37 protein-coding genes, 1 tRNA gene and 4 pseudogenes (2 of these 42 cut by a window edge) are annotated in these 57671 nt (G+C 37.5%); 35 read left to right on the plus strand and 7 right to left on the minus strand.

The window, feature by feature from the left end:
• The 26 genes and pseudogenes from BBBE_RS01475 to BBBE_RS01590 form a co-directional block, all read left to right on the plus strand.
• On the plus strand, positions 1-2488 hold the 3' portion of the coding sequence (locus tag BBBE_RS01475) for a YadA-like family protein (RefSeq protein ID WP_210162039.1). The gene continues 2 nt to the left of window position 1, outside the view; the window shows 2488 of its 2490 coding nt (coding positions 3-2490); its start codon straddles the left edge of the window (only 1 of its three bases is visible, at position 1); its stop codon occupies positions 2486-2488.
• Positions 2488-3063, plus strand: coding sequence for an invasion associated locus B family protein (locus BBBE_RS01480; RefSeq protein WP_010700850.1), 576 nt, complete (start codon positions 2488-2490; stop codon positions 3061-3063). Before BBBE_RS01475 ends, BBBE_RS01480 begins: the two co-directional genes overlap by 1 nt.
• A 127-nt stretch (positions 3064-3190) precedes the next feature.
• Positions 3191-3280: transfer RNA gene (locus tag BBBE_RS01485), tRNA-Ser, on the plus strand.
• A 448-nt stretch (positions 3281-3728) separates the two neighbouring features.
• Positions 3729-4328: pseudogene (locus BBBE_RS07515) on the plus strand (phage tail protein); the annotation flags it as partial.
• 1117 nt (positions 4329-5445) lie between these two features.
• A pseudogene (locus BBBE_RS07635) lies at positions 5446-7101 on the plus strand (hypothetical protein); the annotation flags it as partial.
• A 45-nt stretch (positions 7102-7146) separates the two neighbouring features.
• Entirely contained in the window at positions 7147-8490 is a 1344-nt protein-coding gene (locus BBBE_RS07640) for a YadA-like family protein (protein ID WP_420806243.1), read from the plus strand.
• An 880-nt stretch (positions 8491-9370) separates the two neighbouring features.
• A complete protein-coding gene (locus BBBE_RS01500) occupies positions 9371-12355 on the plus strand; it encodes a hypothetical protein (RefSeq protein ID WP_010700852.1) in 2985 nt (994 codons plus the stop codon).
• Positions 12327-12599 (plus strand): hypothetical protein, encoded by a 273-nt coding sequence (locus BBBE_RS01505; RefSeq protein ID WP_022708618.1) that lies wholly within the window; start codon positions 12327-12329, stop codon positions 12597-12599. Before BBBE_RS01500 ends, BBBE_RS01505 begins: the two co-directional genes overlap by 29 nt.
• 106 nt (positions 12600-12705) lie before the next feature.
• On the plus strand, positions 12706-16212 hold the full coding sequence (locus BBBE_RS01510; RefSeq protein ID WP_010700853.1) for a hypothetical protein: 3507 nt from the start codon (positions 12706-12708) through the stop codon (positions 16210-16212).
• A 112-nt stretch (positions 16213-16324) separates the two neighbouring features.
• Complete coding sequence (locus BBBE_RS07110; RefSeq protein ID WP_010700854.1) at positions 16325-20920, plus strand: YadA-like family protein; 4596 nt, start codon at positions 16325-16327, stop codon at positions 20918-20920.
• Positions 20921-21142: 222 nt separating this feature from the next.
• Positions 21143-21235: pseudogene (locus tag BBBE_RS07650) on the plus strand (hypothetical protein); the annotation flags it as partial.
• A gap of 255 nt (positions 21236-21490) precedes the next feature.
• Positions 21491-22183, plus strand: a pseudogene (locus BBBE_RS01520) (YadA-like family protein); the annotation flags it as partial.
• Positions 22183-22758, plus strand: coding sequence for an invasion associated locus B family protein (locus tag BBBE_RS01525; protein ID WP_022708621.1), 576 nt, complete (start codon positions 22183-22185; stop codon positions 22756-22758). The pseudogene BBBE_RS01520 and the gene BBBE_RS01525, both read left to right, overlap by 1 nt.
• Before the next feature lie 989 nt (positions 22759-23747).
• Positions 23748-24476: an RlmE family RNA methyltransferase gene (locus BBBE_RS01530; RefSeq protein ID WP_010700855.1), complete on the plus strand. Its 729-nt coding sequence runs from the start codon at positions 23748-23750 to the stop codon at positions 24474-24476.
• A gap of 170 nt (positions 24477-24646) precedes the next feature.
• Positions 24647-25669 (plus strand): GTPase ObgE, encoded by a 1023-nt coding sequence (gene obgE, locus BBBE_RS01535; protein ID WP_010700856.1) that lies wholly within the window; start codon positions 24647-24649, stop codon positions 25667-25669.
• 5 nt (positions 25670-25674) lie between these two features.
• Entirely contained in the window at positions 25675-26826 is a 1152-nt protein-coding gene (gene proB / locus BBBE_RS01540; protein WP_010700857.1) for a glutamate 5-kinase, read from the plus strand.
• Between the two features lie 39 nt (positions 26827-26865).
• Positions 26866-28122 (plus strand): glutamate-5-semialdehyde dehydrogenase, encoded by a 1257-nt coding sequence (locus BBBE_RS01545; RefSeq protein ID WP_010700858.1) that lies wholly within the window; start codon positions 26866-26868, stop codon positions 28120-28122.
• A gap of 23 nt (positions 28123-28145) precedes the next feature.
• Positions 28146-28739, plus strand: a complete 594-nt coding sequence (locus BBBE_RS01550; RefSeq protein WP_010700859.1) for a nicotinate-nucleotide adenylyltransferase — start codon at positions 28146-28148, stop codon at positions 28737-28739.
• Positions 28740-28799: 60 nt separating this feature from the next.
• Positions 28800-29243, plus strand: a complete 444-nt coding sequence (gene rsfS / locus BBBE_RS01555; RefSeq protein WP_035464474.1) for a ribosome silencing factor — start codon at positions 28800-28802, stop codon at positions 29241-29243.
• Position 29244: 1 nt separating this feature from the next.
• A complete protein-coding gene (rlmH, locus tag BBBE_RS01560; RefSeq protein WP_010700861.1) occupies positions 29245-29727 on the plus strand; it encodes a 23S rRNA (pseudouridine(1915)-N(3))-methyltransferase RlmH in 483 nt (160 codons plus the stop codon).
• 158 nt (positions 29728-29885) lie between these two features.
• A complete protein-coding gene (locus tag BBBE_RS01565; protein ID WP_022708623.1) occupies positions 29886-31103 on the plus strand; it encodes a murein hydrolase activator EnvC family protein in 1218 nt (405 codons plus the stop codon).
• Positions 31093-32406 carry a S41 family peptidase gene (locus tag BBBE_RS01570; protein WP_010700863.1) on the plus strand — a complete coding sequence of 438 codons (1314 nt, stop codon included), beginning with the start codon at positions 31093-31095 and terminating at the stop codon, positions 32404-32406. The genes BBBE_RS01565 and BBBE_RS01570 overlap by 11 nt, the downstream gene beginning before the upstream one ends.
• Before the next feature lie 59 nt (positions 32407-32465).
• Positions 32466-32987 carry an RNA pyrophosphohydrolase gene (locus tag BBBE_RS01575; protein ID WP_010700864.1) on the plus strand — a complete coding sequence of 174 codons (522 nt, stop codon included), beginning with the start codon at positions 32466-32468 and terminating at the stop codon, positions 32985-32987.
• Between the two features lie 106 nt (positions 32988-33093).
• Complete coding sequence (locus BBBE_RS01580) at positions 33094-33651, plus strand: invasion associated locus B family protein (RefSeq protein WP_010700865.1); 558 nt, start codon at positions 33094-33096, stop codon at positions 33649-33651.
• A gap of 334 nt (positions 33652-33985) precedes the next feature.
• Positions 33986-34279 carry a YggT family protein gene (locus BBBE_RS01585; protein WP_010700866.1) on the plus strand — a complete coding sequence of 98 codons (294 nt, stop codon included), beginning with the start codon at positions 33986-33988 and terminating at the stop codon, positions 34277-34279.
• Positions 34280-34309: 30 nt separating this feature from the next.
• A complete protein-coding gene (locus BBBE_RS01590; RefSeq protein ID WP_010700867.1) occupies positions 34310-34636 on the plus strand; it encodes a DUF167 domain-containing protein in 327 nt (108 codons plus the stop codon).
• A gap of 55 nt (positions 34637-34691) precedes the next feature.
• On the opposite strand, the gene ppa is transcribed toward BBBE_RS01590, so the two are convergent.
• The 3 genes from ppa to mgtE all read right to left on the minus strand — a co-directional run bounded on the left by ppa (position 34692) and on the right by mgtE (position 38783).
• On the minus strand, positions 34692-35222 hold the full coding sequence (gene ppa, locus BBBE_RS01595; RefSeq protein ID WP_010700868.1) for an inorganic diphosphatase: 531 nt from the start codon (positions 35220-35222) through the stop codon (positions 34692-34694).
• A 66-nt stretch (positions 35223-35288) separates the two neighbouring features.
• Entirely contained in the window at positions 35289-37115 is a 1827-nt protein-coding gene (gene typA, locus BBBE_RS01600; protein WP_010700869.1) for a translational GTPase TypA, read from the minus strand.
• A gap of 291 nt (positions 37116-37406) precedes the next feature.
• A complete protein-coding gene (gene mgtE / locus BBBE_RS01605) occupies positions 37407-38783 on the minus strand; it encodes a magnesium transporter (RefSeq protein WP_010700870.1) in 1377 nt (458 codons plus the stop codon).
• A gap of 336 nt (positions 38784-39119) precedes the next feature.
• Here mgtE and BBBE_RS01610 point away from each other — a divergent pair, with 336 nt between their 5' ends.
• Positions 39120-41144: a M3 family metallopeptidase gene (locus BBBE_RS01610; protein ID WP_010700871.1), complete on the plus strand. Its 2025-nt coding sequence runs from the start codon at positions 39120-39122 to the stop codon at positions 41142-41144.
• A 643-nt stretch (positions 41145-41787) separates the two neighbouring features.
• On the opposite strand, the gene BBBE_RS01615 is transcribed toward BBBE_RS01610, so the two are convergent.
• Positions 41788-43059 (minus strand): lytic murein transglycosylase, encoded by a 1272-nt coding sequence (locus BBBE_RS01615; RefSeq protein WP_010700872.1) that lies wholly within the window; start codon positions 43057-43059, stop codon positions 41788-41790.
• Positions 43060-43330: 271 nt separating this feature from the next.
• On the opposite strand from BBBE_RS01615, the gene galU reads away from it, so the two are divergent.
• Positions 43331-44215, plus strand: coding sequence for a UTP--glucose-1-phosphate uridylyltransferase GalU (galU, locus tag BBBE_RS01620; RefSeq protein WP_010700873.1), 885 nt, complete (start codon positions 43331-43333; stop codon positions 44213-44215).
• Positions 44216-44260: 45 nt separating this feature from the next.
• The gene (locus BBBE_RS01625; RefSeq protein ID WP_010700874.1) at positions 44261-45256 is read left to right on the plus strand and encodes a KpsF/GutQ family sugar-phosphate isomerase; all 996 of its coding nucleotides are present in this window, start codon (positions 44261-44263) and stop codon (positions 45254-45256) included.
• A 274-nt stretch (positions 45257-45530) separates the two neighbouring features.
• Here BBBE_RS01625 and omp10 read toward each other — a convergent pair whose 3' ends face one another.
• Positions 45531-45905, minus strand: coding sequence for an outer membrane lipoprotein Omp10 (omp10, locus tag BBBE_RS01630; protein WP_010700875.1), 375 nt, complete (start codon positions 45903-45905; stop codon positions 45531-45533).
• Between the two features lie 267 nt (positions 45906-46172).
• On the opposite strand from omp10, the gene BBBE_RS01635 reads away from it, so the two are divergent.
• From BBBE_RS01635 to guaB, 3 genes are all read left to right on the plus strand, one after another.
• A complete protein-coding gene (locus BBBE_RS01635) occupies positions 46173-47555 on the plus strand; it encodes a sigma-54-dependent transcriptional regulator (protein WP_010700876.1) in 1383 nt (460 codons plus the stop codon).
• Positions 47556-47976: 421 nt separating this feature from the next.
• Entirely contained in the window at positions 47977-49548 is a 1572-nt protein-coding gene (locus BBBE_RS01640; protein WP_010700877.1) for a phospholipase D family protein, read from the plus strand.
• Between the two features lie 149 nt (positions 49549-49697).
• Complete coding sequence (gene guaB / locus BBBE_RS01645) at positions 49698-51194, plus strand: IMP dehydrogenase (RefSeq protein ID WP_010700878.1); 1497 nt, start codon at positions 49698-49700, stop codon at positions 51192-51194.
• 562 nt (positions 51195-51756) lie between these two features.
• Here guaB and BBBE_RS01650 read toward each other — a convergent pair.
• Positions 51757-52617 (minus strand): universal stress protein, encoded by an 861-nt coding sequence (locus tag BBBE_RS01650; protein WP_010700879.1) that lies wholly within the window; start codon positions 52615-52617, stop codon positions 51757-51759.
• A 239-nt stretch (positions 52618-52856) separates the two neighbouring features.
• On the opposite strand from BBBE_RS01650, the gene BBBE_RS01655 reads away from it, so the two are divergent.
• From BBBE_RS01655 to BBBE_RS01665, 3 genes are all read left to right on the plus strand, one after another.
• Positions 52857-54143: an RsmB/NOP family class I SAM-dependent RNA methyltransferase gene (locus tag BBBE_RS01655; protein ID WP_010700880.1), complete on the plus strand. Its 1287-nt coding sequence runs from the start codon at positions 52857-52859 to the stop codon at positions 54141-54143.
• Between the two features lie 133 nt (positions 54144-54276).
• Positions 54277-55833, plus strand: a complete 1557-nt coding sequence (gene guaA / locus BBBE_RS01660) for a glutamine-hydrolyzing GMP synthase (RefSeq protein ID WP_010700881.1) — start codon at positions 54277-54279, stop codon at positions 55831-55833.
• Positions 55834-56007: 174 nt separating this feature from the next.
• Positions 56008-56730, plus strand: coding sequence for a glycerophosphodiester phosphodiesterase (locus tag BBBE_RS01665; RefSeq protein WP_010700882.1), 723 nt, complete (start codon positions 56008-56010; stop codon positions 56728-56730).
• Between the two features lie 103 nt (positions 56731-56833).
• Here the strand turns inward: BBBE_RS01665 and BBBE_RS01670 are convergent, their stop codons facing one another.
• Positions 56834-57671, minus strand: partial view of a sn-glycerol-3-phosphate import ATP-binding protein UgpC gene (locus tag BBBE_RS01670; RefSeq protein ID WP_010700883.1) — the 3' portion only. Its footprint extends 200 nt past the window's final position; 838 of the gene's 1038 nt are visible here — the last part of the coding sequence; its start codon lies beyond the right edge, outside the window; the stop codon is at positions 56834-56836.

Here is a 57671-nt window from a genome sequence, read left to right on the forward strand (position 1 = left end):
GTTAACGCTTCTGTTGAGTGTTTCTCCAGTTTTTGCTATTAAGAATGATCAGGGTATTGAGCGGGGCTCAAGTGTACACGCAAATCAACAAGATATTTGGGGTGCTTGGCAGCTTTCTGTTAATAGTGGAGGTGCTACAAAGGTTACATCAAAAAACACAATTGATTTAATTGGAAGTAAAAATATTAAGATTGCTAGAAGTGGTGATAAGATAACATTTGATTTGAATAAGGAACTTCAAGTGTCGAGTCTTTTGGTAGGAAATGCTCTTTTAAAAGAGAGTAGCTTACTTATTGTGGGGGGGCCAAAAATTACTAGTTCTGGAATTGATGCTTTCAATAAAAAAATTACAGACGTGGCTGATGGAGTTCTCTCTAGCAGATCGAAAGATGCAGTTAATGCCGGTCAGGTTTATACTCTAAATAGCGATATTGCGAAGTATTTAGGTGGTGGAGCAAGCATACTTGCGGGTATAGAACCAACATATACAATTCAAGAACAACGCTATAATAATGTTGGCAGTACCTTTGATGGTGTTAATAATGCGTTGTCGAAGCTTTCTAGTAAAATTGATGATGTTGCAAACGCATTAAGTGATGGCCTTGTCCAACAAAATTTCCCATCTCAGCTGATCACCATTGGTGGCCAAGTAGAAGGTAATAAGATTAGTATTACTAACAAAAAAGGAGTATCTCGGGTTCTTTCTGGTGTGAAGGATGGAGAGCTGTCAGACAAATCAACAGATGCAGTTACTGGCAAGCAACTTTACTCGGTAAGCAACAAATTTGCAGCTTATTTAGGGAGTGGTGCAAAAGTTCGTGATAGCATTCTTCTAGGACCACAATATACTTTATCTCGTGTTTCTACAAATGGTGAGGTGAGGCCGGATTATTTTAGTGATGTTGGTAGTGCTTTTACGGAACTTGATTTGAATATCAGGAATGTAAATAGTCGTTTAACGCATGTATCTACTCACTTTACTACAGAAATCGGTAAGATTTCTACAAATTTGCAATATAATACTTTGGTATGGAGAAAATCTGAGCAGGCATTTGTTGCACTTCATACAGAAGGAAGGGAAAGAAAAAATAGCAAGCTTACATTTCTTGAAGATGGAGATATTGCTCATGACTCTACTGATGCTATTACAGGGAAGCAGCTTTATGAGATGAGCACCACGATTGCGCGGTATTTAGGTAGTGACGCGGATGTATTGGAAGGTAAGGCACCGATGTATATAATTCAGGGTCGAGGCCATACTGGTGTTGAAGCAGCACTTAAAGGTATTAATAGTAAACTAACAGAGCTTTCTGAGAGGGTTGGAAATGTAAAGAGTACGGTTGGTAATAGCCTTGTAGCACAAGATTCAGGTTTGCATATTATCACCATTGGTAAGGATGTTGGGGGTGCTGAGATCAAGATTGCTAACAGTAGAGGAGAAGCACGTAAACTTACCGGCTTGAAGGATGGAGCTGTTTCAGGTGCTTCTACAGAAGCAGTGACAGGTTCTCAATTTTATTCGATAAACACCACGATAGCGAAGTATTTTGGTGGTGGCGCTGAGTATAATGGTCAATGGAAAGAGCCGATGTTTACAATTGCAAACTTTGGTGCGAAGGATAGGAGTAGAAAACAAACATATAATAATGTAGCTGATGCTTTTAATGCTGTTAATAGTAGTATATCTGGCGTTAATGATCATATTCAACAAGTTGAAGTTCAGGTAAAATCTAATGGTTTAAATTGGGATGATAGCCAAAGAGCTTATGATGCTAATCATAATAGTCGGCCTGGTAAGATCACGAATGTAGCAAATGGTGCAGTGGCACAGGGTTCCACTGATGTGGTCACAGGTGATCAACTTTGGGCGACAAATGAGAAGGCTAATAAGCTTGAAAACAGGATTGATAATGTGGTTGATCAAGTCGATATTCTCAATGATAGGGTTGTCACCTATGATAAAGATGCAGACGGTAACAAAATGAATAGTATCACCTTAGCAGGTGGTAATGAAAGTGATCCTGTGCTCATTGATAATGTTGCAGATGGTAAAATTGAAAAAAGTTCAAAACAAGCAGTTAATGGCGGTCAGTTACATGATTACACCGAAGAACAAATGAGGCTTGTTCTTGCAGACGCCAACAAGTATACAGATAAAAAAATAGAGGATGTATTTAATAGTGCTGTTGCACGAGCCAACACTTATACTGATATGAAATTTAATGCTTTAAATTATAGAGTTGAAAATGTGCAAAAGGAAGCAAGACAAGCCGCTGCTATCGGTTTGGCTGTAGCTAATTTAAATTATATTAATACGCCAGGAATGCTCAGTGTTGCATTTGGTAGCGGTGTATGGCGTGATCAATCAGCAATTGCTTTTGGAGCTGGTTATATGTCTGAAGATGGAAGGATGCGTTCTAATCTATCTGTCACCACTTCTGGAGGGCACTGGGGTGTAGGAGCAGGATTAAGCATAGCATTAAAATAATGGTGATAAATCGAAAGAGTATTATTGCAGGTCTTTTGTTTGTTCTTGTCTTTTTAGGAAAGGCTGTAAGCTTTTCTGAGGAGCAAGACAGTGTTTATACGGTGCATCCACCGCAATTATCAGTGCCCGGTGGAAAGCCTGGTGAAACGCGTCGAATTATTATGCAATTTGATTATTGGACATTAATTTGCGATGAAAACAAAACAATGAAGCAAGGGATCTGTAATGTAACTCAGACAATCCACGATGATAAAGAAGGTAACAAGGTTTTTAGCTGGTCTCTTGTTTCTACAAAAAATGGTCAGCCGGTTATGTTGTTACGAACATTGCCAAATGCTAACATAAATGTTCCTATTGAAGTATTTATGGAAGATGCTAAAAAACCGCTTCTTATTAATTACAAGCAGTGCAATCAAGAAATCTGTTTGGCGCAATATCCTGTAGGGCCTGTTTTAATGAAACAAATAAGCAAAAACAGCAATGTGCGCATCTCTTATCAGCTTAAAGAGGGAAAAACACTTTCTTTTGTAGCGCCATTTAAAGGCCTGAATGAAGCACTGTTTTCTTTGCAATAATAAAATTAAAAAGAGCATAATTTTATATGTTTTAGCTTTATTTGATTGAGTAAAGTAATTTTTTATTTTTTAAAGTATATAATTTAAACTTGAAGGTTACTTCTTTGTGAGTATAGTGCGAACCTCTGGAGAGGTGGCCGAGTGGTTGAAGGCGCACGCCTGGAACGCGTGTATATGGGAAACCATATCGAGGGTTCGAATCCCTCTCTCTCCGCCAAAATTCAATAAAATCAAATAGATCTATATAGAGTTAGGGGGAAGGTCTATTGATTTTATTATCTTATTTTTTGGTTATCCTGTACTTTTTTGAAGTTTTTTAATTGCTTGTATAGAAAGTCGGTTTCTATCGATTGTTTTTATAAAGAGATATACTACCGTTCATCCATCAAAACATTTATGAAATTGTAACCTCTGTGTTAGTCACTCTTATTTTTACTAATTTTCTCAATCTATGACTGATTTTTTAATTTTTGCATTACATGTTTTTCTAAACAAATTGTTAAAGGATTTCTTTAGTTAGTTTTTTTGCCTTCTTTCCTGCAGATCAATGTCCTCATTTTAATGGGATCTGTTTCAACTCTTTTGCTATAATTTAGATAAAATGAAAAAAGAATATCTATTTAAAATTTATTTTTTTATTTTTAAATAAATTATATTGCTTGTTACTTTTTTCTGGCCAAAATGCAGATGGTGCTTATGAAGGTGTCCATGCTTTCATAGGAGCACAATCCATTGTTGGGCAAACACCACGCATTTTGATTGCTCCTGGTTTTACCCACAAACGTGATACTGGTGTGGAGCTTATAGATGTTACACACGTAGGCAGTGGTTACACCAAGGCTACTGTTAAAATAGAAGGCAATGCCAAGGCAACAGCCAGTGTTAGTAACGGAGAAGTGCGAAACATTACGGTTGATGAGAGTGGAAGTGGTTATGAAAAAGCACCCCGTATAACCATTGAAGGTGACGGAAAAGGTGCCACAGCTACAGCCACAATCAAACAAATGTCTAATCCCGTAGCAGCAGAACTGATTGGTATTGCTGAGCGTTTGCGCGCTATTGTGGTGGTTGATGGACCAAATACAACAGATGAAGAAGCTATTGAGGCAGCAAAAGATTTTGGTTCCAAACGTGTTGTCATGGTTGATCCATTTGCGAGCGTTTTGCGTAAAGGAAAGATTTCACAAGAACCAGCAAGTTCACTAGCTACCGATGTGATTGCTAAAATAGATTTTACTCACAACCTCTGGTATTCCCCTTCACACACACACAAAAACACCCCATTCATTTTATCTCAAAAATCCCCCCTAAAAAATTACATCTTCTCAGGTCGAAAAAAATAAAACAACCCTTCTTTAAATTTTTTACTCGTTACACATATACCCATTAACATACAAACACGTTGCTTTCTAAAAACTTAGAAGCAACACCTAAACACATAACCGCCATTTAGCTTAATTACTTAAAAATAAGGAAAATACAAAAAAACACCATAACCTTTACTTCTAAATAACACCTTTTGAAGACAAAACAATCTCTTTAGACACTTCAAAAACACACTAAAAAGATTGAAAGTCCTCCTTAACGTTTATTTAGAAACTCAAATATCACAAAGAACACCACCACTTTCTTTGTATATTAAAAACCTTTTGAGTCTTTTTAAGCTAATGACAACCAAATATACCTTTTAACGTTCAAATAAGTTGTTTAACATTTTTATTCTGAAAAACTTGTTATGAGAACCACGTATTTTTTAAAAATAAAACCTTTAAGGACTATTCTTCTTTCCGATTACTGTTGACATAAAAACTCATTTAAAAACTGAAAAACTTCACTTGTTTAACATTGCAACACAAAAAATAACCGTTGCGTCAATTAGCGCCCAATTATGTCTTTTTGATGTCCAAATATATTTTTTGATGTTTTTTTATTTTTGAAAGATTTGTTATGAAAAAAGTACATATCACTCCAAAGAACAAAAGCTTCAATGGTCAAAAACCTCTCTGTGAGGTGCCTTTGGTTAGAGCTGTTTCATTAGGGGCGGTAATGGCTGCACTTTTGTCGGGCGTTTCTCCAGTTTTTGCTTCTCATCTTTCTTCAGCAGGGTCGAAAGTTCAAAGTGTAAGTGCAGGTGCGGTTTCTGCCAGCGTTGCTCATGGGCGTGTTAAGGTAGTTAATGGTGATCGTTCTTGTGGGGTAGATCAGGTTGTTAGCCGTAGTTTATTACGGTCGGATAAGAAAGTATCTGCAAAAGAACAGTATAAGAAATTGATTAAAAATCAACAGTTTATGAATTGTAATCCTAATGATTCTGTGAGTAGGCCAGTTACTTGGGTTGCTAATACAGATGTTATGTTCAGTGCTGTTGCTACTGATGTGAATATGAAGCAGGGCACTACAACGCCTGAGAGCATACAGGGTTATTTTAATAGTTTTACTTCTAGAGGTATTGGCACTGAACTTGGTTCAAATGCGTACGCACAAACTGGAGAAGATACTGCAATAGGTAGGGAAGCGCGAGCGGAAGGAGGTGGTGCTACGGTTCTAGGTCTAGCTAGTAAGGCTTTCCAAGCAAATTCTATAGCAGTAGGTTCTTTTTCAGAAGCTAATGGTAACAAGTCGATAGCCATAGGTGCTTTTGCTACGGCTAAATTAGGTACGGCTGTTGGTTATAATGCGCGATCGTTTGTGGAAGGCGGTATTGCTTTGGGTGATAATTCTAAAGCTAGTGTTAACAAGGAAATTGCTGGTTATGATCCTAGAAGTGGTATTTCTTCAGAAGAAACTTCATTTATATGGAAAAGTACTTACGCAGCAGTCAGTGTGGGTGATGTGAGTGGTGGGAAAACACGACAGATTGTAGGAGTGGCCGCTGGTTATGACGATACTGATGCAGTGAACGTTGCACAGCTGAAAGCGTTAAAAACATGGGTAGAAGAAGAAGGTGGTACTTGGCAGCTTTCTGTTAACGGTCAAAATACTACAAAAATTAATAAAAACAGCAACCTCGATTTAGTCGCTGGAAGTAACAATATTAAAATTGTTAAAAATGATGATAAGATAATATTTGATTTGGCTGAAACTCTTGTGCTGAAGAGTTTCTGGACAGAAAAAGTTCGTTTAAAAGGCGATGGTTTATTTATTGTAAATGGTCCGGCAGTAACTGTTGCTGGAATCAATGCTGCCGGTAGACATATTATAGATGTGGCAGATGGAGATCTCTTGAGCGAATCGAAAGAAGCAATAAATGGTGGTCAGGTTTATACATTAAATAGTAATATCGCGAAGTATTTAGGTGGTGAAGCAAACGTACTGGAAAGCACGGCACCAACTTATACAATTCAAAGTCAAGACCATGATAATGTCGGAGATGCATTTACAGGTGTTGATACTACATTGACCCAACTTTCTGATAAGGTTGAAGATCTAGAAAATAACATTCTTGTAGAGAAAAATTTAGGAACAAAGCAGATCACTATTGGCGCTAAAACCGATGGTACTGAGATTAAAATTACTAACAGTGAAGGAGAATCTCGGGTTCTTTCTGGCGTGAAGGATGGAACTGTTTCGGCAGAATCAACAGAAGCAGTGACAGGTAAGCAACTTCATGGAGTTAATGAGACTATTAAGGGATTGACGGGTACAGTATCTGGTGTTGAGGAGAATGTGACCACCTTGGATACGAATATTAATAAGTATTTAGGAGGTGGGGCTAATGTACTTGCGGATACACAGCCGACCTATCAAGTAAACAAAGAAGAGTATCATGATGTTGGCAGTGCATTTGCAGGTGTTGATGAAACATTGACACGACTTTCTGATGAAATTGATGATGTAGCAAATGTGATAAATGATGGCCTTGTCCAGCAAGATTTCCTATCTAAGCAAATCACCATTGGTAACAAAGTAGAGGGTAATGAGATCTCCATTGCAAACAATAGTAAAGCTTCACGTAAGCTTACCGGTTTGGCTGAAGGAAATGTTTCTGAGCACTCGACAGAAGCAGTTAATGGTGCGCAACTTTATGAGGTGGAGGAGAATATTATCACTTTACATGGCACAGTATTAGAAATTAAAGAGAATATGACAGCTCTTGATACAAATATATCTCAGTATTTAGGAGGTGAAGCAAACATATTGGAAAATAAGGCACCGACTTATAGTGTTCAGAATCAGAAGCATAATGATGTAGGCAGTGCCTTTGCAGGTGTTGATAATACGCTGACAGATCTTTATGAGAAGCTTGATCAAGTTGAAAGCGGAGGTAATAATGGTCTTGTCGTGCAAGATGGTGGTTCAAAGGTCATCACGATAGGTGCTAAAGCTGAGGGTGATAAGATCTCTATTGCAAACAAAAATGAAGAGGTTCGGATACTTTCTGGTGTGAAAGCAGGAACAATTACTAAAGATTCGATAGAAGCAATAAATGGTGCCCAGCTTTATGAGACGAATACCACGATAGCGAAGTATTTTGGTGGTGGTGCTGAGTATAATGGTGAATGGAAAGAGCCAACGTTTACGATTACAAATTTTGGTATGAATGGCAAAAGTGGAGAACAACAATATCACAATATAGCTGATGCTTTTGGTGCTGTTAATAACAGTATGTCAGGTCTTAATGACCGTATTGAGCAAATTGAACAACAGGGGGGGTCTCCAGCGAATTCTGATAGTTTAAATTGGAATAGTGATAAAAATGCTTATGATGCTAGCCATAATGGTCAGCCTGGTAAGATCACGAATGTAGCAAATGGTGCAGTGGCACAGGGTTCTACTGATGTGGTTACGGGTGATCAACTTTGGGCGACGAATGATAAAATTGACAATCTTGAAGGAAAAGTTGATAGTATAATAACTAACGGAGGTGGCGCTCTTATTGATGGGGCTGTTACCTATGATAAAGATGCAGACGGTAACAAAATGAATAGTATCACCTTAGCAGGTGGTAAAGAAGGTGAGCCTGTGCTCATCGACAATGTTGCAGATGGTAAAATCGAAGAAGGTTCAAAACAAGTAGTCAATGGCGGTCAGTTACATGATTACGTCCAAGAACAAGCGAACCTTACTCTTGCAGATGCCAACAAATATACAGATGAAAAGATAGACAATATAGTTGGTGATGCTGTTGCACAAGCTAACGCCTATACCGATACGAAATTTGATGCCTTAAATTATAAGATTGAAAGCGTTCAAAAGGAAGCAAGACAAGCCGCTGCTATTGGTTTAGCTGTAGCTAACTTACGTTACAATGATACACCTGGTAAGCTCAGCGTTGCATTTGGTAGCGGTATATGGCGCAGCCAATCTGCGCCTGCCTTTGGTGCTGGTTATACATCTGAAGATGGAAACACACGCTCTAACATTTCTCTCACAACTTCTGGAGGACACTTGGGCGTAGGAGCAGGAATAAGCTTCACATTAAATTAACAGCTTGCATATTGAAAATTAACCACACATCAAAGAGATGATTTGGATAAAAGACTTAAATAAAAAAGACATTTTTATGAAAGAAAAAACTTATCCACAGTTTTATTTGGTATGCAGTTACAAAAAATACATAAAAAATATTGCATCTTATTCCTCATATTCACGTAGAAATAAAACACATTCCAATCTTTACTAAGAATCCACTTTAGAAAAATGACACAAAAACGCTTTAACTTTTCTATTTACTAGTCCACATATACCCATTAACATACAAACACGTTGCCTTCTAAAAACTTAGAAGCAACACTTAAACACATAACCATCATTTAGCTTAATTACTTAAAAATAAGGAAGATACAAAAACACCATAACCTTCACTTCTAAATAACACCTTCCAAAGACAAAACAATCTCTTTAGACACTTCAAAAATACACTAAAAAGATTGAAAGCCCTCCCTAACGTTTATTTAGAAACCCAAATATCACAAAGAACAATACCACCACTTTCTTTGTATATTAAAAACCTTTTGAGTCTTTTTAAGCTAATGACAACCAAATATACCTTTTTGACATTCAAATAAGTTGTTTAACATTTTTATTTTAAGAGGATTTGTTATGAAAACTACCTACTCTTTGTAGAGATAAAACCTTTAAGGACTATTCTCCTTTCCGATTACTGTTGACATGAAAGCTCATTTGAAAGCTGAAAAACTGTATTCTTTTGTTTTTTAGCATCCAAAATTGGCTCTGCTTTATGGTTTATTTTTATGTTTATTGTCGCAATACAAAAACAACCATTTCATCAAATAGCGCCTAATTGTGACTTTTAAATGGCTCAAGTGCATTTTTTTGATGTTTTTTTATTTTTGAAAGATTTGTTATGAAAAAAGTACATGTCGCTCCAAAGAACAAAAGCTTCAATGGTCAAAGACCTCTCTGTGAGGTGCCTTTGGTTAGAGCTGTTTCATTAGGGGCGGTGATGGCTGCGCTTTTGTCGGGCGTTTCTCCAGTTTTTGCTTCTCATCTTTCTTCAACAGGGTCGAAAGTTCAAAGTGTAAGTGCAGGTGCATTTTCTGCCAGCGTTGCTCATGGGCGTGTTGGAGTAGCTAATGGTGATCGTTCTTGTGGGGTAGATCAGGTTGTTAGTCATAGTTCATCACGGTTGGGTAAGAAGGTATCTGCAAAAGAGCAGTATAAGAAATTGACTAAAAATCAACTTTCTGATGGTTCTGGTGGCTATTCTTTTGAGAGTAGTTGTGGGGCTAATGCATCAGTAAATGCTTTAACAGATTCTTCAGTTGATCTAGATGTGGCGGCAAGCGATTGGTTTTTAGAAGAAAATGGTGTCATCAACTGGTCGGACAATACAAGGTCTGTCAATGCAACGGGTGCACGTGTTGTTAACGCGCGGGGTACGCCAACGGCACTCCTGTGTTTAAGTACTAGGGGTAGCTTGTGTATAGGTAAAAGCAATTATGTCAATCCTGACAATGACCGCCTTATACGCCAGGCTGTTGCTATAGGTGCCAATACTGAGATAAACTTGAATAGACCGTATAACACTAACAGGTTTTATAATCCTTTTTCTAATACCCTACTACTTGGAAACGACGGGCCGACGAGAAGTACTAGAGCTCAAGTCTCTGTTGGTAGTGACGCACGATTTGGTTTTACGCGACAGATTACGGGGGTAGCTGCTGGTCGTGATGATACTGATGTAGTGAATGTTGCACAGTTGAAAGAGTTTAGGAAATGGCGGGAAGAGAATATTTGGAATCTTTATATTAAAGAGGGGGATAAGCAGGTTGATGCGGGGGGGATTGGTACCGTTCGAGGATTGAGTCTCTTTGGTGAAAATGGTATAATGCTTAACTATAATAATATTGGCGGAACGACGACCGTATTAATGGATTTTAGCAGCGATCTTCAACTAAAAACGAGAAAAGTTAGCATAGAAGGTGCCGACATATGGCTTGGGAATTTCGAGGGTAGTCAGGGTAGTCTTGGAGGAAAAAGGATTGAAAGAGCGGCTAATGGAGTTCTTTCAAAAGATTCGACAGATGCGGTAACAGGTTCTCAGCTTTATGCAGTTGATAAGGCTATTGATATTAAGGATGTTCAAGGTAATGTGACCACCTTGGATACGAATATTAATAAGTATTTAGGAGGTGGGGCTAATGTGCTGAATGGTGAACAGCCAGTTTATACCGTTCAGGCGAATCAGTATAATGGTGTCAGAGTTGCTTTTAGGGCGGTTGATAATACGCTGACGGATCTTTATAAGAAGCTTGACCAAATTGAAGGTGGTAGGGCTGACAACCTTGTAGTGCAGCATTCAGAAACGAAGGTCATCACGATTGGTGCTCAAGCTGAGGGTGATAAGATCTCTATTTTAAACGATGAAGAGAAAGTTCGTGTTCTCTCAGGTGTAGCTGAAGGAGATCTTTCAGAAAATTCTAAAGATGCGGTAACAGGAAAGCAGCTTTATGAGACCACCCAGACAGTTGCAGGCTTGACGAGCACAGTGTCTGGTGTTCAAAAGAATATCACAGACTTTGATGCCAATCTTTCGGCATATTTGGGAGGTGGAGCAGATGTGTTGAAGGGTATAGCTCCTACATATACCGTTCAGACGAAGCAGTATAATGGTATCGAAGCTGCTTTTAAGGGGGTTGATGATTCATTAACGGTTCTTTTTGATAAAATTGAGAGTGTGGAGGGAAATAACCTTGTCGTACAAGAAGAAGGGACGAAGGTAATCACCATTGGTAAGGATGTTGATGGTGATAAGATCTCTATTGCAAACAAAGATAAAGCTCCACGTAAGCTTACTGGTTTGGCTGCAGGGGATGTTTCAGACAAATCAACAGAAGCAGTGACAGGTAAGCAGCTTTTTGCGTTGAATAACAAAGTTTCAGCTTATTTAGGTGGTGAAGCAGATCTACTGAACAATAAAGCGCCCACATATACCATTCAGACGAAGAAGTATAATGATGTCGGAGCTGCGTTTAAGGGAGTTGATGATTCATTAACGGTTCTTTTTGATAAAATTGAGAGTGTGGAGGGAAATAATCTTATACTACAAGAAGAAGGGACGAAGGTAATCACGATTGGTGCTCAAGCTGAGGGTGATAAGATCTCTATTGCAAACAAAGATAAAACTCCACGTAAGCTTACCGGTTTGGCTGAAGGAGATCTTTCAGAAAATTCTAAAGATGCGGTAACAGGAAAGCAGCTTTATAAGACCACCCAGACAGTTACAGGCTTGACGAGCACAGTATCTGGTGTTCAGAAGGATATCACAGACTTTAATGCCAATCTTTCAGCATATTTGGGAGGTGGGGCAGATGTGTTGAAGGGTATAGCGCCTACATATACCATTCAGGATCAAGAGTATAATAATATTGCCTCTGCCTTTGAAGGTGTAGGTAGTTCGCTTGAAGATCTTACTGAGAAGGTTGATGATGCGACAGGTAAGCGGTTAGCTAGAGAAGAAGGTAACAAGCTTGTTGTGCAAGATAGTGGTTCGAAGTTGATCACCATTGGTAAGGATGTTGAGGGAGATGAGATTAGTCTTCTTAACAAAGGTGAAGGGGTTCGTGTTCTCTCAGGTGTAGCTGAAGGAGATCTTTCAGAAAATTCTAAAGATGCGGTAACAGGAAAGCAGCTTTATAAGACCACCCAGACAGTTACAGGCTTAACGAGCACAGTATCTGGTGTTGAGAAGGATATCACAGACTTTAATGCCAATCTTTCAGCATATTTGGGAGGTGGGGCAGATGTATTGAAGGGTATAGCGCCTACATATACCATTCAGGATCAAGAGTATAATAATATTGCCTCTGCCTTTAGGAGGTGTAGATAGTTCGCTTGAAGATCTTACTGAGAAGGTTGATGATGCGACAGGTAAGCGGTTAGCTAGAGAAGAAGGTAACAAGCTTGTTGTGCAAGATGGTAGTTCGAAGTTGATCACCATTGGTAAGGATGTTGAGGGAGATGAGATTAGTCTTCTTAACAAAGGTGAAGGGGTTCGTGTTCTCTCAGGTGTAGCTGAAGGAGATCTTTCAGAAAATTCTAAAGATGCGGTAACAGGTAAAGCAGCTTTATAAGACCACCCAGACAGTTACAGGCTTAACGAGCACAGTATCTGGTGTTCAGAAGGATATCACAGACTTTAATGCCAATCTTTCGGCATATTTGGGAGGTGGGGCAGATGTGTTGAAGGGTATAGCGCCTACATATACCATTCAGGATCAAGAGTATAATAATATTGCCTCTGCCTTTAAGGGTGTAGATAGTTCGCTTGAAGATCTTACTGAGAAGGTTGATGATGCGACAGGTAAGCGGTTAGCTAGAGAAGAAGGTAACAAGCTTGTTGTGCAAGATGGTAGTTCGAAGTTGATCACCATTGGTAAGGATGTTGAGGGAGATGAGATTAGTCTTCTCAACAAAGGTGAAGGGGTTCGTGTTCTCTCAGGTGTAGCTGAAGGAGATCTTTCAGAAAATTCTAAAGATGCGGTAACAGGTAAGCAGCTTTATAAGACCACCCAGACAGTTACAGGCTTAACGAGCACAGTATCTGGTGTTCAGAAGGATATCACAGACTTTAATGCCAATCTTTCGGCATATTTGGGAGGTGGGGCAGATGTGTTGAAGGGTATAGCGCCTACATATACCATTCAGGATCAAGAGTATAATAATATTGCCTCTGCCTTTAAGGGTGTAGATAGTTCGCTTGAAGATCTTACTGAGAAGGTTGATGATGCGACAGGTAAGCGGTTAGCTAGAGAAGAAGGTAACAAGCTTGTTGTGCAAGATGGTAGTTCGAAGTTGATCACCATTGGTAAGGATGTTGAGGGAGATGAGATTAGTCTTCTCAACAAAGGTGAAGGGGTTCGTGTTCTCTCAGGTGTAGCTGAAGGAGATCTTTCAGAAAATTCTAAAGATGCGGTAACAGGAAAGCAGCTTTATAAGACCACCCAGACAGTTACAGGCTTAACGAGCACAGTATCTGGTGTTCAGAAGGATATCACAGACTTTAATGCCAATCTTTCAGCATATTTGGGAGGTGGGGCAGATGTGTTGAAGGGTATAGCGCCTACATATACCATTCAGGATCAAGAGTATAATAATATTGCCTCTGCCTTTGAGGGTGTAGATAGTTCGCTTGAAGATCTTACTGAGAAGGTTGATGATGCGACAGGTAAGCGGTTAGCTAGAGAAGAAGGTAACAAGCTTGTTGTGCAAGATGGTAGTTCGAAGTTGATCACCATTGGTAAGGATGTTGAGGGAGATGAGATTAGTCTTCTCAACAAAGGTGAAGGGGTTCGTGTTCTCTCAGGTGTAGCTGAAGGAGATCTTTCAGAAAATTCTAAAGATGCGGTAACAGGAAAGCAGCTTTATAAGACCACCCAGACAGTTACAGGCTTAACGAGCACAGTATCTGGTGTTCAGAAGGATATCACAGACTTTAATGCCAATCTTTCAGCATATTTGGGAGGTGGGGCAGATGTGTTGAAGGGTATAGCGCCTACATATACCATTCAGGATCAAGAGTATAATAATATTGCCTCTGCCTTTGAGGGTGTAGATAGTTCGCTTGAAGATCTTACTGAGAAGGTTGATGATGCGACAGGTAAGCGGTTAGCTAGAGAAGAAGGTAACAAGCTTGTTGTGCAAGATGGTAGTTCGAAGTTGATCACCATTGGTAAGGATGTTGAGGGAGATGAGATTAGTCTTCTCAACAAAGGTGAAGGGGTTCGTGTTCTCTCAGGTGTAGCTGAAGGAGATCTTTCAGAAAATTCTAAAGATGCGGTAACAGGTAAGCAGCTTTATAAGACCACCCAGACAGTTACAGGCTTAACGAGCACAGTATCTGGTGTTCAGAAGGATATCACAGACTTTAATGCCAATCTTTCGGCATATTTGGGAGGTGGGGCAGATGTGTTGAAGGGTATAGCGCCTACATATACCATTCAGGATCAAGAGTATAATAATATTGCCTCTGCCTTTGAGGGTGTAGATAGTTCGCTTGAAGATCTTACTGAGAAGGTTGATGATGCGACAGGTAAGCGGTTAGCTAGAGAAGAAGGTAACAAGCTTGTTGTGCAAGATGGTAGTTCGAAGTTGATCACCATTGGTAAGGATGTTGAGGGAGATGAGATTAGTCTTCTCAACAAAGGTGAAGGGGTTCGTGTTCTCTCAGGTGTAGCTGAAGGAGATCTTTCAGAAAATTCTAAAGATGCGGTAACAGGTAAGCAGCTTTATAAGACCACCCAGACAGTTACAGGCTTGACGAGCACAGTATCTGGTGTTCAGAAGGATATCACAGACTTTAATGCCAATCTTTCAGCGTATTTGGGAGGTGGGGCAGATGTGTTGAAGGGTATAGCGCCTACATATACCATTCAGGATCAAGAGTATAATAATATTGCCTCTGCCTTTGAGGGTGTAGGTAGTTCGCTTGAAGATCTTACTGAGAAGGTTGATGATGCGACAGGTAAGCGGTTAGCTAGAGAAGAAGGTAACAAGCTTGTTGTGCAAGATGGTAGTTCGAAGTTGATCACCATTGGTAAGGATGTTGAGGGAGATGAGATTAGTCTTCTCAACAAAGGTGAAGGGGTTCGTGTTCTCTCAGGTGTAGCTGAAGGAGATCTTTCAGACAAATCGACAGATGCGGTAACAGGTAAGCAGCTTTATAAGACCACCCAGACAGTTGCAGGCTTAACGAGCACAGTATCTGGTGTTCAGAAGGATATCACAGACTTTAATGCCAATCTTTCAGCGTATTTGGGAGGTGGGGCAGATGTGTTGAAGGGTATAGCGCCTACATATACCATTCAGGATCAAGAGTATAATAATATTGCCTCTGCCTTTAGGAGGTGTAGTAGTTCGCTTGAAGATCTTACTGAGAAGGTTGATGATGCGACAGGTAAGCGGTTAGCTAGAGAAGAAGGTAACAAGCTTGTTGTGCAAGATGGTAGTTCGAAGTTGATCACCATTGGTAAGGATGTTGAGGGAGATGAGATTAGTCTTCTCAACAAAGGTGAAGGGGTTCGTGTTCTCTCAGGTGTAGCTGAAGGAGATCTTTCAGACAAATCGACAGATGCGGTAACAGGTAAGCAGCTTTATAAGACCACCCAGACAGTTGCAGGCTTAACGAGCACAGTATCTGGTGTTCAGAAGGATATCACAGACTTTAATGCCAATCTTTCAGCGTATTTGGGAGGTGGGGCAGATGTGTTGAAGGGTATAGCGCCTACATATACCATTCAGGATCAAGAGTATAATAATATTGCCTCTGCCTTTAAGGGTGTAGATAGTTCGCTTGAAGATCTTTCTGAGAAGGTTGATGATGCGACAGGTAAGCGGTTAGCTAGAGAAGAAGGTAACAAGCTTGTTGTGCAAGATGGTAGTTCGAAGTTGATCACCATTGGTAAGGATGTTGAGGGAGATGAGATTAGTCTTCTCAACAAAGGTGAAGGGGTTCGTGTTCTCTCAGGTGTAGCTGAAGGAGATCTTTCAGAAAATTCTAAAGATGCGGTAACAGGTAAGCAGCTTTATAAGACCACCCAGACAGTTACAGGCTTAACGAGCACAGTATCTGGTGTTCAGAAGGATATCACAGACTTTAATGCCAATCTTTCGGCATATTTGGGAGGTGGGGCAGATGTGTTGAAGAGGTATAGCGCCTACATATACCATTCAGGATCAAGAGTATAATAATATTGCCTCTGCCTTTGAAGGTGTAGGTAGTTCGCTTGAAGATCTTACTGAGAAGGTTGATGATGCGACAGGTAAGCGGTTAGCTAGAGAAGAAGGTAACAAGCTTGTTGTGCAAGATAGTGGTTCGAAGTTGATCACCATTGGTAAGGATGTTGAGGGAGATGAGATTAGTCTTCTTAACAAAGGTGAAGGGGTTCGTGTTCTCTCAGGTGTAGCTGAAGGAGATCTTTCAGAAAATTCTAAAGATGCGGTAACAGGAAAGCAGCTTTATAAGACCACCCAGACAGTTACAGGCTTAACGAGCACAGTATCTGGTGTTGAGAAGGATATCACAGACTTTAATGCCAATCTTTCAGCATATTTGGGAGGTGGGGCAGATGTATTGAAGGGTATAGCGCCTACATATACCATTCAGGATCAAGAGTATAATAATATTGCCTCTGCCTTTAAGGGTGTAGATAGTTCGCTTGAAGATCTTACTGAGAAGGTTGATGATGCGACAGGTAAGCGGTTAGCTAGAGAAGAAGGTAACAAGCTTGTTGTGCAAGATGGTAGTTCGAAGTTGATCACCATTGGTAAGGATGTTGAGGGAGATGAGATTAGTCTTCTTAACAAAGGTGAAGGGGTTCGTGTTCTCTCAGGTGTAGCTGAAGGAGATCTTTCAGAAAATTCTAAAGATGCGGTAACAGGAAAGCAGCTTTATAAGACCACCCAGACAGTTACAGGCTTAACGAGCACAGTATCTGGTGTTCAGAAGGATATCACAGACTTTAATGCCAATCTTTCGGCATATTTGGGAGGTGGGGCAGATGTGTTGAAGGGTATAGCGCCTACATATACCATTCAGGATCAAGAGTATAATAATATTGCCTCTGCCTTTAAGGGTGTAGATAGTTCGCTTGAAGATCTTACTGAGAAGGTTGATGATGCGACAGGTAAGCGGTTAGCTAGAGAAGAAGGTAACAAGCTTGTTGTGCAAGATAGTGGTTCGAAGTTGATCACCATTGGTAAGGATGTTGAGGGAGATGAGATTAGTCTTCTCAACAAAGGTGAAGGGGTTCGTGTTCTCTCAGGTGTAGCTGAAGGAGATCTTTCAGAAAATTCTAAAGATGCGGTAACAGGTAAGCAGCTTTATAAGACCACCCAGACAGTTACAGGCTTAACGAGCACAGTATCTGGTGTTCAGAAGGATATCACAGACTTTAATGCCAATCTTTCGGCATATTTGGGAGGTGGGGCAGATGTATTGAAGGGTATAGCGCCTACATATACCATTCAGGATCAAGAGTATAATAATATTGCCTCTGCCTTTGAGGGTGTAGATAGTTCGCTTGAAGATCTTACTGAGAAGGTTGATGATGCGACAGGTAAGCGGTTAGCTAGAGAAGAAGGTAACAAGCTTGTTGTGCAAGATGGTAGTTCGAAGTTGATCACCATTGGTAAGGATGTTGAGGGAGATGAGATTAGTCTTCTCAACAAAGGTGAAGGGGTTCGTGTTCTCTCAGGTGTAGCTGAAGGAGATCTTTCAGANAANTCNANAGATGCGGTAACAGGTAAGCAGCTTTATAAGACCACCCAGACAGTTNCAGGCTTAACGAGCACAGTATCTGGTGTTCAGAAGGATATCACAGACTTTAATGCCAATCTTTCGGCATATTTGGGAGGTGGGGCAGATGTGTTGAAGGGTATAGCGCCTACATATACCATTCAGGATCAAGAGTATAATAATATTGCCTCTGCCTTTAAGGGTGTAGATAGTTCGCTTGAAGATCTTACTGAGAAGGTTGATGATGCGACAGGTAAGCGGTTAGCTAGAGAAGAAGGTAACAAGCTTGTTGTGCAAGATGGTAGTTCGAAGTTGATCACCATTGGTAAGGATGTTGAGGGAGATGAGATTAGTCTTCTCAACAAAGGTGAAGGGGTTCGTGTTCTCTCAGGTGTAGCTGAAGGAGATCTTTCAGAAAATTCTAAAGATGCGGTAACAGGTAAGCAGCTTTATAAGACCACCCAGACAGTTACAGGCTTAACGAGCACAGTATCTGGTGTTCAGAAGGATATCACAGACTTTAATGCCAATCTTTCAGCATATTTGGGAGGTGGGGCAGATGTGTTGAAGGGTATAGCGCCTACATATACCATTCAGGATCAAGAGTATAATAATATTGCCTCTGCCTTTGAAGGTGTAGGTAGTTCGCTTGAAGATCTTACTGAGAAGGTTGATGATGCGACAGGTAAGCGGTTAGCTAGAGAAGAAGGTAACAAGCTTGTTGTGCAAGATGGTAGTTCGAAGTTGATCACCATTGGTAAGGATGTTGAGGGAGATGAGATTAGTCTTCTCAACAAAGGTGAAGGGGTTCGTGTTCTCTCAGGTGTAGCTGAAGGAGATCTTTCAGAAAATTCTAAAGATGCGGTAACAGGTAAGCAGCTTTATAAGACCACCCAGACAGTTACAGGCTTAACGAGCACAGTATCTGGTGTTCAGAAGGATATCACAGACTTTAATGCCAATCTTTCGGCATATTTGGGAGGTGGGGCAGATGTGTTGAAGGGTATAGCGCCTACATATACCATTCAGGATCAAGAGTATAATAATATTGCCTCTGCCTTTAAGGGTGTAGATAGTTCGCTTGAAGATCTTACTGAGAAGGTTGATGATGCGACAGGTAAGCGGTTAGCTAGAGAAGAAGGTAACAAGCTTGTTGTGCAAGATGGTAGTTCGAAGTTGATCACCATTGGTAAGGATGTTGAGGGAGATGAGATTAGTCTTCTCAACAAAGGTGAAGGGGTTCGTGTTCTCTCAGGTGTAGCTGAAGGAGATCTTTCAGAAAATTCTAAAGATGCGGTAACAGGTAAGCAGCTTTATAAGACCACCCAGACAGTTACAGGCTTAACGAGCACAGTATCTGGTGTTCAGAAGGATATCACAGACTTTAATGCCAATCTTTCGGCATATTTGGGAGGTGGGGCAGATGTGTTGAAGGGTATAGCGCCTACATATACCATTCAGGATCAAGAGTATAATAATATTGCCTCTGCCTTTAAGGGTGTAGATAGTTCGCTTGAAGATCTTACTGAGAAGGTTGATGATGCGACAGGTAAGCGGTTAGCTAGAGAAGAAGGTAACAAGCTTGTTGTGCAAGATGGTAGTTCGAAGTTGATCACCATTGGTAAGGATGTTGAGGGAGATGAGATTAGTCTTCTCAACAAAGGTGAAGGGGTTCGTGTTCTCTCAGGTGTAGCTGAAGGAGATCTTTCAGAAAATTCTAAAGATGCGGTAACAGGTAAGCAGCTTTATAAGACCACCCAGACAGTTACAGGCTTAACGAGCACAGTATCTGGTGTTCAGAAGGATATCACAGACTTTAATGCCAATCTTTCAGCATATTTGGGAGGTGGGGCAGATGTGTTGAAGGGTATAGCGCCTACATATACCATTCAGGATCAAGAGTATAATAATATTGCCTCTGCCTTTGAGGGTGTAGATAGTTCGCTTGAAGATCTTACTGAGAAGGTTGATGATGCGACAGGTAAGCGGTTAGCTAGAGAAGAAGGTAACAAGCTTGTTGTGCAAGATGGTAGTTCGAAGTTGATCACCATTGGTAAGGATGTTGAGGGAGATGAGATTAGTCTTCTCAACAAAGGTGAAGGGGTTCGGACACTTTCTGGTGTGAAAGCAGGAACAATTACTACAGCTTCAATAGAAGCAATAAATGGTGCCCAGCTTTATGAAACGAACACCACGATAGCAAAGTATTTTGGTGGTGGTGCTGAGTATAATGGTCAATGGGAAGAACCGACGTTTGCGATTATAGACTTTGGTGCACAAGGCAAAAGTGGAGAACAACAATATCACAATGTAGCTGATGCTTTTGGTGCTGTTAATAACAGTATGTCAGGTCTCAATGATCGTATTGAGCAGATTGAACAACAGAAGGGTTCTCCGGCGAATTCTGATAGTTTAAATTGGAATAGTGATAAAAATGCTTATGATGCTAGCCATAATGGTCAGCCTAGTAAGATCACGAATGTAGCAAATGGTGTAGTTGCACAAGGTTCCACTGATGCGATTACGGGTGATCAACTTTGGGCGACGAATAATAAAATTGACAGTCTTGAAGGAAAAGTTGATGGTCTTACAAATGGAATTGTTACTTATGATAAAGATGCAAATGGCAACAAAATGAATAGTATCACTTTAGTAGGTACTGGTGACGATACACCTGTGCTTATTGATAATGTTGCAGATGGTAAAATCGAAGAAGGTTCAAAACAAGCAGTCAATGGTGGTCAGCTGCATGATTACACCAAAGAGCAAATGGACCTTGTCCTTGCAGATGCCAACAAATATACGGATGAAAAAATACAAAATATAAAAAATGTGGAAAATATACCCACCGATATCATTACACAAGCTAACGCTTATACTGATATGAAATTTAATGCTTTAAACTCTGAAATTAAAAATGCTCAAAAAGAAGCACGACAAGCCGCCGCTATTAGCTTGGCCGTATCTAACTTACGTTACAATGACACACCTGGTAAACTCAGTGTTGCATTTGGTAGCGGTGTATGGCGCGGTCAATCAGCAATTGCTTTTGGAAGTGGTTATACATCTGAAAACGGAGATATACACTCTAGTCTCTCCATCACTACTGCCGGAGGTCATTGGGGTATAGGAGCAGGCTTAAGCTTAATGTTAAAATAACAAATCCCCCCTTATAATAACTTCACATCCAAATATTCTTTTAAGAAGATTTGTTATGAAAACCACATACTCTTTATAGAGATAGAACCTTTAAGGACTATTCTCCTTTCCGATTATTGTTGACATGAAAGCTCATTTGAAAAAGGCTATGGCTTATTTATTACAAATGGTCCGGCAGTAACTACTGATGCAATCAATGCTGCCGATAGACATATTATAGGTGTGGCAGATGGAGATCTCTTGAGCGGATCGAAAGAAGCAGTAATAGGTTCTCAGCTTTATAAGATAAACACCACGATAGCGAAGTATTTTGGTGGTGGAGCTGAGTATAATGGTCAATGTAAAGGGCCGATGTTTACAATTGCAAACTTTGGTGCGAAGGATAGGAGTAGAAAACAAACATATAATAATGTAGCTGATGCTTTTAATGCTGTTAATAGCAGTATGTCTGGTCTCAATGATTGTATTCAACAGATTGAAAATCAGGTAAGTTCTCCAGTGAATTCTGATAGTTTAAATTGGAATAGTGATAAAAATGCTTATGATGCTAATCATAATAGTCAGCCTGGTAAGATCACGAATGTAGCAAATGGTGCTATTAAGAAGAATTCTACTGATGTGGTCACAGGTAAGCAGCTTTGGAAGACGAACAGAAAGGCTAACAAGCTTGAAAACAGGATTGATAATGTGGTTGATCAAGTCGATATTCTCAATGATAGGGTTGTCACCTATGATATAGATGAACGGAGTGAAAAAACTAATACCATTACCTTAGCAGGTGGTAATGAAAGTGATCCTGTGCTCATTGATAATGTTGCAGATGGTAAAATTGAAAAAAGTTCAAAACAAGCAGTCAATGGCGGTCAGTTACATGATTACACCGAAGAACAAATGAAGCTTGTTCTTGCAGACGCCAACAAGTATACAGATAAAAAAATAGAGGATGTATTTAGTAGTGCTGTTGCACGAGCCAACACTTATACTGATATGAAATTTAATGCTTTAAATTATAGAGTTGAAAATGTGCAAAAGGAAGCAGGACAAGCCGCTGCTATCGGTTTGGCTGTAGCTAATTTAAATTATATTAATACGCCAGGAATGCTCAGTGTTGCATTTGGTAGCGGTGTATGGCGTGATCAATCAGCAATTGCTTTTGGAGCTGGTTATATGTCTGAAGATGGAAGGATGCGTTCTAATCTATCTGTCACCACTTCTGGAGGGCACTGGGGTGTAGGAGCAGGATTAAGCATAGCATTAAAATAATGGTGATAAATCGAAAGAGTATTATTGCAGGTCTTTTGTTTGTTCTTGTCTTTTTAGGAAAGGCTGTAAGCTTTTCTGAGGAGCAAGACAGTGTTTATACGGTGCATCCACCGCAATTATCAGTGCCCGGTGGAAAGCCTGGTGAAACGCGTCGAATTATTATGCAATTTGATTATTGGACATTAATTTGCGATGAAAACAAAACAATGAAGCAAGGGATCTGTAATGTAACTCAGACAATCCACGATGATAAAGAAGGTAACAAGGTTTTTAGCTGGTCTCTTGTTTCTACAAAAAATGGTCAGCCGGTTATGTTGTTACGAACGTTGCCAAATGCTAACATAAATGTTCCTATTGAAGTATTTATGGAAGATGTTAAAAAACCGCTTCTTATTAATTACAAGCAGTGCAATCAAGAAATCTGTTTGGCGCAATATCCTGTAGGGCCTGTTTTAATGAAACAAATAAGCAAAAGTAGCAATGTGCGCATCTCTTATCAGCTTAAAGAGGGAAAAACACTTTCTTTTGTAGCGCCATTTAAAGGCCTAAATGAAGCGCTGTTTTCTTTGCAATAATAAGATTAAAAAAAATAAGTTTGTTGGCAAAATCATAATGTTTTCAATTATTAAATTTCATTTTTTACACAAAATTGCCAGTAATTGAGTTTTTATGCCGCAGTATCCATAGAAATGATTTTTTATAAATCAAATAATGTATTGTTTTGTAGGAGTGAAATCGTATAAACTTTTTTATGTTCTTTTAAAAATTAGTGCAAAACATTTTAGGCAATTATTATTTAAGTACGATAAAAGCTTACTATTTAACTGAACATAGTCAGTTTATTCAATGAATTTTAAGTAAAGTCGGCTTTTAAGTTAGAAATTGTGAATCAGGCAACAGAAGCGTATTGTACTATTTTAGGATATGGCGCATTATTAGTTAAGTTAAATATTTACGCGGTCGATTGTGCTTTTTGATATTGACAGTAGATTGTTGAGAATTGTGCTCTTTACATTTAGCTAGACGAATTACAACTTAAACATCTCTTTCTATTAGTGTTGTTTACATTTTTTGAATGTTTGAAAATAGAGATGTAAGTTTAAGTAATTTTTAAAATCGTTAAAATGAAGAGAGTTAGTCCATAATCTGAAGTTTTATATTTGGGGAACTTTTGGAGCTCTTACTGCTTTAAAGGGATACGCTTTAATCTAGGATGCTATAATTGAAGTTACATGATATTAACATAGGTATGATTACAAGAGATTGGTTTTTGAGTATTTGATGAATAATATAGATATTACTTTTATAATAAAGCGTTTATTTTCATGATACATCAGGAAACGAGAAATTAATCCTTGTAATGGTCTAGAAAGAGCAAATTTAATTTTAGCCTTTTGTGCAATTTTCAACTTTATTTGAGAAGTTTAACCTCGCCAATGGTTGAGAGTTTAACTATGGGGTGAAAAATGGTACTTTGGTAGCATTACTGGTACACTGTGGTGTAGTCATAAGAAAAGAGATTTCTAAGCGCTAGTAATTATCAATATAGAGATAATAAACGACCATGAAAAAAACTATAAAAACATCAACAGGTGGACGTGGCGGTGCAGGTTCGCATGAATTATATCAGCGAGTCAAAAAAAAAGCAGGGACCATTAAAGCATCGTCACGGAGGTGGTTGGAAAGACATTTGAATGATCCTTATGTCCATCAATCGAAAATGGATGGTTATCGTTCACGTGCTGCCTATAAATTGATCGAAATTAACGAACGCTATAAGATATTAAAAAAAGGTCAAAAAATTATTGATTTAGGAGCAGCACCTGGAGGGTGGTGCCAGGTGGTGGCACGTATAGTGGGGTCAAATGATCAAAGGCCTAGCGTAGTTGGTATTGATTATTTGCATGTAGATCCTCTACCTGGAGTTGTAATGTTAGAAATGGATTTTTTTCATGAAGATGCACCACAAAAATTGATAAATGCTTTAGGGGCAAAACCAGATGTAGTTCTTTCTGATATGGCAGCGCCAACAACAGGTCATCGTCAGACAGATCATTTGAGGACAGTTTATTTATGTGAATCTGCTGCTGATTTTGCTATTTCAGTTCTCAAGCCTGGTGGGCATTTTTTAGCAAAGACTTTTCAGGGTGGGGCAGAAAACACTCTTCTTACGAAATTGAAACAGAATTTTAAAACAATCCATCACGTTAAACCACCTGCAAGTCGAACAGAATCAGTTGAGCTATATCTTGTAGCTCTTAAATTGAAGGAGAAAACCGAAACACAACAATAATTCCTTTTTTTGAAGAAGTTGGAAATTATTTTATTGATTTGAATATAAAAAACATTTCCAAATAATTTTGAATAATATTATGTGTGGTTTTCTTTTGTAGGTAGAAAACTGGTAAGATTAATCCATTTTCTATAAAAATAAATATAATTAATTCCTCTGTGAGCACTGCCATGAAATTTCTTGATCAGGCTAAAGTTTATGTTCGTTCTGGTAATGGTGGAGCAGGAGCTGTATCATTTCGTCGTGAAAAGTTTATAGAATTTGGAGGTCCCGATGGGGGTAATGGTGGGCGTGGTGGTGACGTTTGGATTATTGTTGTTGATGGCCTCAACACATTGATTGACTACCGCTACCAGCAGCATTTTAGAGCAAAAACGGGTGGGCATGGCAAAGGCCGTAATATGACGGGTGAAAAAGGTGAAGATGTCATCCTTAAAGTACCGGTTGGGACACAAATTTTTGCAGAAGATAATAAAACCCTGATTTGTGATTTAACAGAAGTTGGTCAACGGTATTGTCTTGCAAAAGGAGGTAATGGCGGTTTTGGTAATCTTCATTTTGCTACATCTACGAATAGGGCGCCCCGCCACGCAAATCCTGGTTTGAGTGGAGAAGAACATACATTGTGGCTGCGTTTGAAACTGATTGCTGATGGAGGGGTGATTGGTTTGCCTAATGCTGGGAAATCAACCTTTTTAGCATCGGTAACGGCTGCAAAGCCAAAAATTGCGAGCTACCCTTTTACTACGCTGTATCCTCACCTAGGTGTTGTGCGTAGTGATGCCAGTGAGTTTGTTTTGGCTGATATTCCTGGCTTAATTGAAGGAGCACATGAAGGCGTGGGAATTGGTGATCGTTTTTTAGGACATGTAGAACGGTGCCGTGTTTTAATTCATTTAATTTCTGTTCAAGAAGAAGATGTGGTCAAGGCATATCAAATTATTCGTACTGAACTTGAGGCGTACGGAAATAATTTAAGCGATAAAAATGAAATTGTTGCTCTAAGCCAGATAGATACTCTTTCTGTTGAGGAGTGTAAAACTAAGCAAGAGATGTTGCAAAAGGCGATTGGTAAATCTGTGATGATGCTTTCTGCGGTTAGTCATGAAGGTTTAGACAATGTGTTACGTGTTGTTGCTCACATGATTGAAATGGAGCGTCAAGACAATATCAATAAAGATGAGCAGGGTTAAAGAAGATGGCGGTTGGATTGCAAAAACTTGAGCAATATAAACGCATTGTAATTAAGATTGGTTCTGCACTTTTAGTTGATCCCCAAATAGGTTTACGTGTTGAATGGCTTCAAAGTTTGATAAGTGATATTGTTGCATTACACCAAAAGGGAGTTGAAATTTTATTGGTATCTTCTGGTGCTGTTGCTTTAGGGCGGACATTATTACATCTTCCTAACGGTGCTTTAAAATTAGAAGAAAGTCAGGCATGTGCTGCTTTGGGGCAGATTGAACTTGCCAAAGCTTATACTGATATTCTTGCTCAACATGGATTAAGAACAGGCCAAATTTTGCTGACATTATTCGATACAGAAGAACGTCGACGTTATCTCAATGCACGTGCTACAATTAATACGCTTTTACGTTTTAAGGCAATACCTGTTATTAATGAGAACGATACCGTAGCAACAAGCGAAATTCGTTATGGTGATAATGACCGTTTGGCAGCACGCGTCGCAACTATGATGGGTTCTGATCTTTTAATACTTTTATCAGATATTGATGGCCTTTATACACAATCACCTCATCTCAATTCAAATGCTGAATTTATTTCTTTTATACCATCCATTACAAGTGATATTGAAAAAATGGCAGGTGGTTCTGATTCACTTCTTTCCCGGGGTGGAATGAAAACAAAACTTGACGCTGGAAAAATAGCTAATTCTTCTGGAACGGCTATGGTTATTACTTCGGGAAAGCGTATAAATCCTCTTTCCGCACTTGATCAAGGGGAACGTAGCAGTTTTTTTGCTCCTAGTAAAAAGCCAGTCAATGCTTGGAAAACGTGGATTTCTGGTAATTTAGATCCATCTGGTATTTTAACTATTGATCAAGGCGCTGTGAAGGCTCTTAAATCTGGGAAGTCATTATTAGCTGCGGGGGTTGTAGCGGTTAAGGGAGTATTTTCCCGTGGAGATACAGTCGCAATTGTTGATGAAAGTGGAGTTGAGATTGCTCGCGGTCTTGTAAGCTATGACAAAGATGAAGCAGTAAGCATTATAGGACGTAAAAATGAAGAAATAGAGCGCATTCTCGGGTATGAGTCACGCTCTGCTATGGTACATCGCAATGATATGATTTTACGTAATTTAACTGGTTTTTCTTTTAAAAAAAGCTAGTTTTTATTGTAGATTACTTTTTGATAAATGGATAATTGCATGACTTTAAAAAAAGAGATGAAAGCTATGGGGCAAAAAGCGCGTAATGCTGCTTCAAAGCTTGCAATTCTTTCTGCTGAAGAAAAGAAAAATGCGTTGGAAATGATAGCTCTGAGTTTGGAAGCTCAGTCAAGTGAGATTTTACATGCTAATAGTCAAGATTTAGCAAATGCAGCTCAAAATAATTTGAAGCCAGCGATGATTGATCGGCTGAAGTTAGATGAATTACGTTTACGTGCAATAATAGACAGTGTCAGACAGATTGCATATTTTCCTGATCCTATCGGACAAGTGGTAAGCGAATGGACACGCCCTAATGGGTTGCATATACGTCGTGTACGAACACCACTTGGTGTGATTGGTATCATTTATGAAAGTCGACCAAATGTTACAATTGATGCAAGTGCTTTGTGCTTAAAATCTGGAAATGCTGCAATTTTACGTGGTGGTTCAGATAGTTTTCATTCTGCATACGCTCTCTATTTAGCGTTGGTAAAAGGACTGGAGAAAGCCAGCTTACCTAAAGACATTATCCAGATGGTTGAAACAACAGATCGTGCTGCTGTTGGAGAAATGCTCAAGGGATTGGATGGTGCAATTGATGTTATTATACCTCGTGGTGGGAAAAATCTTATTGCACGTATTCAATCTGATGCACGTGTTCCTGTTTTTGCACATTTAGAGGGGCTTTGTCATATTTATATTGATAAATCAGCAAATTTAGATATGGCACGTGATATTGTATTAAATGCAAAATTGCGACGTACAGGTGTATGTGGAGCTGTTGAAACAGTTTTAATTGACCGTCAGGCATTAAACAAATTTATTCCTGTTCTTATTGCTTTACACGAAAAAAGGTGTGAAATTCGTGCAACAGAAGATATTGTTTCGCTAATGCCAGAAGTTAAATTAGCACATGAGGAAGATTGGTCTTGTGAATATCTTGATGCAATTCTTTCTGTCAAAACAGTTGATAGTGTAGAGGGAGCCGTTGCGCATATTAAACGTTATTCATCAGGACATACTGAATCAATTATTGCTGAGGATATGAGAGTGGTGGAGATATTTTTTAAACATTTAGATTCAGCTATTTTACTTCATAATGCATCAACACAATTTGCAGATGGAGGTGAGTTCGGTTTTGGGGCAGAAATCGGGATCGCAACAGGGAAAATACATGCACGTGGACCAATTGGTGTTGAACAATTGACGTCATTTCAATATCAAATTACAGGAAGTGGGCAGGTTAGACCTTGAATCAATTCCTATGGGAAAATTGTATGCCACATATCGAAAGGTCGAGTATTGTTGGCCTATTTGGTGGTTCATTCAATCCACCACATGCAGGGCATCTTTTTGTTGCAAAAACTGCAATTCGGCGTTTACGTCTTGATCAATTATGGTGGATGGTAACTCCAGGAAATCCTTTAAAAGATTGTACACAATTACCATCTATACACGAAAGAATGCAGCTAAGTTTTGAGCTCGTTGATCATCCAAAGATTCGTATTACTGGTTTTGAGAAGGAGATAGGTAGCACGATATCAGTGGAAACAATTACTCATATTCTTGCCCACTATAGAGGGGTACATTTTGTATGGGTTATAGGGGCAGATACTTTAGCAACGTTTCATTATTGGCGTCGATGGCGTGATATTATGTCTATGCTTCCTATTGCGATTGTTGATCGTCCCTCACTGCGTACGCCAGCGCTTTCTTCTCCTGTGGCACGAACTTACCGTTATTTTCGTTTAGATGAAAGAAAAAGTGCACTTTTACCTTTTATGTCGCCACCAGCTTGGACTTATTTACATGGACCTTTATTTTTTCAAACTTCAACACAGTTTCGCTTAAAAGAAAATAATTTTTCTTGAACATTTTATAAGATTCTGCAAATCTCTATGAAAAAATTCCTCTTTTTTCTATAATTTCAAATGATAAGAAAGGGTATCGACCTGGAAAATAACTCACAAAAATGCCATCATCTCATGGAAGCACCGGTAGAAGAAAAATTCTTTTTAGTATCTGATGGTCTTAAAATTATTCTCAGTAGTTTAGAAAATGCAAAAGCAGAAGATATTGTTTCTATTGATCTTCAGGGTAAGTCATCTTTGGCTGATTATATGATTATTGCTTCGGCACGTTCGCAGCGTCATGTATCAGCTGTTGCTGACCATTTGTTATGGACTTGGAAAGATAGTGGATACGGTAAGGCAAAAGTAGAAGGGTTTTCTACGGGTGATTGGGTATTAATTGATATGGGAGATATTATAGTTCATCTTTTTCGTCCAGAAATTCGTACTTTTTATAATTTAGAAAAAATATGGCTTGCTCCAAATTTAGACGATATGAAGACAATTGTCTTTGGAGACAATTGATATGCAAATTTCTATTTTTGCTGTTGGACGCATGAAAAAAGGAGCTGAGCAGACATTAACTCGTCGTTATTTGGATCGTTTTTCTAAAAGTGCTGGAGTTGTAGGTCTTCATTTTAAAAAAATGCAAGAAATATCGGAAAGTCGCGCTCAAACAGCATGCCAGCGCATGGAAGAAGAAGGTGAAAAACTTTTTGAAACTTTGTCTGAAAAGTGCCGATTGATTGTATTGGATGAGCGTGGAAAATTAATTTCGTCATCTTCTTTTGCTGAAAAGCTGGCGTTTTATCGCGATGAGGGTATTCGTGATTTAATAATCGCTTTAGGAGGGCCTGATGGGCATAGTGAGCATGTTAGAAATCGCGCTGACTTTCTTTTATCTTTTGGTTTTATGACATGGCCACATCAAATTGCACGTATATTGCTTACAGAACAGCTTTATCGGGCTGTAACAATTATGAGCCATCATCCATATCATCGTTTCTAGCTTTTTGTGTGATTTTTAGCATCTATTATTGTAATTTATTAATATTGTTTTAGTTGACACCGTTTAAAGCATTTTATTTGATATGATTGGGCTTGACGGTTAGATAAATGACGCAGATTCTTCATAAAAAAATGCAATATTTATTTAAGCCATACATTATGTTTATGGTACTGGCATTGAGTATAGGATTTTACTCATCTGTATCTTATGCTGAAGATAATGATAGTCGTGAAGCAGTACATAAAATGTTGATGGAAATTCGCCAAAATATTTCAGTATCACGTGAACGTATTGCTTTCCTTGATAGTCAAGTTACTCGTTTAAAGAAAGATCAACGTACTTTAACTGATGAATTAGTAAAAGTAGCTAAAGCAGAACATGATATAGAGCGTAATATTACTGAAAAAAAAGAAAAGCTTGAAAAACTCATACAACAGCAGACACAAGTACACAACAATTTAAAGAACAGCCGAACTGAATTTGCAGAACTGTTAGCTGTTTTAGAGCGAATGGGGCTAAATCCACCTCCTGCTATTATGGTGCAGCCTGAAGATGTATTGGCTTCTATACGTAGTTCTGTGCTATTAGGAGCTGTCATTCCTAAGATGCAGGAGAGAACGCTGGTTTTGTCAGCCAATCTTAAGAAATTAACTAATTTGAGCTATTCCATTACTACAGAATGTACGGCTTTAAGAGATGAAATGCAAAATCAAGCTGAACAGCGCAAACATTTAGAGTTTTTATTAAGTGAAAAAGCAAAATTACAAAAAAAATCGGAAAAAGAATTGATAGAACAACGACAAAAAAGTAGTGCTCTTTCTAAGAAAGCTCATTCTTTGGAAGAATTAATTTCACAACTTGAACATGAATCACAACTTAGCGCGAATTCATCAGCGCAAATCCAGAAGAATATCCGATTGTTGGAAAAGCTCAATTTTGAGAGTCAAAAAGGCTCTTTACTTTTTCCTGTATCGGGAAAAAAAATTCAACGATTTAATAGCGGTTCTCATGCTACACGCTTTGGTGAAATAATTGAAACAGAACCAGCAGCTTTAGTAACAACTCCTGCAGATGCTGTTGTTGCTTTTGCTGGAACATTTCGTTCTTATGGGCAGATAATCATTCTCAATGTTGGAAGCGGTTATCATATTGTTCTTGCTGGGATGGAAAAAATAAACGTAACTCAAGGACAATTTGTTTTTGCGGGAGAGCCTCTTGGAGTGATGAGTACACAATTTGTTGCAAGTGCTGTTACATTAGATATAGGTAAAAATGCTTTAATGCTTTACATTGAATTTAGAAAAGACGGAAAACCTGTGAATCCAACCCCTTGGTGGCAGACTGAAAAATTGAAAAGGGAGAAAAATGATTCGTAAAGTTATTTTTTTAGTCGTTGGGGTGTTACTCAGCGCCAGTTCGATAATTGTAGTGCAGTCTGTTGCTGCAAATAATGAAAATAATACTTATAAACAACTGGCCATATTTGGTGATATTTTTGAACGAGTGCGTGCGCAATATGTGACAGTACCAGATGATAAAAAGCTTGTTGAAAATGCTATAAATGGTATGCTCTCATCGCTTGATCCGCATTCATCTTACATGGATGCTGAAAAAGCCAAGGATATGAGAGATTCTACTAAGGGGGAATTTGGCGGCCTTGGTATTGAGGTGACTATGGAGAAAAACTTAATAAAAGTTGTGTCGCCGATAGATGATACACCTGCTTCAAAAGCAGGCATTTTAGCAGGGGATATTATTTCAAAAATTGATGGCAAAGAGGTAAATGGTCAAACATTGAATGAGGCCGTCAATAAAATGCGAGGTGCTGTTGGAACTCCAATTACACTGACAATTATTCGTTCTGGTGTTGATAAACCGTTAGAGATTAAGATTATTCGTGATATCATAAAGGTGAAAGCAGTAAAATATCGTATTGAAAATGATATTGGTTATTTAAGACTTATTCAGTTTAGTGAACAAACTTTTGTTAATCTTAAAGCTGCAATTAAAGATATTCAGTCTAAAATTCCTCAAGATAACTTAAAAGGATATGTTCTTGATTTACGGCTTAATCCCGGTGGTCTGTTAGATCAGGCTGTGAGTGTTTCAGATGCTTTTCTCAATAAAGGTGAAATTGTATCGACACGTGGTCGTAAAAAAGGTGATGTGATGAGATTTGATGCTAAACAAGGCGATATAATTAATGGGAAGCCTCTTATTGTGCTCATTAATGGTGGTTCAGCTAGTGCTTCTGAAATTGTTGCAGGTGCTTTACAAGATCACCGTCGTGCTACAATTTTAGGAACACAATCTTTCGGTAAAGGATCTGTTCAAACGATTATTCCTTTGGGTAATGATAATGGTGCTTTACGCTTAACGACAGCACTATATTACACACCATCTGGCACATCAATTCAGGGAACCGGAATCACTCCAGATATTATTGTAGAGCAGCCCTTGCCTGAAAAATATAAAGGTTATAATGTGACGGTTGGTGAATCTGAGTTGAAAGGGCATATTAAAGGGAAAAGGGAAAGTGATAAAGGGTCTGGTTCAGCTGCTTTTGTTCCGAAAGATCCGAAGGATGATGTCCAATTGAATCAAGCTTATAAACTTTTACGAGGTGAAATAGTGAATGCAGCGTTTCCACCAGATCCTAATAAAGGTATTTTAAAGTAACAGGAAATATTTATAATCTGCATTTTTGTATGGGTTATGCTCTTTTAAGAGGTTATTTTATGGATACAATTGTTGATTTCAAAGCTCTTCCTTATCGGAAAGGCGTTGGAATGCTTGTATTTAACCGTGAAGGTAAGGTTTGGATTGGGCGCCGTTTAATGACGTTTGCTTATACAAATGCTGATATATCTAAACTTTGGCAGTTACCTCAAGGGGGGATTGATGAGGGTGAAAATCCACTAGATGCGGCACGACGTGAGTTATATGAAGAAACAGGTATCCGGTCGATAAAGTTAATTAAAGAAGCAAAAGATTGGTTCTATTATGATTTTCCACAAGAACTTGTTGGGCACGTGTTGAATAGTAAATATCGTGGGCAAATACAAAAATGGTTTGCTTTTCAGTTCATGGGAGAGCCTTCTGAAATCACAATTAATCCCCCACCTGATGGTAATAAAGCAGAGTTTAACCAATGGAAATGGGTTAATTTCGAAGCACTTCCATCACTTGTTATTTCTTTTAAGAAACATGTCTATACACAAGTTGTTAATGAGTTTCGAAATAGTTTTAGATATTTATAAATTTATGATTACAAAAAGCTATTGTTTCGTTGAGATACTTTAGTATCATATACCACTATTAGAAAGAGTCAAAGTGATTCTATTTATATGAGGAACTGAGTATAAAATGAAAAAATTACTAAATTTCTTTGTAATTTCTGCGTTATTAAGTATTTCTCCTGTAGCGTTTGCCCAGAATTCAAAGCCAATTGCAAAGCCTTCTGTAGCTACGTTGCCAAATGGTGCTTCTTCGTTGACAGAGACGTATGATTTGTGGAGCGTTAACTGTGGTATACAGGAGGGGAAGAAAGTTTGTTTCATGCTCCGTCAGGAAGTTAATGACCAGAATCGTGTTGTAGTGGCTATGAATGTTGTGCTCGATGCTGATGATGTTGTATCTGGAAGTTTGACGGTTCCTTTTGGTATTTTAGTTTCTAAGCCGATCCGTTTACATGTAGATGATTCAAAAACTGTTATTGAAACCAGTGTTCGCACTTGTGTACCAGCAGGTTGCGTTGTTCCAATAATTTTTGATAAAAATTTTGTAGCAGCTTTACGCACTGGGAAGCAGCTGAAATTATCTATGACAGTTGCTGCTCCAGGTGAACCACCTCTGAATGAATTATTCGTTCAACTGAATGGTTTTGGTGATGCACTTAATCGTTTAATGGCTTTGCAAAAATAATTTTCTTATCAAATGGAAAGCGGCCTTTTTAGGCCGTTTTTAATTTAAAGTATTTTTTGTAGAAAAACTGAAGTTATTTATTAATTGAGTGGGAAGAAGCAATCTAGCGTTTTTTGCTCCGTTTTTCATTCGATTTTGCTCCTATTTAACTGGTAATTATCTTATCTAATGTTGTTGTTTAATTTTATTATATGATATGTATTTAAGGATTAAGTTACTTACCATTTTTCTTTAGTGAAAAAAGAGCTTAACTGTAGAGCCATTTTGATAGGTTTATTATTATGAATGCACTATATATGATCTTTTATTCTATTGGTTGGTAAAGGAATAAAGAATGATCTATGCATTGCTTCAAGTGATTGATCTTATTTTAAGTATTTATGTTGCTATTTTGATAGCCAATGTTATTTTTTCTTGGCTTTGTGCATTTAATATCATAAATATGCGCAATCCCTTTGTTACAATGATAGGGAATTTTCTTTATTGTGCTACAGAGCCGATTTTAAGTCGTATCCGGTATTTTTTGCCAAATCTTGGAGCAATTGATATTTCACCTATTATAGTTTTTCTGATTATTTATTTTATTCGTATTTTTATGTGGCGAGCTTATGTAGGTTTATTCTTATAAATATAAGAATATTACACCAAACAGATAAAGATGCTGTATCGTATTGATGCCAGTGGCTTAATTTTATTCGTTCGTTTGATCCCTAGAGCTTCAGTAGATAGCATAGTAGGGGTTGAGAGTTGGGATGGTGAAACACAGCATTTAGTTATACGTCTTCGTACTGTTCCTGAAAATGGCAAGGCAAACAAGGCATTGATTAAATTTTTAGCAAGGCAGTGGAAAATACCATCTTCTTATATTTCTCTTAAGAGTGGTACAACATCACGTTATAAACAGCTTCGTTTTTCAGGATATATAGAAGAACTTGAACAAAAACTGCAATTTATGAGCAATATACATTTAAGGAAATATGAATGAAAACTATATAAGCCTGTTAAAAAAACAGGCTTTGATTTGTTAGAGTTGATCTATTCTATTCCTTTGTTGCGTTTGCGATAGCTTCCTTAATCAATTCACGTGCGAAGTTTTTGTCACGCCAACCTTCAATTTTAACCCATTTTTCAGGCTCAAGATCTTTATAATGCTGAAAAAAATGTTCAATCTGCTTTAATGTGATTGTAGGAAGATCTGTATAATTATGAACATTAACATATCGCTGCGTTAATTTTGGGGTAGGGACAGCAATAATTTTTTCATCTTTACCACCATCATCTTCCATAATTAAAGCCCCGATTGGGCAGACATTGATAACACAACCAGGCATGAGTGGACGAGTATTACAAATAAGAACGTCAATTGGATCACCATCTTCTGAAAGTGTATGTGGAACAAAGCCGTAATTGCCGGGATAGACCATAGGTGTATAGAGGAAGCGATCAACAAATAATAATCCAGATTTTTTATCCATCTCATATTTTATTGGTTGGCTACCAACAGACACTTCGATGATAACATTAATATCTTCTGGTGGATTATTGCCAATAGGTATCTCTTTAATATTCATTATAAATATCCTTTCCGGAGTCAAATCAAATAAAATGCACTAAAATATTTTCTAAGGGAGGCATGATCAGGTTGAAATTAGTGAACGTGTTTTTTCAAAGCGTTTGCGTTCATTAGGGTCTAAATAGAGTTTACGTAGACGAATATTTTTAGGGGTTACTTCCACAAGTTCATCGTCTTGTATCCATGATAATGCACGTTCTAATGTCATTTTAATCGGAGGTGTTAATTTTATAGCTTCGTCTTTACCAGAAGCGCGCATATTGGTTAGCTTTTTTCCTTTTAAAACATTTACTTCTAAGTCGTTATCGCGTGAATGAATGCCAATAATCATGCCTTGATAGACTTTAGCACCAGAATCGATCACCATAGGTCCTCGATCTTCGAGGTTGAAAAGAGCATAAGCAACGGCTTCACCATTATCATTTGAAATCATCACGCCATTAGTACGGCCACCGATATCTCCTTTATAAGGTTCGTAAGAATGGAAGAGGCGATTCATAATTGCTGTACCACGCGTATCGGTTAAAAGTTCTGATTGGTAACCAATAAGTCCACGAGTTGGTGCGTGAAAGACAAGACGTACACGATTACCACCAGATGGACGTAATTCAATCATATCTCCTTTGCGCTCTGACATTTTTTGAACAACAGTTCCGGAATATTCTTCATCAACATCGATCACAACTTCTTCGATTGGTTCAAGAGTTATTCCATTTTCATCCTTCTGCATAACCACACGTGGGCGCGAAACACTAAGTTCGAAGCCTTCTCTACGCATGTTTTCGATGAGAACTGCAAGTTGTAGTTCCCCTCGTCCTGAAACATAGAAAGAATCTTTATCGGTTGATTCTTCAATTTTAAGGGCTACATTACCTTCCGCTTCTTTTAGCAAACGATCACGGATAACGCGACTTGTCACTTTATCTCCTTCAGTCCCAGCAAGTGGGCTATCATTTACCAGAAAACTCATAGTCACAGTGGGGGGATCAATGGGTTGGGCTGTAAGTGGTTCATTGATGGCAGGGTCACAGAAAGTATCAGCAACAGTACCTTTTTGTAGACCAGCAATTGCTACAATATCACCGGCAATGCTTTCTTCAATCGGTTGCCGTTCTAACCCACGAAATGCCAAAATTTTTGAAATACGCCCAGTTTCTAAAAGCTTTCCATTTTGTCCAAGAACTTTAACGCTTTGATTGGGTTTAATAGAACCTGAGTAGATTCGACCTGTGATAATTCGGCCTAAAAACGGATCTGCTTCAAGAATAGTGCCAATCATACGAAAAGGTCCTTCCGCTACAGTAGGTGCAGGCACATGGCGGATCACAAGATCAAATAAGGAACTCAATCCTTGATCTTTTGGTCCCTCGGAAGTTTCAGCCATCCATCCATCACGACCTGATCCATAAAGAATAGGAAAATCAAGCTGTTCATCAGTTGCATTAAGAGCGACAAAAAGGTCGAAAACTTCATTAATAACTTCATCAGCGCGTGCATCGGATCGATCAATTTTATTGATAACAACAATGGGACGTAATCCTACTTTTAATGCTTTTCCAACAACAAATTTAGTTTGCGGCATAGGACCTTCAGCTGCATCAACAAGTAAAATTGCTCCATCTACCATATTGAGAATACGTTCAACTTCTCCACCAAAGTCAGCATGACCAGGGGTATCAACAATATTAATTCGAGTATCTTTCCAAACAACTGATGTCGCTTTTGCTAGTATTGTAATACCACGTTCTTTTTCAATATCATTTGAATCCATCATACGCTCACTAGTGCGCTGATTATCGCGGAAATTTCCTGATTGTTTGAGAAGCTCGTCCACAAGTGTTGTTTTACCGTGGTCGACATGAGCAATGATGGCAATATTACGCAATTGCATAAATTTTCTTCTTTTCGTTTAATGAAATTTCATTTGAGGCAAAGCTTTTATATTTTTGACTTTGCAGTTTAAAACCTTTTACAAGTTTTTTTATACTTTTGGAAGAGGAGAACTGTTTAGTAGAGAAGTGTCTGAGAAGATTTTTACAATTTTAAGCAAGAATGCTCCAAAACACCTTTTTTATAAGATGGATATTTTATATATGCATGTGCACAAAAGGAATAAATAATACAATCTAATCGCATCACAGAAAAAATTTTAGGTTTCTTTGAGTATATTTTGCATCTCATTTTAAAGTAAAGTTCCAGATAAAATAAGAGATGCAATAGAAAAATAGATTACAATGCCTGTGACATCTACTAAGGTTGCTACTAAGGGAGCTGAAGCACTTGCTGGGTCAAATTTTAAACGTTTAAGGATGAAAGGCAACATGGAGCCGGATAAAGAGCCGAATGTAACGATTCCGACCAAAGTTGCACCCACTGTTATAGCGATGAAAATCCAATGTTCACCATAGTTATAAATACCAAATTGTTGCCAGATAATAATACGCATTATTCCAATAATTCCAAGTAAAAGGCCAAGAGACATTCCTGCTGGGATCTCGCGAAGAATGACTTTCCACCAGTCCTTGAGTGTAAGTTCACGCAAAGCCAATGCACGAAGAATGAGCGATGTTGCTTGTGAGCCAGAGTTTCCTCCTGAACTCATAATAAGGGGAATAAACAGTGTAAGAGTGATAACTTTTTCAATCTCTGCTTCGAAGTATTGCATGGCGCTGGCTGTAAACATTTCACCAAGAAAAAGCAGAGCCAGCCAGCCACCACGTTTTTTCATCATTCCAAGAAAATTTATTTGCATATATGGTTTATCTAGAGCTTCCATACCCCCAAATTTATAGGCATCTTCACTCATTTCATCAACCATAGTGTCAAGCACATCATCAACTGTTACAATACCAATAACATGGTTACTGTCATCAATAACTGGTACAGAAAGAAGATCATGGCGTTGGAAAAGACGAGCAATATCTTCATGATCTGTAAAGGGTGATATTGTGATAGGTGTGTCATGTGTCGAGACATCGAGAATTTGATCATCAGGTGAGGCAAGAATAAGATTCCGTAATGAAACAGCTTTAAGAAGTACACCTGTTTTGGGATCAATGACATAGCTTGTGTAAACTGTTTCTCGTGTTTGTTCAACATCGCGAATGTGGTCTAAAGTTTTTTTAACAGTCCAGTCTGCAGGGATAGCAATAAATTCTGTGGTCATTAATGCACCAGCTGTATGACTAGGGTAACTGGTGAGTTTTTTAAGTTCGGTTCGAGTTAAGGGGTTCAACAAGGCATAAAGCCGTGTACGAGTCTTTCTATCCATTTCTTGAAAGACGTCTGCAGCAGCATCTGCGGACATACCTTCAAGAATTTCAACAGAACGATTAATCGGTAGAAGTTCAAGAATAGCTGCTGGTTGTTCAAGTTCTGGTTTATCAAAGAGCTCAATGGCATAATCAAGAGGTAAAAGACTAAAAATAGTCACGCGTTCCATAATATCTAGATCGTTGATTATATCAATTGAATCAGCAAAATGACGATTTTTTAATTCTTCAGCGAGAGTTTCAGGAGGAAGTTTTTTAAACTCGATGGTTGTTTTTATTTCAGTCATGGTAAAGTGCCTTCCAAAATTATAAGATTCGGGTATATGGATAGGATCAATCAAAGTGATAAAAAACTTAGAAACATCTCTCTGAAGAGTTTCTGAGATTGTGAATATTTAAAATAAAGTCAAGGATAGATCGCAATCTATAAACAATTTCATTTTTCAGATAAATAGAGCTCGTTTATCTTTGTGTATCCTATAATAAAATAGTTTTTTTTAGTTCTTTTATCAAAATATGGGTTTAAAAATTTATTTTAAAGCATACTCGATAATTTTTCCAGGATGTTTGTATGCTGAAAATAATCATTGCTTTTTAAAGCGCGTAATGGAGACATAGATGTTATGACAAAAACAGTAGTATTGGATTGGGACGGATTTTCAGGGCTTCCTGATTTTGCTTCAATAAGTGATGATGATTTTAAACCTGCTTTTGAACAAGCTCTTAAAGAAGCTGAAAAGGAAATAGAGGCAATTGCATCTGTAAAAGAACCTCCAACACTTGAGAATTTTTTGCAGCTTTTTGAACTTTCTGGCAAGGCACTTGATCGTGTATGTTCAATATTTTTCTTGCGTTCAAGCGCGCATAGCAACGCGTTTATTCAAAAATTAGAACAAGAATTCACTGTACAACTATCTCGTTATTTTTCGAAAGTTATGATGGATGCGAGGATATTTGTGAAGATGGATATGTTGTATACACAGTCACGGCAGGGTGTGTATAACAGTGAAACAAAGCGTGTAATTGAATTGTGGTGGAAGAAGTTTATTCATAACGGTGCAAAACTTGATGAACAAGGTAAGAAACGTCTTGCCGAAATTAACGAGAGACTTGCTCTTTTAGGTACTACATTTGGTCAACATGTATTAAAAGATGAAGCTGAATGGATTTTGTTTTTAGAACAAAAAGATTTATCTGGTTTGTCTGATGATCTCATTGCTTCAATGAAGGAAATTTCTTACGAAAAAGGTCGTGATGGATTTTATGCATTGACATTGGCACGTTCAATTATTGAACCTTTTTTAAAATTATCTAATCGTCGTGATTTGCGTGAAATAGCATTTCAAGCTTGGTCTAAACGTGGTGAAAATAATAATGATAATGATAACCGAGCGATTATCGTAGAAATGATAACGCTTCGGAATGAAAAAGCTAAATTGCTAGGGTATAAATCTTTTGCGGATTTAAAACTTGATAATACCATGGCTAAGAGTGTTGGTTCAGTTATGAATTTGCTCATGCCTATATGGGAACGAGCAAAAGCTAAGGCTGCTACTGAACAGACTGAATTACAAAATTTTGCAAAAAATCTAGGAAACAATGAGCCCTTAAAAGCTTGGGATTGGCGTTATTATGCTGAAAAATTGCGTACTGAAAAATTTTCTTTCAATGAAGGTGAAGTTAAACAGTATTTTCAGCTTGATCGTGTAATTGAAGCAGCTTTTGCAGTGGCAAAGAAACTCTTTGGAATTTCATTTGAAGAAAAAACAACTATTACACTTTGGCATCCTGATGCACGTTTATGGGAGGTTAAACATTCTGATGGTAGTTTACTTGGGCATTTTATTGGTGACTATTTTGCACGTTCTTCGAAACGATCTGGTGCGTGGATGAGTCAGCTGCAATCGCAGCATAAATTGAATGGTGGACAAAAACCTATCATTTATAATATCTGCAATTTTGCTAAACCACCCAAAGGAGACGCTGCTCTTTTATCGTTAGATGATGCACATACACTTTTCCATGAATTTGGACACGCGTTACACGGTTTGCTTTCTGATGTAACATGGCCATCTGTAGCAGGAACATCGGTTTCGCGTGATTTTGTTGAGCTTCCTTCTCAGCTTTATGAACATTGGTTGACTGTGTCAGAGGTACTAAAATCTTATGCTACGCATGTAAAAACAGGTATTCCCATGCCACAAACTTTGCTGGATAAGATTATGTCAGCACGTACATTTAATGCTGGTTTTTGTGCTGTTGAATATATCTCATCGGCTTTAATAGATATCGCTTTTCATAAAGGAGCAATAGTTTCTGATCCAACATTGTTTGAGTATAAGGAATTAGAAAAATTGGGAATGCTTGATACAATTATTATGCGCCATCGTCCTCCACATTTTACGCATGTGTTTTCAGGTGATAGTTATGCTGCTGGTTATTATTCTTATATGTGGTCAGAAGTTCTTGATGCTGATGCGTTTCAAGCTTTTGAGGAAACTGGTGATGTTTTTAATTCAGAACTTGCTAGTCAGTTGAAGCGTTTTATTTATTCTTCTGGCGGTAGTTGTGATCCAGAAGAGCTTTATAAAGCTTTTCGGGGAAGGTTACCTTCACCAGAAGCAATGATTACACAAAGGGGGTTGTAAATCATACATAATAGAGCATAAGGCCATACCGATTTTTTTATTTTGTATGATTTGTATGATTATATTTAGCAGGCTCTGAGTTGTTTTGTTGAGTGAATAGGTATTGTGTTGTTGCTATATTATAAAGGCTTATTGATAATTAGCGCACAAGAGTGTATGGTTTAGTGTATAGTATAAATTTTAAAGCATTTATTGGTGAGATGTAATCTTCATAAGAAGATATGTGAGAGTTTAAAATAATTTTCAATAGCTATTTTCAATAAAGAAGAATTTTTGTTTTCTTCATGGATGAAGCTACTTTCATCATGAGTGTATAATGTAACTTTTTTCATTAAATATTGTAGCTTGAACGGAACAATTGATTTTGTTTATCAATAAAATCATTTCAAATATCAGCGAAACACTCTATATATTATCTATTGCTTTTTATAGAACACGTTAAAAGATTATTTTTGCCCTGCAGTTTTTTAAAAGGTTTATATATTTTCTATGATTTATAGGCGCTGTGGTGATCAGTTTATTATTTACATGTATACACAATTCAACAAAATTTTGCATTTTAATAAAAGTAGCTTTCTCGTTATAAAAAAGAGTAGAAAAAAGAAGGCAAATCAAATATGTTAGGTGAAGATGATATAAGTACTTATCTAATTCTAGATGATTGTTTTCTGAGAAGAGAGAGGACTTTGTCACTCGGGTATCCATCAGCTTCTAAACCATGACGCTGTTGAAAAGCCTTAATAGCTTGTTTGGAAGCTGTCCCAATTTTACCATCAATTTCTCCTTTATAATCTCCAAGCGCAGCTAAGCGAGATTGCAACTCCAAACGTTCTTGAAAAGTAATAGGTTTGAATGGTCGATTCCAATCTCGCACTAATCCAGGGTGTCCAGCAATACGGTTAGCAAGAAGAGCAACGGCGAAAGCATAACGATCTGCATTATTATAACGTTTAATAACAAAGAAATTTTTTGTTACTAAAAATATAGGCCCCTCTGGCCCATCGGGAAATTTCAATATTGCAAGTTGAGATGAAGAAGGAAAAGGTTGCCCACGTGCATGCCGAACACCTAGCTTTTTCCATTGTTTAAAAGAAAACCAATCTTCAGGGAGTTTTTTTCTATGCGGTAATTTAACTTCCACACCCCAAGGAAGATCAGGTTGCCAACCATTCATATGAAGAAGATTAGCGGCAGTAGCAAGTGCATCTGGAATTGATGTCCAAATATTACATCGTCCATCTCCATCCATGTCAACACCATAGGCAAGATAACTCGTCGGGATAAATTGGGTATGTCCTAATGCGCCAGCCCAAGATCCAGTAAGTTGAGAGCGATGAATGCCACTGTCTTGTAGGATTTTCATGGCAGCAATAAGTTGTGTGTGCGCATATTTTTTACGTTTTTGATCTGCGTAAGCTAAAGTTGCAAGTGAACGAATGGCATCATGCATCACATTTTTATTTTGCAAAACTTTTCCATAGCTACTTTCTATAGACCAAATAGCAAGAAGAATATTGCGGTTAACACCGAAACGTTTCTCGATTTTGGAGAGCCATGGTTCCCATTTTTGAGCATGGTTCTGTCCTTCTACAATGGCGATATTGTGAACACGATTATCAAAATAGTTCCATGGAGAATCGATAAATTCTGGTTGATACATTGCTTTTTTTAAAACTATTGGGTCAATTGTATCAACAGTTTTAAAAGCTATATCAAATGTAGTTGATGAGATATTGTTGGCTAAAGCTATTTTTTTAAATTCATTAATCCAAAGTTTAAAATCATGCTCAGCGTGTGCAAATGTAGAGAAAAACGTTAAAGAAACCAAAAGAGTAGAAACTGCACCAATGATAAAGGCTCTCCAATTTATTAACTTTTTTGAAGAAAAAAATGGACTTAATGCTATTGGGTTCATTTTTTTATTACTGCCGGTTTTAGAATACTTTTATGTGAAGTAATTTTGTTTTTTGTATTTGGTTTATAAAATGTCCTACCAAGTTAAATCGAAAGTTGGAATAGTTTACTTTATGTTGAGAAAGTACTCTAATTATTAATTAGAGCATCTTTTATTATAACCGATTTTTATGATAATCCAATCAAAACAGTGAAGCATCTTTTTAACATTTTAGTTAAAACATGATGATACATTAAATCAGAAAGCTATATCCATAATCAGGAGAGTAAGTGTGCGTAAAATTCGGAAGGCAGTATTTCCCGTAGCAGGTCTTGGTACTCGTTTTCTTCCAGCAACTAAAACAATTCCTAAGGAAATGCTGACTGTTGTTGATAAACCTATCATTCAATATGTTGTGGATGAAGCACGTGAAGCGGGCATTGAGCATCTTATTTTTGTTACTGGACGCAATAAAGCAGTGATTGAAGATTATTTTGATGCGCAAATTGAATTATATACAGTACTTACTGAACGTGGTAAAAAAGAAGAACTTAACCATTTACAAGATTTACAGCCGCAACCTGGCATGACTTCTTTTACTCGGCAACAGCAATCTCTGGGTCTTGGGCACGCTCTCTGGTGTGCACGTGAGTTAGTTGGTAAGGAACCTTTTGCTTTATTATTACCCGATATGTTGATACAGGCTAAAAAGAATTGTCTTTCTGAAATGATCTACCTTTATGAAAAAACGGGTGGAGGAAATATTATTTCTGTTCAGGAATGTAATCTTGAAGATGTTCACAAATATGGTATTGTCGGTAAAGGTAAGCAGATTGCAAACGGTTTTGAAATTACAAAAATGGTAGAAAAACCAAAAAAAGAAACAGCCCCATCTAATTTGTACATTAATGGGCGTTATATTTTACAACCAGAAATTTTTGATATTCTTTCCAATCAAGAGCGAGGGGCAGGAAATGAAATTCAGTTGACAGATGCTATGATGCGGCTTTCAAATGAGCAGGCTTTTTTTGGTTTCCAGTTAGATGGATATACTTTTGATTGTGGTTCTACAACTGGTTTTATTGAAGCTAATGTCGCGTTTGCTTTAGCACGTGCTGATATGCGTCAGCATGTTTCTGTTTCATTGAAAAATTTACTTGAAACAATAAAAGCTTAAAAATTTTATAGATCTCTGTTTTGATTTCATTTATCAAATTTAGTTATGATAATACAGTCTTCTAATATGTTGGCTTTACAAGGTGTAATTACATCAGCGCTTAAAACTATTTCTCGCGAAAAACAAGGGCTTGAAGCTCTTGAGGCAGCTCTTTTAAGTAATCTATCAGATTCTTTTAAAAAAGCTGTTCAAACCATTAGTAATGCTCAGGGTCATGTGGTTATTACTGGTCTTGGTAAGAGTGGTCATATAGGAACGAAAATTGCTGCGACTTTAGCTTCAACAGGAACACCTGCCTTTTTTGTACACGCTGCAGAAGCTAATCATGGTGATCTTGGTATGATTAGCTCCGATAATGTTATTCTTGCTTTGTCATGGTCAGGTGAAACTACCGAATTAAGTGGCATTATAAATCACGCTGCGCGTTTTCATATCCCACTTATTGCAATGACATCTGGTGAGCACTCTATATTAGGGCGAAAAGCTGATATTGTGTTGTTATTACCAAAGGTAGAAGAGGCTTGTCCTCATGGGCTTGCTCCAACAACTTCCACAGTTATGCAATTAGCAATGGGTGATGCATTAGCTGTTGCTCTTTTAGAAAGGCATGATTTTAGCGCAACAGATTTTAAAATTTATCATCCTGGCGGTTCTCTTGGTGCAAATTTTAAATATGTGCGTGATATTATGCACCAAGGTGATAGTCTTCCTTTAGTTAGACAGGGCGCTCCTATGACTGAAGCCGTAAATATTTTGGTTGAAAAACATTTTGGTTGTGTTGGTGTTGTAAACCAAAAAGGTGAATTGATTGGAATCGTAACAGATGGTGATCTTGCACGTAATATTCACTGTGATTTGTCAAAATTCAATGTTGATGAGGTAATGACAAAGGACCCTAAAATTGTAACTCCAGATACACTTGTTGGTGCTGCAACAGCTTTTATTAATGATCATCAGATTGGCGCTTTTTTTGTCATTGAAGATAAGAAACCCGTAGGGGTTATTCATTTCCATGATCTTTTGCGTATTGGTGCTATTTGAGTTAATAAGGTATTTATATCAGATAAAATTTTTAATATACAAGTCAGGGTGGATTCAATAATAGAAGAGCAATTTTAAATATAAAATTGCTCTGTTAAAGATACTATTGTTAAAAGATTATTATTTTACCTATCTTAGAATTGTATAGAAAGTTTATCAGCAAGATAACGTGTTAATGTTTTTACCTTGATTTTAAAAAACTCTGTTAGGAAAAGGAATTATGACTTCCTATTAGTGTATTTTTTGTAAATTTAAATAAAATTTTGATTTTCATTTAAATTTGACGGTTGAGAAAAAATTGTAATCCAGTACTTGATGTGCAAAAAAGTTGCATTGTGTCATTTGATAACGTACAATCAGCTCTGGATATAGTTCCACGAAGAAGTGAGCGTATTTCAATTTCTACATGTTGGGCATTAACGTAATTGTAAGTGCCTTCTGATAATTTTTCTTTTGTGTCTGCTGCGCGTGTTTCAAAATTGCCATTATGGAAAGAGGAAATAATACCATTTTTATCAACCCATTTACCATCAATTCCAGTTGGTATATTTTTTACAGTTGGGTGTTGTCCATAATGGTGCGGAAGGCTGCAGCTTACTATAGCTAAAATAGTAATTGTAAGACATAAAATACGGCAAATATGTTGCATTTGTTTCACTCTATTTATTTTATGTTGCTTTTCAATTATTTATAATAAACTTAAGATTATTATTATTAAGTTACTTTATTAATTAATATGAAATTTTTTGTGAAAATTAATAAAAAAGCAAAGAATTGGAAAAAATATCTTAATGTTGTTAATTATCAAACTAATAAAAATTTAGCATGCACGGCATAAAAGGTAAAATATTTTTTATGATTTGCAATAACTCTTATATTAATATTGTTTAGTAGTCTCAGAGGAGATTATTAAATTATGGTTGGCCCTGTTCTTGTTGCGAGTGAAGACCACGGAAAGCGTATAGAGTTTTCTGCTATGCTCCGAGATTTTGGTTATCGTGTCATTGAAGCAGAAAATAGTCTGCGTACGATTGATCTTTTACATAGACGTAAAAATGTCATGCTTGCATTGCTTGATATTTTTATGAGTGATTTAAGTATAAGTGATTTAATTACGACAATTAGAGCTGCTGGAGTTTCTGCTCCTATTATTGTTATAGCAAAGCAAGATAATCAAGAATCACTTCAAAAAGCTTTAAGAGCTGGAGCTATTGATTATTGGATTTATCCGGTTACACCACTACGATTGAGAATTACATTGAATAATTTTTCACGTATTTCTACGTTAGAACGTGAAGTTTATCATATCCAACGACAAAATAATAATCATTTACAATTTTCTGATCTCTATACCAAAAGCAGTGTAATGCAGGTGGTTTTAGAACAATCAAAAAATGCTGCTATTTCCTCGCAAAATCTTTTGATAAAAGGTGAAATAGGAACTGGTCGTGAAACATTAGCACGCATTATTCACCGTGAAAGTTTATTTTCAGAAGGGCCTTTTATCCTCTTCCAATGTTTATCTGTTGTTGATCCAGAGGAAGAAAAACGCATATGGTTTGAAAAATTTTTACCACTAGTTTCTTCTCTTGAAAAGGGAACTCTTTGTCTTTGTGATGTTGATCGACTCGAGCCCATACAGCAAAAACGTTTTGCACATTATCTGAAAGAAAGAACAGAGGCTACAAAGAATGAAAAACCACCTTTTCGCATTATTGCCATATCAACGTCACAACTTGAGGATCTCGTTGAGGATGATGTTTTTTTGTACGATTTATTTGAACAGTTTTCCCAATTATGTATTAATGTTCCTACTTTGCGAGAATTGAGAGATGATCTTCCAGAAATTTCTCAGCGCTTGATTGATCATATCATTACTGAAACAGGGCGATCACATGTACATGGTTTGGCAGGATCGGCTATTTCATTACTTATGCAATATGATTGGCCTGGTAACCGTAGTGAACTTGAAAATTTATTATTTCGTGCGGTTTTACTCAGTGAAGGGCCTTTACTAACTGCTCGGGATTTTCCGCAGTTAGTGGGAAGTTCATTACTTGGTGTTCCGAGTATGTATAATCATGCTCAAGAACATTCTGAAAAAAAGTCTATACAATTTTTAAATTCTGAAGGACATGTTCGTGCTTTTGCGGATATGGAGCGCGATATTATTGAAAAAGCAGTTAAACATTACAAAAAACGTATGAGTGAAGTTGCTCGCCGTCTTTGTATAGGACGTTCTACACTTTATCGTAAAATAGAAGAATATGAGGGTGATAAACGGCCGAAAATAAAATGAAAATCTATAATAAATTTCCGTTTATAAGAATTACTGCTTTTAACAACAATAATACGAAGGCTTCTATTTTTTAAGAGTATCCTTATTATACCAGTGATTAAATTTGAATTAGTTTTTCAGTTAGTGTTTTTATTTTATAATTTAATAAATATGAAATTTTGTTTCAGGATATCTTAATGAGTTTGATTGTTTAAGGCTTTTGGTATTGAAGTTAAGACTGCATTTAAGATAATAACGGATATTTTATGCTTTCTCACATCAGAAGTAGAACTTTAGAAACACTGATGTGATAGTTATATTTTTCAAGCAAATGGTTAAGTATTCTACTTATTATATCAATCAATGATAAGATCGTTGATTTTAGTGTTAGAGTGCGTATTTATGAGTGTGCAATGGCTTTTAAAGTAGAAAGTTTATTACTTTGACTCTGTTACATATTATTATCGGATCTATTATTTTTTTCATTATAACATCTATGTTGGCAGTCTACACTTATGGTCGTTTTTCTAAAAGCGCAAAAAAGGAATATTCTTGTGCGTTTAATGTTGAGAAAGATGCAACCAAGCTTGATCGTATAGTGAGTCGATTAGCAAAAGAGATGAATGGATTAGGAGTCGACAAAGATGCTCTTTCACTCATTGTTAGCAATTTAGATGCGTTTTGTGTTCGTACAATGGCAGCTGCACAAGCTGAGCGCAGTCTTGACCTGATGTATTATATTTGGGATGATGATTTAACAGGGCGTTTGTTGCTTAGTGAAGTGGTGGAAGCGGCTGATCGTGGTGTACGAGTACGTCTTCTTTTGGACGATATTAATGCTCAGGGGCGTGATCCGGCTTATATTGCACTTAATAAACATCCTTATATTGAAATTAGAATGTTTAATCCAGGGCGAGCACGCAGTGGTGGTTTACGTCGTGGTTTGGAGATTATATTACGGGCACTTGCTGTAACACGCAGGATGCATAATAAAGCTTTTATTGTAGATGGACGGATAGCTTTTGTAGGAGGACGCAATATTGCAGATTCTTATTTTGATGCAGGTAAGGGGGCAAGTTTCCGAGATCTAGATCTGATGTTAATTGGTCCGTCGGTTAAAAAGGTAGAAGCCATCTTTGATGATTTTTGGAATAGCTCTGTAGTTTTACCAATTCACGCTTTAGTAGTTCCCAAAAGTACAAATAATCTTGACGATTGGAAGGATAAATTGCAGAAATTTCGTCATTCTGAAGTTGCCAAAGTTTATTTAGATTATGTCAACAAATATATCAATTTTGAATGTTTTATTCAAAGGGGTAAGCGATTATTTCTAGCAGATAAAGTTGAAGTTCTTTCTGATCCTCCAGAAAAAGCATTAGGCAGAAAAGTAGGCAATTGGCTAATGGAGGTGCTCTCACAGGTTATTGAAGGTGCACAAAAAACAGTCCAGATTACATCGCCTTATTTTGTTCCAGGTAAGGCAGGTGCACAGCATTTAAGTAATTTGGTGTCAAAAGGTGTTGATGTCAGAATTCTTACTAATTCTTTAGCGGCTACAGATGTGGTGGTTGTGCATAGTGGTTATGCACCTTATCGTAAGGCATTATTAAAAAGTGGTGTTAAACTTTATGAATTAAAACCGGATGGAGGTTCCCACCGTTTGTGGTTGTTTAGATCAAGTAAAGCAAGTTTACATACAAAAGCTTTTTTAGTTGATCATAAAACTGCTTTTATTGGATCTTTAAATTTTGATCCTCGATCAGCTTCATTGAATACGGAGATGGGCATTCTTTTTGAGTGTGCACCAATTACAGCTATGTTGGATTTGCTTTTTTTAGAGGAAACAACAGGTGAAATGAGTTATTGTTTACGTCTTGGGGATAATGACCGTATTTACTGGGATTTTATTGAAAATGAAAAACAGTATAGTATTGACTATGAACCAGAAAGCAATTTTAGGCGTCGCGCATTTGCAAAGATAATGAGTTGGCTGCCCATTGAATCACAATTATAATTTATATAAGCATATATTAGAAAAAATATTTATTTTTCTTTTCATTTTGTTTTTAGCGTGGCATAATTTGTTGCCAATTCGCAACGCATAAAAATTACAGCTGCATTTATATTTATTTGCTAGTGTTTTATTATTAAAGGAATTTGGCTATGACAAAAATTGTTGAAACCAAAACAGGTGTATTGGCACTTACCTTTGATGACGTACTTCTACAACCTGGCCATTCACTTGTTATGCCTAGCCAAGTGGATCTTAAAACACGTATTGCAGCCGATATTGAATTGAATTTACCCTTACTTTCTGCCGCAATGGATACAGTGACAGAATCGCGTTTGGCAATTGCTATGGCTCAAGCTGGAGGTCTTGGCGTTATTCATCGTAATATGTCTCCTGCAGAGCAAGCTGAAGAAGTCCGTCAAGTGAAAAAATTTGAATCCGGTATGGTTGTTAATCCGGTGACAATTGGGCCAGATGCAACACTGGAAGAGGCAAAGAATTTAATGCGCTCTCATGGTATTTCAGGTATTCCGGTTGTTGAAAATGGAGTTAGAGGTGGAATTTCTGGCAAACTTGTTGGTATTTTAACCAATCGGGATGTGCGCTTTGCATCAGATCCAAAACAGAAAATCTGTGAATTAATGACCTATGAAAATTTAATCACAGTACGTGAAAATGTTCAGCTGGATGAAGCAAAGTATCTTTTACATTATCATCGTATTGAAAAATTATTGGTTGTAGATGAGCAAAATCGTTGTGTTGGTTTGGTAACAGTCAAAGATATTGAAAAAGCACGGTTACATCCAAATGCTACTAAAGATTCTCAAGGTCGGTTGCGTGTTGCTGCTGCAAGTGGTGTAGGGGATAATGGAATTGAACGCGCTGAACAATTAGTTGATGCAGGTGTTGATATATTGGTGATTGATACAGCTCATGGACATTCTCAGCGTGTGTTAGAAACGATTGAACGTATTAAAAAAATGGCGTTTTCTACAACTATTATGGCTGGTAATGTAGCGACACCGCAAGGAGCACAAGCTTTGATTGATAGTGGTGCAGATGCAGTAAAAGTTGGTATTGGGCCTGGTTCTATTTGTACAACGCGGATTGTTTCAGGTGTTGGTGTACCTCAACTTTCAGCTATTATGGATGCTGCAGAAGTTGCTGATAAAGCAGGAATTCCCATTATTGCTGATGGTGGTATTAAAACTTCAGGTGATTTTGCTAAAGCTTTGGCGGGTGGAGCTTGTGCTGCTATGATTGGCTCTCTTTTAGCTGGTACAGATGAAAGTCCTGGAGAAGTTTATCTTTATCAGGGTCGTTCTTTTAAAGCTTATCGGGGTATGGGGTCGGTCGCCGCTATGGCAAGAGGATCGGCAGATCGTTATTTTCAAGCTGAGGTTCGGGATGAACTTAAATTAGTACCCGAAGGTGTTGAGGGGCAAGTTGCTTATAAAGGTCCGATAGCGTCAGTTCTACACCAGTTGGCTGGTGGATTACGTGCTTCGATGGGCTATGTTGGAGCACAAAATTTACTTGATTTTCGTAAAAAAGCGACATTTGTTCGCATTACGAATGCTGGCCTTTATGAAAGTCATACACATAATGTTTCTATTACGCGGGAAAGCCCAAATTATCGTGGTCCTTGATACACTAAAGCCGGTATTATTTCTATATCAAACAGACAAGTTCTTTTGAAAAAATGATGTGATATCTATTATTTGTGTGTAGTCTGTGTGTTACAATTCTAAACTTACCAAAGGAAGGAATTGGGTACTACTATTCCAATTCCTTCTAGAAGTTATTTTAAATTGAAAAGATTAGCTTTTCATATTTTTTCGGCCTGCTTTTAATGCGCAATGGCGATCATTAGTTTGATTACTTTGGACGGATTTCTTTCTATTGTGTGAAGACATTGTATTCTGGCTGCTTTTAGATGCAGTCATTTTCCCATTACTATGAGTATTCATTAATTTTCTCCTTTTTAATTATCTGGCATATACCAGTATAGAAGGAACGGTCATATCAAATAGTAGTTCCGAGAATTTTTGAAAAAGTTCATTTATGTTTTATTTGAAATAAGCTGAATACAATAGTGACAAGGACTTTTTTAAAAAACAGCATTTTTCATAACATTAACCGTTTAATATTTAAAACTATTGGTTAAGTACTTAGGGTTTGTTTTTATTTTATAAAGCAGCAAAGAAAGCCTTATAATTCTCGCGAAATCATAACTGGAATAGGTGCTTTATGAATAATAGTCTGAGTTTTAGAACCAAATAAAAAGTTATACATTTTAGAATGGTGAAAAGCCCCCATAACTAACATATCAAGATAAAGTGCCTGAATGTTTTGAAAAATCATTTGCTCAAGACTATCTTCTGTTTTGAGTGGTTCAACTTTAATGTTAGCAGATTGTAATCGCGCTAATGTTTCATTAAAACTGTCATGTATAACTTGTGTTTGCAATTCTGCCATACCTAGTACAAAGGTTAGGTTATTAAAAAATTTTCGTGTACAAATAAAATCAATGGCTTTCATGATCAAAGGGCCGCCATCAAAAGCGATGAGAATTCGCTGAATTGGGCGAAAATGACGTGAAGCAACAAGAATTGGGAGCTCAGAGGAGCGTACAACATTTTCAAAATTGAGCCCTAATCGTTTTTTATCAGGTGCTGTTTGTTCACCACGTTTTCCCATAACAATAAGCGAAGATTGAGTATTATAAGCATTTAATGCATCAATAAGACTGCCATGACGCAAGCGTGTTTCAATTTCAATTTGACTCTGAGAATTGAGATAATCTTTCGCTTCTTCTAAAGCTGTTTGTCCAACTTTTTGTGCAAAGAGTGCTTTAGCAAGGGTAGTATCTTGTTGTTTTAAGTTGGATGGATTTAATATGGTGTCATCGGTTTGTTGTGTATCTGGTAAATTAATTTCTTCTTCTGATTTATCCAAGACATGCAACAACCGAATTGTTGTTTGCATAGATTTAGCAGCCCATAACGCTAGGTCACATACAGGTTTTGCATAAATTGAAGAATCAATAAGAGCGAGTATCGGCTTTGTCATTATATTATATCCCAATATTCTTATTTATAGCAGAATCTATAGTCTTTGTTAAGTATCTACGAGTTATAGAAACAATAATTCTATCTTTCTTCACAATAAAATTTAGACTACAGAGCTAGAAGTATTCAGTTTCGATAATAAATTTGAGAATTATTTTAAGATTACAGTTAAAAATAAAGAAAATCATTTAAATTTTTTAATTTAATTATTTGTTGATAATAGTTGAATAGGAGAATGAATTGCGATTAGGTGGGCGTTTGCAGGCAGCAATAGATATTCTAAAAGAGATAGAAATACGGCATCGTCCTGCAAATGAAGCTTTAAAAGATTGGGGGCTTTCTCATCGTTTTGCTGGGGTAAACGATCGTGCGGCAATTGGTACAATTGTTTATGATGTTTTAAGACGACGTTACTCATTACAATGGCGTATGGATAGTGATGATATTCGAAACATAGCTTTTGGGGCTTTGTTAGATGCTGGAGCAATGACGATTGAACAGATTGATAGTACTTTAGAAGGAGATCGATTTGCACCACAGTTATTAGCTCCTGAACAGCGCCATTCATGGCAAAAACGTCAGTTGGTTGATGCGCCAAACTATATTCGTGGTGATATTCCTCAATGGTGTCAAGTTCATCTACAACCCTTATTTGCCGACAATTGGATAATTGAAGCTGCTGCTTTAGCAACACGCCCTCCGTTAGATTTACGAGTGAATAGTTTAAAAGCAACACCAGAGAAGGTACTCAAAGAATTAGCAAAAATCAAAGTTCAGTCTTTTTCGTGGTTTCGACAAGCTTTAAGAATTGCACCAATTGAAAAATTTGGCCGTCATCCTAATGTGCAAATTGAACCTGCTTTCCAAAAAGGGCACTTTGAAGTACAGGATTTGGGATCTCAAATTGTTGCTTATCTTACAGAAACGAAAGCAGGTGTACAATTATTAGATTATTGTGCGGGAGCTGGTGGAAAAACATTAGCTTTGGCGGCCAATATGAATAATCGGGGGCAAATTTATGCTTATGATTCAAATAAAGTCCGCTTGGCTCCTATTTTTAGTCGTCTTCGCCGAGCTGGTATCCATAATGTGCAATCACGGGTGCATGTAGAAGAATTAAAACCATTAGTAGGTCAGATGGATATAGTTTTATTAGATGCTCCATGTAGTGGAACAGGAATATGGCGCCGTCGTCCAGATGCGAAATGGCGTTTAACACTAGAACAAGTAAAACAGCGCCAAGCAGAGCAGTTCACTATTTTGAATGAAGCATTGGTTTATCTTAAGTCGAATGGACGTTTAGTTTATATTACATGTTCTCTTTTTATCGATGAGAATGAAGAACAAATTTCCCGTTTTCTTCAACAACATTCCAATTTCTGTCCTATAGATCTGCGTGCACTTTGGCAGCGACATTTTAGTTCTTCACCTGTACAACCAATATTTTCGAATTATGGGTTAACTTTATCGCCAGCATCAACTCAGACAGATGGTTTCTTTTTAGCTATTTTGCAAAAGACGCATTGAAGATATATTTCCATGTTTTTTATTTCAAATTATATGACAATGATATTTTTCTGATGCCAAAAGGCTTGTGAAAAAAGAAAGATTGAATCATAAATCTCATTTGCTATTCTTTGCAATTATTGATTGGTTTTCTATGAGTACATCGCATTCAAATACTATTCTTATCATTGATTTTGGTTCACAAGTTACACAGCTGATTGCACGACGAGTGCGGGCAATAGGCGTTTATTCCGAAATTGTTCCTTTTCAATTGGCTTTGGAGAGGTTCAAAAGTATTAAGCCTAAAGCTGTTATTTTATCGGGTAGTCCTTATTCGACTGTTGATGATGGTTCGCCACGTGCTCCGATAGAAATTTTTGAAGCTGGCATTCCAGTTCTTGGTATTTGTTATGGTGAACAAATCATGTGTGTTCAACTAGGTGGAAAAGTTGAAGCTGGACATGAACGTGAATTTGGGCGTGCTTCTTTGGAAGTGAAAGAGGAAAGTGCTCTTTTTGATGGCATTTGGAAAAAAGGATCGTGTCAACAGGTATGGATGAGCCACGGTGATCGTGTAACAGCTTTGCCAGAAGGTTTTCGTGTAATAGGAACATCAAAAGGTGCTCCTTATGCTGCCATTGCAGATGAGAAACGGCATTTTTATGCAGTACAGTTTCACCCTGAAGTTGTCCACACACCAGATGGTATAAAACTTTTGCAAAATTTTGTTTATAAAATCTCTGGTCTAAAAAATAATTGGTCTATGGCTGCTTATCGTGATCAGGCTATAGCTGCGATTCGCAAAAAAGTCGGAAAAAATCGAGTGATCTGTGGTCTTTCAGGTGGAGTGGATTCATCAGTTACAGCTATATTACTTCATGAAGCAATAGGAGAGCAACTGACATGTATTTTTGTAGATCATGGATTGATGCGTAAGAATGAAGCTGAAGAAGTGCTTACATTGTTTCGCAATAATTATAATGTAAAGCTTGTTCATGTTAATGCTGCTCATAGATTTATCAATGCGCTGGAAGGTGAAACAGATCCAGAGAAAAAGCGCAAAATTATAGGTCACCTTTTTATTGAAGTTTTTGAAGAAGAAGCAAAAAAAGTGGGTGGTGCACAGTTTTTAGCTCAAGGAACACTTTACCCAGATATTATTGAAAGTATTTCAGCTGTTGGTGACGCGATAACAATTAAAAGTCACCATAATGTGGGTGGATTACCAGAACGAATGAATATGCAACTTGTAGAGCCATTGCGTGAATTGTTTAAAGATGATGTTCGCTCTTTAGGGCGAGAATTAGGCTTGCCTGAGCAATTTCTTGGACGTCATCCTTTTCCGGGTCCTGGTCTTGCAATTAGATGTCCAGGTGTAGTAACGCGTGAAAAATTAGAAATTTTGCGTGAAGCAGATGCTATTTACCTTGATGAAATTCGTAAAGCGGGCCTTTATGACAAAATTTGGCAAGCTTTTGCTATTCTCCTTCCTGTTCAAACTGTTGGTGTGATGGGTGATGGACGCACTTATGAATTTGTTTGCGCTCTTCGTGCTGTAACATCTGTAGACGGTATGACTGCTGATTTTTATCCATATGATATGAATTTTTTGGGCAAGGCAGCAACGCGTATTATTAATGAAGTTCGAGGTATTAATCGTATTGTTTATGATGTAACTTCAAAGCCTCCTGGCACTATTGAGTGGGAATAATTAGGATCAAATGCAAGTGTTTGAACAATAAAAACTGTTTGGAGGTAGCATTAAAGTAATTGAAATAAAAGAACAATTTCTTAAAGAGGAGTGCTCAAGCTCTGATATTGTCTTAATTCTCAACTTATTCTCTTTAATTTATATAGTTTGAAGTTTGGAAGTAAAAAATAATCTATGTTTAAACCAAAAATTGTTGCCCATCGCGGTGGAACTAATCTCTATTCCGAGAATACACTTTCAGCGTTTCGTCATGCAATTGCATTGGGAGTTGATGAAATTGAGTGCGACATTCATCTCCTTAAAAGTGGTGAAGTGGTTGTATTTCATGATTTTTGTCTTGAACAATTGGTGGGGAAAAAAGGTTATATTCATGATATTGATAATGAAATGCGTAAACAACTCTGTGTAAAAGGCAGTACTGAGTCTCCTCCTTTACTAGAAGAATTGCTAGACCTTTTAGTGCCAACAAATGTTGCATTGCATCTTGAGATCAAAACATGTGGTATGGTTGAGCGCGAATATATTTTGTCTCAAAAAGCATTGAAATTGATTAATAGCCGCAATTTGGCAGAACGAGTTTCAGCAATCAGTTTTGATTCTACTAGTTTGAGCCCTTTCGTTGAAGCTGGAATACCATGTGGTCCATGTGTTGATAATTTTGAAGGTGATATGTCTTATCATTTTTCTAAATGGAAAAAATTAGGGTATTCTGATTTGAGTTTAGATGGTTCAATTGTATCGCGAAATGTTATTGAATCTGCACTTAATGCTGGTTTTACTGTCGGTGTCTGGACAATAAACGGAAAAGCTCGTTTATCACACTGGCTTGATATGCCTGTGCACTATATTACAACAGATCAACCTGATCTTGCTTTGCAATTACGTTCACAAAAGTAAAAACAGTCTCTATTATAATTTATGTATCATGACAAAGATAAGAATAATAATTAGGTAAAAGGCTTTCTGATAAAGCATATGAGGTTTCATTACGCTTTGTCAATTATGTGCGTTTTCCTGTAATTTTGTTAAAAGTATGAAAACTCTGATTGGGAACGGTGAAATTTAATTTTTGCCCATAATTACTTGTAAGGCGCTCTTTTATATCGACAGTGAAAACGGTATCGTTCCAAAGTGTTAAAACATGACACCCTGTTCCTATAGGTTTGATGAGTTCAATGTTTGTATGAAAAACGGGGCCTTTGTTTGGATGTTCACCTAATAAAATTGCTTCTGGTCTAAATGCTAAAATATCAGTTTGTTTACTACAAGAAAATGAACTATTTAAATGTTGTTCTAGAGTTTGACGGTCAAGAAAATTCATAGGGGGAGAGCCAATAAAGTTTGCAACAAATATTGTTTCTGGATAATCGTAAATTTCCATTGGTGTTCCAATTTGTTCAATAGATCCTTTATTCATAACAGCTATTCTGTCAGCCAGTGTCATAGCTTCTAGTTGATCGTGGGTAACATAGAGACTAGTTGTTTTTAGTGAGCGTTGTAGTTTTTTAATTTCAATACACATTTGTGTACGTAATTTTGAATCAAGGTTTGAAAGCGGTTCATCAAAAAGAAAGATACGTGGTTGACGAACAATGACACGCCCCATTGCAACACGTTGGCGTTGCCCTCCTGATAATTGATGTGGCTTACGATTAAGAAATGGCTCTATTTCCAAAAGTTTTGCAGCATGTGTGACGCGCCTATTAATCTCTTCTTTAGGTGTTTTTCGATTTTTAAGGCCGTATTCCAAGTTCCCACGTACTGTCATATGTGGATAGAGTGCGTAATTTTGGAAAACCATAGCAATGTCACGATCAGCTGGTTCATAATCGTTGATG

It is taken from the genome of Bartonella bovis 91-4 (assembly GCF_000384965.1).
Taxonomy (GTDB): Bacteria; Pseudomonadota; Alphaproteobacteria; order Rhizobiales; family Rhizobiaceae; genus Bartonella; species Bartonella bovis.

Excerpts from the sequence above, each read along its gene's own strand:
- BBBE_RS01480 (WP_010700850.1), top strand. The coding sequence starts at position 2,488 with ATGGTGATAAATCGAAAGAGTATTATTGCAGGTCTTTTGTTTGTTCTT.
- BBBE_RS07640 (WP_420806243.1), top strand. The coding sequence starts at position 7,147 with ATGACAGCTCTTGATACAAATATATCTCAGTATTTAGGAGGTGAAGCA.
- BBBE_RS01500 (WP_010700852.1), top strand. The coding sequence starts at position 9,371 with ATGAAAAAAGTACATGTCGCTCCAAAGAACAAAAGCTTCAATGGTCAA.
- BBBE_RS01525 (WP_022708621.1), top strand. The coding sequence starts at position 22,183 with ATGGTGATAAATCGAAAGAGTATTATTGCAGGTCTTTTGTTTGTTCTT.
- BBBE_RS01530 (WP_010700855.1), top strand. The coding sequence starts at position 23,748 with ATGAAAAAAACTATAAAAACATCAACAGGTGGACGTGGCGGTGCAGGT.
- obgE (WP_010700856.1), top strand. The coding sequence starts at position 24,647 with ATGAAATTTCTTGATCAGGCTAAAGTTTATGTTCGTTCTGGTAATGGT.
- proB (WP_010700857.1), top strand. The coding sequence starts at position 25,675 with ATGGCGGTTGGATTGCAAAAACTTGAGCAATATAAACGCATTGTAATT.
- BBBE_RS01545 (WP_010700858.1), top strand. The coding sequence starts at position 26,866 with ATGACTTTAAAAAAAGAGATGAAAGCTATGGGGCAAAAAGCGCGTAAT.
- BBBE_RS01550 (WP_010700859.1), top strand. The coding sequence starts at position 28,146 with ATGCCACATATCGAAAGGTCGAGTATTGTTGGCCTATTTGGTGGTTCA.
- rsfS (WP_035464474.1), top strand. The coding sequence starts at position 28,800 with ATGATAAGAAAGGGTATCGACCTGGAAAATAACTCACAAAAATGCCAT.
- rlmH (WP_010700861.1), top strand. The coding sequence starts at position 29,245 with ATGCAAATTTCTATTTTTGCTGTTGGACGCATGAAAAAAGGAGCTGAG.
- BBBE_RS01565 (WP_022708623.1), top strand. The coding sequence starts at position 29,886 with ATGTTTATGGTACTGGCATTGAGTATAGGATTTTACTCATCTGTATCT.
- BBBE_RS01570 (WP_010700863.1), top strand. The coding sequence starts at position 31,093 with ATGATTCGTAAAGTTATTTTTTTAGTCGTTGGGGTGTTACTCAGCGCC.
- BBBE_RS01575 (WP_010700864.1), top strand. The coding sequence starts at position 32,466 with ATGGATACAATTGTTGATTTCAAAGCTCTTCCTTATCGGAAAGGCGTT.
- BBBE_RS01580 (WP_010700865.1), top strand. The coding sequence starts at position 33,094 with ATGAAAAAATTACTAAATTTCTTTGTAATTTCTGCGTTATTAAGTATT.
- BBBE_RS01585 (WP_010700866.1), top strand. The coding sequence starts at position 33,986 with ATGATCTATGCATTGCTTCAAGTGATTGATCTTATTTTAAGTATTTAT.
- BBBE_RS01590 (WP_010700867.1), top strand. The coding sequence starts at position 34,310 with ATGCTGTATCGTATTGATGCCAGTGGCTTAATTTTATTCGTTCGTTTG.
- ppa (WP_010700868.1), bottom strand. The coding sequence starts at position 35,222 with ATGAATATTAAAGAGATACCTATTGGCAATAATCCACCAGAAGATATT.
- typA (WP_010700869.1), bottom strand. The coding sequence starts at position 37,115 with ATGCAATTGCGTAATATTGCCATCATTGCTCATGTCGACCACGGTAAA.
- mgtE (WP_010700870.1), bottom strand. The coding sequence starts at position 38,783 with ATGACTGAAATAAAAACAACCATCGAGTTTAAAAAACTTCCTCCTGAA.
- BBBE_RS01610 (WP_010700871.1), top strand. The coding sequence starts at position 39,120 with ATGACAAAAACAGTAGTATTGGATTGGGACGGATTTTCAGGGCTTCCT.
- BBBE_RS01615 (WP_010700872.1), bottom strand. The coding sequence starts at position 43,059 with ATGAACCCAATAGCATTAAGTCCATTTTTTTCTTCAAAAAAGTTAATA.
- BBBE_RS01625 (WP_010700874.1), top strand. The coding sequence starts at position 44,261 with ATGATAATACAGTCTTCTAATATGTTGGCTTTACAAGGTGTAATTACA.
- omp10 (WP_010700875.1), bottom strand. The coding sequence starts at position 45,905 with ATGCAACATATTTGCCGTATTTTATGTCTTACAATTACTATTTTAGCT.
- BBBE_RS01635 (WP_010700876.1), top strand. The coding sequence starts at position 46,173 with ATGGTTGGCCCTGTTCTTGTTGCGAGTGAAGACCACGGAAAGCGTATA.
- guaB (WP_010700878.1), top strand. The coding sequence starts at position 49,698 with ATGACAAAAATTGTTGAAACCAAAACAGGTGTATTGGCACTTACCTTT.
- BBBE_RS01650 (WP_010700879.1), bottom strand. The coding sequence starts at position 52,617 with ATGACAAAGCCGATACTCGCTCTTATTGATTCTTCAATTTATGCAAAA.
- guaA (WP_010700881.1), top strand. The coding sequence starts at position 54,277 with ATGAGTACATCGCATTCAAATACTATTCTTATCATTGATTTTGGTTCA.
- BBBE_RS01665 (WP_010700882.1), top strand. The coding sequence starts at position 56,008 with ATGTTTAAACCAAAAATTGTTGCCCATCGCGGTGGAACTAATCTCTAT.